The sequence below is a fragment of the Rhodococcus sp. ABRD24 genome (assembly GCF_004328705.1).
In the GTDB taxonomy this organism is placed as follows: Bacteria; Actinomycetota; Actinomycetes; order Mycobacteriales; family Mycobacteriaceae; genus Prescottella.
In genome coordinates this window covers 746,090-803,760 of the sequence record NZ_CP035319.1, presented here as the reverse complement: position 1 = coordinate 803,760, position 57,671 = coordinate 746,090, and the positions used below count along the sequence as shown (strand labels likewise).

40 protein-coding genes and 4 tRNA genes (1 of these 44 cut by a window edge) are annotated in these 57,671 nt (G+C 67.0%); 28 read left to right on the top strand and 16 right to left on the bottom strand.

The annotated features are described in order from the left end of the window. Window positions 1-17 precede the first annotated feature (17 nt). The 12 genes from ERC79_RS03485 to ERC79_RS03430 all read left to right on the top strand — a co-directional run bounded on the left by ERC79_RS03485 (window position 18) and on the right by ERC79_RS03430 (window position 17,651). A complete protein-coding gene (locus tag ERC79_RS03485; RefSeq protein ID WP_131580691.1) occupies window positions 18-2,507 on the top strand; it encodes a sensor histidine kinase KdpD in 2,490 nt (829 codons plus the stop codon). Then, entirely contained in the window at window positions 2,504-3,184 is a 681-nt protein-coding gene (locus tag ERC79_RS03480) for a response regulator (RefSeq protein ID WP_131575758.1), read from the top strand. Before ERC79_RS03485 ends, ERC79_RS03480 begins: the two co-directional genes overlap by 4 nt. A gap of 84 nt (window positions 3,185-3,268) precedes the next feature. Beyond that, window positions 3,269-3,712, top strand: a complete 444-nt coding sequence (locus ERC79_RS03475) for an OsmC family protein (protein WP_131575756.1) — start codon at window positions 3,269-3,271, stop codon at window positions 3,710-3,712. 60 nt (window positions 3,713-3,772) lie between these two features. Continuing rightward, window positions 3,773-4,057: an acylphosphatase gene (locus tag ERC79_RS03470; protein WP_131575754.1), complete on the top strand. Its 285-nt coding sequence runs from the start codon at window positions 3,773-3,775 to the stop codon at window positions 4,055-4,057. A 22-nt stretch (window positions 4,058-4,079) separates the two neighbouring features. Further along, on the top strand, window positions 4,080-7,685 hold the full coding sequence (smc, locus tag ERC79_RS03465; protein WP_131575752.1) for a chromosome segregation protein SMC: 3,606 nt from the start codon (window positions 4,080-4,082) through the stop codon (window positions 7,683-7,685). Between the two features lie 37 nt (window positions 7,686-7,722). Continuing rightward, window positions 7,723-9,123 (top strand): signal recognition particle-docking protein FtsY, encoded by a 1,401-nt coding sequence (ftsY, locus tag ERC79_RS03460; RefSeq protein ID WP_131575750.1) that lies wholly within the window; start codon window positions 7,723-7,725, stop codon window positions 9,121-9,123. Window positions 9,124-9,316: 193 nt separating this feature from the next. Continuing rightward, entirely contained in the window at window positions 9,317-10,492 is a 1,176-nt protein-coding gene (locus ERC79_RS03455; protein ID WP_131575748.1) for a phosphodiester glycosidase family protein, read from the top strand. A gap of 147 nt (window positions 10,493-10,639) precedes the next feature. Next, window positions 10,640-11,944, top strand: a complete 1,305-nt coding sequence (locus tag ERC79_RS03450) for an ammonium transporter (protein WP_207390418.1) — start codon at window positions 10,640-10,642, stop codon at window positions 11,942-11,944. Between the two features lie 52 nt (window positions 11,945-11,996). Then, window positions 11,997-12,335 carry a P-II family nitrogen regulator gene (locus ERC79_RS03445; RefSeq protein WP_131575746.1) on the top strand — a complete coding sequence of 113 codons (339 nt, stop codon included), beginning with the start codon at window positions 11,997-11,999 and terminating at the stop codon, window positions 12,333-12,335. Then, window positions 12,325-14,880, top strand: coding sequence for a [protein-PII] uridylyltransferase (locus tag ERC79_RS03440; protein WP_131575744.1), 2,556 nt, complete (start codon window positions 12,325-12,327; stop codon window positions 14,878-14,880). Before ERC79_RS03445 ends, ERC79_RS03440 begins: the two co-directional genes overlap by 11 nt. Before the next feature lie 112 nt (window positions 14,881-14,992). Next, window positions 14,993-16,561 (top strand): signal recognition particle protein, encoded by a 1,569-nt coding sequence (gene ffh, locus ERC79_RS03435; RefSeq protein WP_131575742.1) that lies wholly within the window; start codon window positions 14,993-14,995, stop codon window positions 16,559-16,561. 7 nt (window positions 16,562-16,568) lie between these two features. Then, entirely contained in the window at window positions 16,569-17,651 is a 1,083-nt protein-coding gene (locus tag ERC79_RS03430; RefSeq protein ID WP_131575740.1) for an amidohydrolase family protein, read from the top strand. 8 nt (window positions 17,652-17,659) lie between these two features. Here ERC79_RS03430 and ERC79_RS03425 read toward each other — a convergent pair whose 3' ends face one another. The 3 genes from ERC79_RS03425 to ERC79_RS03415 form a co-directional block, all read right to left on the bottom strand. Further along, window positions 17,660-20,659 carry a type I restriction endonuclease gene (locus ERC79_RS03425; RefSeq protein ID WP_131575738.1) on the bottom strand — a complete coding sequence of 1,000 codons (3,000 nt, stop codon included), beginning with the start codon at window positions 20,657-20,659 and terminating at the stop codon, window positions 17,660-17,662. Further along, window positions 20,656-22,281, bottom strand: coding sequence for an N-6 DNA methylase (locus ERC79_RS03420; RefSeq protein ID WP_131575736.1), 1,626 nt, complete (start codon window positions 22,279-22,281; stop codon window positions 20,656-20,658). The genes ERC79_RS03425 and ERC79_RS03420 overlap by 4 nt, the downstream gene beginning before the upstream one ends. A 182-nt stretch (window positions 22,282-22,463) precedes the next feature. Continuing rightward, a tRNA-Leu gene (locus ERC79_RS03415) sits at window positions 22,464-22,548 on the bottom strand. 514 nt (window positions 22,549-23,062) lie between these two features. Here ERC79_RS03415 and ERC79_RS03410 point away from each other — a divergent pair. From ERC79_RS03410 to ERC79_RS03400, 3 genes are read left to right on the top strand one after another with little or no spacing between them, the layout of a single operon-like run. After that, a complete protein-coding gene (locus tag ERC79_RS03410) occupies window positions 23,063-32,395 on the top strand; it encodes a type I polyketide synthase (protein ID WP_131575734.1) in 9,333 nt (3,110 codons plus the stop codon). Then, the gene (locus ERC79_RS03405) at window positions 32,395-32,796 is read left to right on the top strand and encodes a holo-ACP synthase (RefSeq protein WP_131575732.1); all 402 of its coding nucleotides are present in this window, start codon (window positions 32,395-32,397) and stop codon (window positions 32,794-32,796) included. Before ERC79_RS03410 ends, ERC79_RS03405 begins: the two co-directional genes overlap by 1 nt. Further along, complete coding sequence (locus tag ERC79_RS03400; protein WP_131575730.1) at window positions 32,780-33,205, top strand: MFS transporter; 426 nt, start codon at window positions 32,780-32,782, stop codon at window positions 33,203-33,205. The genes ERC79_RS03405 and ERC79_RS03400 overlap by 17 nt, the downstream gene beginning before the upstream one ends. Here ERC79_RS03400 and ERC79_RS03395 read toward each other — a convergent pair. Then, on the bottom strand, window positions 33,147-33,836 hold the full coding sequence (locus tag ERC79_RS03395) for a TetR family transcriptional regulator (protein WP_131575728.1): 690 nt from the start codon (window positions 33,834-33,836) through the stop codon (window positions 33,147-33,149). The genes ERC79_RS03400 and ERC79_RS03395 overlap by 59 nt on opposite strands. 222 nt (window positions 33,837-34,058) lie before the next feature. Between ERC79_RS03395 and ERC79_RS03390 the strand changes: the two genes are divergently transcribed. Next, window positions 34,059-35,402 (top strand): dipeptidase, encoded by a 1,344-nt coding sequence (locus ERC79_RS03390; RefSeq protein WP_207390417.1) that lies wholly within the window; start codon window positions 34,059-34,061, stop codon window positions 35,400-35,402. Between the two features lie 13 nt (window positions 35,403-35,415). On the opposite strand, the gene bcp is transcribed toward ERC79_RS03390, so the two are convergent. Further along, complete coding sequence (gene bcp / locus ERC79_RS03385; protein ID WP_131575725.1) at window positions 35,416-35,886, bottom strand: thioredoxin-dependent thiol peroxidase; 471 nt, start codon at window positions 35,884-35,886, stop codon at window positions 35,416-35,418. Window positions 35,887-36,029: 143 nt separating this feature from the next. Between bcp and ERC79_RS03380 the strand changes: the two genes are divergently transcribed. Next, window positions 36,030-36,251, top strand: a complete 222-nt coding sequence (locus ERC79_RS03380; protein ID WP_131575723.1) for a DUF3618 domain-containing protein — start codon at window positions 36,030-36,032, stop codon at window positions 36,249-36,251. 144 nt (window positions 36,252-36,395) lie between these two features. Here the strand turns inward: ERC79_RS03380 and ERC79_RS03375 are convergent. Next, window positions 36,396-36,468: transfer RNA gene (locus ERC79_RS03375), tRNA-Lys, on the bottom strand. Window positions 36,469-36,492: 24 nt separating this feature from the next. Beyond that, window positions 36,493-36,565, bottom strand: a tRNA-Lys gene (locus ERC79_RS03370). Window positions 36,566-36,910: 345 nt separating this feature from the next. Between ERC79_RS03370 and ERC79_RS03365 the strand changes: the two genes are divergently transcribed. After that, entirely contained in the window at window positions 36,911-38,098 is a 1,188-nt protein-coding gene (locus ERC79_RS03365) for an Ig-like domain-containing protein (RefSeq protein WP_207390416.1), read from the top strand. Window positions 38,099-38,202: 104 nt separating this feature from the next. Continuing rightward, window positions 38,203-38,430, top strand: coding sequence for a hypothetical protein (locus ERC79_RS03360; protein WP_131575721.1), 228 nt, complete (start codon window positions 38,203-38,205; stop codon window positions 38,428-38,430). Window positions 38,431-38,567: 137 nt separating this feature from the next. Here the strand turns inward: ERC79_RS03360 and ERC79_RS23690 are convergent, their stop codons facing one another. The 3 genes from ERC79_RS23690 to orn form a co-directional block, all read right to left on the bottom strand. Then, the gene (locus tag ERC79_RS23690) at window positions 38,568-38,702 is read right to left on the bottom strand and encodes a hypothetical protein (protein ID WP_278249721.1); all 135 of its coding nucleotides are present in this window, start codon (window positions 38,700-38,702) and stop codon (window positions 38,568-38,570) included. Window positions 38,703-38,970: 268 nt separating this feature from the next. Further along, window positions 38,971-39,043: transfer RNA gene (locus tag ERC79_RS03355), tRNA-His, on the bottom strand. Window positions 39,044-39,127: 84 nt separating this feature from the next. Beyond that, window positions 39,128-39,727, bottom strand: coding sequence for an oligoribonuclease (gene orn / locus ERC79_RS03350; RefSeq protein WP_131575719.1), 600 nt, complete (start codon window positions 39,725-39,727; stop codon window positions 39,128-39,130). 84 nt (window positions 39,728-39,811) lie between these two features. Here orn and ERC79_RS03345 point away from each other — a divergent pair, with 84 nt between their 5' ends. After that, the gene (locus ERC79_RS03345; protein WP_131575717.1) at window positions 39,812-41,392 is read left to right on the top strand and encodes a helicase HerA-like domain-containing protein; all 1,581 of its coding nucleotides are present in this window, start codon (window positions 39,812-39,814) and stop codon (window positions 41,390-41,392) included. Window positions 41,393-41,535: 143 nt separating this feature from the next. On the opposite strand, the gene lysA is transcribed toward ERC79_RS03345, so the two are convergent. The 4 genes from lysA to ERC79_RS03325 form a co-directional block, all read right to left on the bottom strand. Next, window positions 41,536-42,879 (bottom strand): diaminopimelate decarboxylase, encoded by a 1,344-nt coding sequence (gene lysA, locus ERC79_RS03340; RefSeq protein WP_131575715.1) that lies wholly within the window; start codon window positions 42,877-42,879, stop codon window positions 41,536-41,538. A gap of 156 nt (window positions 42,880-43,035) precedes the next feature. Then, window positions 43,036-43,839, bottom strand: coding sequence for a mycolate reductase (gene cmrA / locus ERC79_RS03335; RefSeq protein ID WP_131575714.1), 804 nt, complete (start codon window positions 43,837-43,839; stop codon window positions 43,036-43,038). Between the two features lie 45 nt (window positions 43,840-43,884). After that, window positions 43,885-45,915, bottom strand: a complete 2,031-nt coding sequence (locus ERC79_RS03330; RefSeq protein ID WP_131575712.1) for an NADPH-dependent 2,4-dienoyl-CoA reductase — start codon at window positions 45,913-45,915, stop codon at window positions 43,885-43,887. A 44-nt stretch (window positions 45,916-45,959) separates the two neighbouring features. Beyond that, window positions 45,960-46,496: a PadR family transcriptional regulator gene (locus ERC79_RS03325; RefSeq protein ID WP_131575710.1), complete on the bottom strand. Its 537-nt coding sequence runs from the start codon at window positions 46,494-46,496 to the stop codon at window positions 45,960-45,962. A 316-nt stretch (window positions 46,497-46,812) separates the two neighbouring features. Between ERC79_RS03325 and ERC79_RS03320 the strand changes: the two genes are divergently transcribed. Further along, window positions 46,813-47,511, top strand: a complete 699-nt coding sequence (locus tag ERC79_RS03320; protein WP_242676735.1) for a VOC family protein — start codon at window positions 46,813-46,815, stop codon at window positions 47,509-47,511. Between the two features lie 178 nt (window positions 47,512-47,689). Here ERC79_RS03320 and ERC79_RS03315 read toward each other — a convergent pair whose 3' ends face one another. Beyond that, window positions 47,690-48,853: a steroid 3-ketoacyl-CoA thiolase gene (locus ERC79_RS03315; protein WP_131575709.1), complete on the bottom strand. Its 1,164-nt coding sequence runs from the start codon at window positions 48,851-48,853 to the stop codon at window positions 47,690-47,692. 302 nt (window positions 48,854-49,155) lie between these two features. On the opposite strand from ERC79_RS03315, the gene ERC79_RS03310 reads away from it, so the two are divergent. The 6 genes from ERC79_RS03310 to ERC79_RS03285 all read left to right on the top strand — a co-directional run bounded on the left by ERC79_RS03310 (window position 49,156) and on the right by ERC79_RS03285 (window position 56,186). Further along, window positions 49,156-49,518, top strand: coding sequence for a metalloregulator ArsR/SmtB family transcription factor (locus ERC79_RS03310; RefSeq protein ID WP_131575707.1), 363 nt, complete (start codon window positions 49,156-49,158; stop codon window positions 49,516-49,518). A 65-nt stretch (window positions 49,519-49,583) separates the two neighbouring features. Beyond that, window positions 49,584-50,462 carry a hypothetical protein gene (locus ERC79_RS03305; RefSeq protein ID WP_242676734.1) on the top strand — a complete coding sequence of 293 codons (879 nt, stop codon included), beginning with the start codon at window positions 49,584-49,586 and terminating at the stop codon, window positions 50,460-50,462. Between the two features lie 53 nt (window positions 50,463-50,515). Further along, a complete protein-coding gene (locus ERC79_RS03300; protein WP_131575705.1) occupies window positions 50,516-52,405 on the top strand; it encodes a phosphoenolpyruvate carboxykinase (GTP) in 1,890 nt (629 codons plus the stop codon). Window positions 52,406-52,618: 213 nt separating this feature from the next. Then, on the top strand, window positions 52,619-54,352 hold the full coding sequence (locus ERC79_RS03295; RefSeq protein ID WP_131575704.1) for a SulP family inorganic anion transporter: 1,734 nt from the start codon (window positions 52,619-52,621) through the stop codon (window positions 54,350-54,352). Window positions 54,353-54,356: 4 nt separating this feature from the next. After that, on the top strand, window positions 54,357-54,743 hold the full coding sequence (locus ERC79_RS03290) for a DUF5313 family protein (protein WP_131575702.1): 387 nt from the start codon (window positions 54,357-54,359) through the stop codon (window positions 54,741-54,743). A gap of 120 nt (window positions 54,744-54,863) precedes the next feature. Further along, window positions 54,864-56,186 (top strand): MFS transporter, encoded by a 1,323-nt coding sequence (locus ERC79_RS03285; protein ID WP_131575700.1) that lies wholly within the window; start codon window positions 54,864-54,866, stop codon window positions 56,184-56,186. On the opposite strand, the gene ERC79_RS03280 is transcribed toward ERC79_RS03285, so the two are convergent. Next, complete coding sequence (locus tag ERC79_RS03280) at window positions 56,187-57,017, bottom strand: thioesterase family protein (protein WP_131575699.1); 831 nt, start codon at window positions 57,015-57,017, stop codon at window positions 56,187-56,189. It lies immediately after the preceding gene. A gap of 128 nt (window positions 57,018-57,145) precedes the next feature. Here ERC79_RS03280 and ERC79_RS03275 point away from each other — a divergent pair, with 128 nt between their 5' ends. Beyond that, a protein-coding gene (locus ERC79_RS03275) for a TetR/AcrR family transcriptional regulator (RefSeq protein ID WP_242676840.1) crosses the window boundary here: on the top strand, window positions 57,146-57,671 show its 5' portion. The gene runs 14 nt beyond the window's last position; only the first 526 of its 540 coding nucleotides appear in the window; it begins with the start codon at window positions 57,146-57,148; its stop codon lies off the right edge, out of view.

Genomic DNA, 57,671 nt, shown 5'->3' with positions numbered 1-57,671 from the left:
GCCGCGGGGAGTTACGGATCTACCTCGGGGCCGCCCCGGGCGTCGGCAAGACCTACGCGATGCTCGGGGAGGCGCACCGTCGCCGGGGACGCGGCGGTGACGTGGTCGCGGCCGTGGTGGAAACCCACGGCCGCGTCCGCACCGCGGAACAGCTGGCGGGGCTCGAGCTCATCGAGCCCAAGCTGATCGAGTATCGCGGCACGGTGAAGCCTGAGTTGGATATCGACGCCGTGCTGGCTCGTCGACCGGCCGTCGTGCTGGTCGACGAGCTCGCGCATACCAATACGCCCGGAAGTAGGAACGAAAAGCGTTGGCAGGACGTGTACGAACTGCTCGACGCGGGCATCGACGTGCTGTCCACGCTCAACGTCCAGCACCTCGAAAGCCTCAACGATGTGGTCCAGCAGATCACCGGGGTGGTTCAGCAGGAGACGGTGCCGGACGAGGTGGTGCGCTCCGCTACTCAGGTCGAACTCGTGGACATAACGCCGGAAGCGCTGCGGCGCAGGCTCTCCCACGGAAACGTGTACGCCGCAGAGAAGGTGGACGCGGCGCTGGGGAACTACTTCCGCCGTGGGAATCTCACCGCATTGCGCGAGTTGGCTCTGTTGTGGGTGGCTGATCAGGTCGATGCCGCCCTCGCAAAGTACCGGGCCGAGAACAAGATCACCGATACATGGGAGGCCCGGGAGCGGGTCGTGGTCGCGGTGACCGGGGGGCCGGAGTCGGAGACCCTGGTCCGCCGCGCGAGCCGGATCGCTACCAAGGCGAGCGCCGAGCTCATGGTTGTGCATGTTGTCCGCGGTGACGGCCTCGCGGGCGTGTCCGCCGACGAGATGGGCCGGGTACGTAAGCTCGCGGCGAACATCGGTGCGAGCCTGCACAGTGTGGTCGGCGACGACGTCCCGACAACACTTCTCGAGTTTGCGCGGGAGGTCAACGCGACCCAGCTGGTGATCGGCACGTCCCGGCGTTCGCGGTGGGCTCGCATCCTCGATGAGGGAATCGGCGCAGCAATCGTCCAGCAGTCCGGGAAGATCGACGTGCACATGGTCACGCACGACGAAGCTGCCACGCGACAGCGCATCTCGATCCTGGGCCGGGGAGAGCGGAGACTGCTGTCCTGGGCTGCCGCGCTGGTCGTGCCGTCGATCGCGACGGCGTTGATGGTGCTGATCGATCGGGTGGCGGGTGTCGGCGGGCAGAACGCTTTGTTCTTTGTCGTCGTGCTGTCCGTGGCGCTGCTCGGGGGCGTCGGCCCCGCGATACTCTCCGCGTTGGTCTCGGGTCTGCTACTCAACTTCTTCTTCACGGCACCGCTCTACAGCCTCACGATCGCACAGCCCGACAACTTCATCACGACGATCGTGCTGCTGGTGGTGGCGGTGGCCGTTGCCGTCCTCGTCGATTCCGCCGCGAAACGTGCGCGAGAGGCCCGGCGGGCATCGCAGGAGGCCGAACTGCTGGCACTGTTCGCGGGGTCGGTGCTTCGCGGGGCGGACCTCCCGGCGCTGCTCGAGAAGGTCCGTGAGACGTACTCGCAGACCGGGGTGAGCGTCATCAGTCGCGGTGAGGGCGTGGTGAGCGCGGCTGGCGCGGCGGCACCGTCGACCGTCGAGGAGGCGGACACCGCGTGTGAGGTGGGAGACGGCGAATACACGCTGTTGCTTGCCGGAAGTGAGCTCGGTGCCCGGGACCGCAAGGTCCTCAATGCGGTGGCCAATCAGGCGGTCGGCCTGATCAGGCAGCGGCAGCTGGCGGAGGAGGCAAGCCGGGCGAATGCGCTCGCCGAGGCCGACCGGCTACGCCGCTCATTGCTTTCTGCGGTCAGTCACGACCTTCGGACACCGCTCGCGGCGGTCAAGGCGGCGGTGTCGAGCCTGCGTAGCGATGACATCGAGTTCTCTCCCGAGGACACCGCTGAACTGCTTGCGACGGTCGAGGAATCCACCGATCAGCTCACGGCGCTGGTCGGCAATCTGCTCGACTCGTCGCGGCTCGCGGCCGGCGTCGTCAAGCCGACGCTGCGCCGGGTGTATCTCGAGGAAGTGGTGCATCGTGCGTTGGTTGGAACCGGCTTCGCCGGACCCGGCTCGGCGCGGCGTGTGCGCGACCAGGTGAAGGTGGAGGTGGGCGACGCCGTGGTGATGGCCGACTCCGGCCTTCTCGAGCGGGTGCTGGCCAATCTTGTCGACAATGCACTGCGCTACGCGCCTGACGAGCCAGTCAGAATCGGTGCGGCGCGGGTCGGGGATCGGATGACGATCACCGTCGCCGATACGGGTCCAGGTCTGGCACGGGGCACACAGGATCAGGTCTTCGATGCGTTCCAGCGATTGGGGGATCGCGACAATACGATAGGAGTGGGGCTCGGCTTGTCGGTGGTCAGGGGATTTGTGGAAGCGATGGGCGGCACGGTCAGCGCAACGGACACGCCGGGCGGCGGTCTGACGATGGTCGTGGAGCTCGCCGCGGATTCTGTTCGTGAAGGGGGAAGAGTTCGATGACGCGGGTACTGGTGGTCGACGACGAGCCGCAGATCCTGCGAGCCCTGCGGATCAATCTGAGTGTGCGCGGTTACGAGGTGACGACTGCGTCGACGGGGGCAGCGGCATTGCGGGCTGCGGCCGAACGGCACCCGGAGGTGGTGGTGCTGGATCTGGGCCTGCCGGACATGGACGGGATAGAGGTTCTCGCGGGCCTGCGGGGCTGGTGCACCGCGCCCGTGATCGTGCTGTCGGCCCGCACGGACTCCGCCGACAAGGTGGAGGCGCTCGACGCGGGTGCGGACGACTACGTCACGAAGCCGTTCGGGATGGACGAGTTCCTGGCCCGGCTGCGCGCGGCTGTGCGCCGCGGTGCCGCGGCGGCGGAGACCAGTGAGCCTGTGGTGGTCACCGACTCGTTCACCGTGGACCTCGCGGCCAAGAAGGTCACTCGCGATGGTGCAGAGGTGCACCTGACTCCGACCGAGTGGGGCATGCTCGAGATGCTCGTCCGCAACAAGGGCAAGCTTGTGGGGCAGAAGGAACTACTGCGTGAGGTGTGGGGTCCTGCGTACGCCACGGAGACGCACTATCTGCGGGTGTATCTTGCGCAACTGCGCCGCAAGCTGGAGGCGGATCCGTCGAAGCCGAAACACCTGCTCACGGAGACGGGGATGGGGTACCGGTTCCAGGTGTAGCGCTCCCGTGTTCGGCCAGCCGGATACCAGGTGAACATGGGAGGCTTCAGCTCCGTGGGGGCGGGGATGGCAGGATCTTCATCCATGGCCCAACTGATTCCTGCGTCCGCTCCCGCGCCCACCGAACTGTGGGTCGAACGTACCGGCACTCGCCTCTACACGGGCCGTAGTTCACGTGGCGCCAAGGTGCACATCGGATCGGAATCGGTGGACGGTGTCTTCACTCCGGGTGAGCTGCTCAAGATCGCGTTGGCCGCGTGCTCGGGCATGAGCTCGGACTTCCCGCTCGCCCGCCGTCTGGGCGACGACTATGACGCGACCATCCGCGTCTCAGGTGCCGCGGACCGCGAGAACGAGGTGTACCCGCAACTCGACGAGGTCCTGGAACTCGATCTCAGCGAGCTCGACAGCGAGGCGCAGGACCGGTTGATCGCGCTCGTCGAGCGCTCGGTCGACAAGGTCTGCACCGTGGGCCGCACGCTGAAGGCGGGCACTACCGTAACGCTGAAGATCACCAGGGATGCCTGACTGAATCGTCGGGCTGGGGTCGCGGATGAGTCCGGCGCCGACCGGTCGATAATGGCAGCCATGCAGACCCCCGCCACCGAAAGACTCACCGCCTGGGTGCACGGATCCGTCCAGGGCGTCGGATTCCGGTGGTGGACGCGCGCGCGGGCGCTCGAGCTGGGTCTGGTGGGACATGCCACGAATCACGCCGACGGTCGGGTGCTGGTGATCGCCGAGGGTGATCGCGAGCCGCTCGAGCGTTTGCTCACCCTGTTGCGGTCGGGTCAGACGCCGGGCAGTGTCACCCTCGTCGTCGAGCACTTCGACGCGGCGCGCGGAGGGCTTTTCGGGTTCGTCGAGCGCTGATCCGCAGGTAGAGTCCACCTTCATGCATCTGAAGAGTCTGACGCTGAAGGGCTTCAAATCCTTTGCGTCTGCCACGACTCTGCGATTCGAGCCGGGCATCACCTGCGTCGTCGGTCCCAACGGGTCGGGAAAGTCCAACGTCGTCGACGCGCTCACGTGGGTGATGGGTGAGCAGGGGGCCAAGGCGTTGCGCGGCGGCAAGATGCAAGACGTCATCTTCGCCGGTACCGCTGGCCGCGCGCCGCTCGGCCGCGCGGAGGTGACGTTGACCATCGACAACTCGGACGGCGCACTCCCGATCGACTATTCCGAAGTGTCGATCACCCGGCGGATGTTCCGCGACGGGGCCGGCGAGTACGAAATCAACGGCAGTGCCTGCCGGTTGATGGATGTCCAGGAGTTACTGAGCGATTCCGGTATCGGCCGGGAGATGCACGTCATCGTCGGTCAGGGACGGCTCTCGGCGATCCTCGAGTCCCGTCCGGAGGACCGGCGTGCGTTCATCGAGGAGGCGGCCGGGGTCCTCAAACATCGCAAGCGCAAGGAGAAGGCCGTCCGCAAGCTGGACGCGATGCAGGCCAATCTCGCGCGACTGACGGATCTCACGGCGGAGCTGCGGCGCCAGCTCAAGCCACTCGGGCGGCAGGCCGAGGTGGCCCGCCGGGCGCAGACGGTCCAGGCGGATCTGCGTGACGCGCGGCTGCGTCTGGCCGCCGATGACTTGGTCACCCGCCGCGCGGAGCTTGCGGGCCAGACACAGGACGAGAAGATCGCTCGCGAGCAGCAGGACGCTGTCGCGGCCGCGCTGGACGAGGCCACCGCTGAGCTCGACGGGCATGAACGCGCACTGGCCCGGTTGACGCCGCAGGCTGAGGCGGCCGGCCAGACGTGGTTCCGGCTCTCGGCGCTCGCCGAGCGGGTGGACGCGACGGTGCGGATCGCGCAGGAGCGGGCCCGCCATCTGGATTCGGAGCCTGTCAGCGGGCGAGGCCCGGATCCCGACGAGCTCGAGGCTCGCGCAGAGCGGGTGGCGGAGGAGGAGGCCGAGCTGGTCGCGGCCGTCGAGATGGCGCGGGCCACGCTCGAGGTGGCCCGCGAGCAGCTCGCCGAACGGGAGGACGCAGCCGCGGAGGCCGAGCGGGCGCACCTCGCCGCGGTGCGCGCGGTCGCGGATCGGCGGGAGGGCCTGGCCCGACTCTCCGGGCAGGTCGACACGTTGCGGACCCGTGCGGATTCGATGGATGCGGAGGTGGCCCGGCTGACCGTGGCCATCGACGAGGCCCGGGAGCGGGGCGAGGTGGCGCAGGCAGAGTTCGAGACCGTGGAGGCGACCGTCGGCGACCTCGACGCCGGTGAGGTGGGCCTGGACTCGCACCACGAGCGGTCCGTCGAGGCATTGAACCTGATCTCGGCGCGGGTCGCGGAACTGCAACGCGCCGAACGTGATGCCGGGCAGGAGGTGGCGTCGCTGCGCGCCCGCATCGACGCATTGTCGATGGGGCTCGAACGTCGCGACGGTGGCGCGTGGCTACTCGAGAACCACCGCGAGCATGGGCTCGCCGGTTCGGTGGCGGCGCTGATTCGGGTCGAGCCCGGGTTCGAGAACGCCATTGCGGCTGCGATGGGACCGGCCGCCGACGCGATCGCCGCCGACTCGCACGCGGCCGCTGCCGAAGCGATTCGGGCGTTGCGGTCCAGCGACGGGGGACGGGCATCGCTGCTGTTCGCCGCGGACGTGCGGCCCGCCGAGCAGCGGCCCGAGCTGCCCGCCGGCTCACGGTGGGCAGTCGACGTCGTCGATTGCCCGGACGCCGTCCGCGGCGGCGTGGCGACGCTGCTGGCCGGTGTCGTCGTAGTCGAGACGCTCGATGCCGCCGGCGATCTGGTCGGTGCCGCACCGCAGTTGCGCGCGGTGACGCGCGACGGAGACCTGGCAGGGGCCGGTTGGATTACCGGTGGCTCGGACCGCCAGCCCAGCACACTCGAGGTGCAGGCGGCGATCGACACGTCCGTCGCGGGTCTTGCGGCTGCCGAACGCCGGGCCGAGGAGCTCACTGCTGCGCTGTCCGGTGCGCTGGCGGAGCAGGCCGCCCGCGCCGAGGTTGCCGAACAGACGTTGGCCGCTCTGCACGAATCCGATGCGGCGATGTCCGCGGTGTACGAACAGCTGGGCCGGCTCGGACAGGTGGTGCGTGCCGCGCACGCCGAATCAGACCGTCTGGCCGCGCAGCGCTCCAAGGCCGAGGCCGGGCGCGAGGAGACCCTGGCTGCGCTCGCGGAACTCGAGGAGAGACTTCGTCTGGCCGAGCAGGAACAGTCGGGTTCGGATGCGGTCGAATCGGATTCACCCGGATCCACCTACGAACGGGAGGTGGCCGCTGCGGCTCTGGCGGAGGTGCGGACCGTTGAGGTGGAGGCGCGGCTGGCTGTCCGAACCGCGGAGGAACGCGCCGAATCCATTCGCGGAAAAGCCGATTCACTCAGGCGGGCTGCGCAGGCCGAGCGGGACGCACGGGCCCGGGCGGAACGCGCGATGCGGGCACGGCAGACTGCCGCGGCGGTGGCGGTCGCGGTCGCGGAGGCCGGTCAGCGGGTGGCGAGCCGCCTCGCGCGGGTCGTCGAGACCGCGGTGGCACACCGGGACGAACTGAACCGGATGCGCGCCTCCCACACCGAGCAGGTGGAGACGGTGCGCGAACGGGTTCGCCAGCTGACCGCGCAGATGGCAGCTCTGACGGACGCCGTCCATCGCGACGAGGTCGCTCGCGCGCAGGCTGCACTTCGGATCGAACAGCTCGAGCAGACGATCCTCGAACAGCACTCGATCGCCCCCGGTGACCTCATCGCCGAGTACGGTCCCGACGTCCCGCTGCCACCGACAGACCTCGAACTTGCGGAGTACGAGCAGGCCCGAGACCGCGGCGAGCAGGTGGTGGCGCCCGCCCCGCAGCCCTACGACCGTGCCACGCAGGAGCGGCGCGCCAAGCGCGCCGAAAAGGACCTCGCGACACTCGGGAAGGTCAACCCGCTGGCGCTCGAGGAGTTTGCGGCGCTCGAGGAGCGGTACAACTTCTTGTCCACGCAGCTCGAGGATGTCAAGGGCGCCCGCAAGGATCTGCTCGGCGTGGTCGCCGATGTCGACGCCCGCATCCTCGAGATGTTTGCAGAGGCCTACGCCGATGTCGAACGCGAGTTCGTCGGGGTGTTCGCCAAGCTGTTCCCCGGCGGCGAGGGCCGACTGGTGCTGACCGACCCGTCGGACATGTTGACTACCGGCATCGAGGTGGAGGCCCGCCCGCCGGGCAAGAAGGTCAAGCGGTTGTCGCTGCTGTCCGGCGGCGAGAAGTCGCTGACTGCCGTCGCAATGCTGGTGGCGATCTTCCGGGCGCGACCTTCCCCGTTCTACGTGATGGACGAGGTCGAGGCCGCGCTCGACGACACCAACCTGCGTAGGCTTATCGGACTTTTCGAACAGCTGAGGGAGAAGTCGCAGCTGATCGTCATCACCCACCAGAAGCCCACGATGGAGGTCGCTGACGCGCTGTACGGCGTCAGCATGCGCGGCGACGGGATCACGACCGTCATCTCGCAGCGGCTGCGTGGTCAGGACCTGGTCGCACCGGGCTAGGGCGCCGGGTCCGCAGGTCGCCTGACAGGATGTGGTGGTGACTACCGGAGCTTGGATTGCACTCGCGGCCGCGCTGGCCGTACTCGTTGTAGCGCTCGTCGTCGGCCTGACGCTGTACCGGCGACGGCGGATCAGCCTCACTGCCGCGCCCGAGAAGCCCGAGCTGACGGAGACCCCGAAGGACCGATCCGGGGGCTATCAGGCCGGCGGCGGCTTCAACTTCAGCGCAGGTCCGTCGGCGACCGCGCCGCCCAAGGCGCCGCATGCCGCGCCCGTCCCGCCCGTTGTCCCGACACCGGCCCCGGAACCGGTTGCCGAGCCTGCGCCTGCGCCTGCGCCTGAGCCGGTGGTCGAGCCAGAGCCTGCACCTGCGCCTGAGCCGGTGGTCGAGCCTGCGCCGACCCCGGAACCCGTTGTCGAGCCTGGGCCGACCCCGGAACCGGTTGTCGCGCCCACGCCGGTTGCCGAAGCCGAACCTGTCGTCGAGGCGGCCCCGGTACCCGTCATCGAAGAGATCGCACCGACCGAGGGCCGTCTGGACCGCCTTCGTGGCCGGTTGTCGCGTTCCCAGAATGCGGTCGGCAAGAGCCTGCTCGGCCTGCTCGGCGGCGGCGATCTCGACGAGGATTCGTGGGAGGAGGTCGAGGACACCCTGCTGATCGCGGATCTCGGCTCGGCTACCACCACCAAGGTCGTCACCCGTCTGCGCGAGCAGATGGCGTCCCGTGGCGTTCGGACCGAGGCCGATGCCCGTGCGCTGCTGCGCGAGGTGCTCGTCGAGGAGCTGCGGCCCGAGATGGATCGGTCGATCCGCGCGCTGCCGCACGGCGATCACCCGGCCGTGCTGCTCGTGGTCGGCGTCAACGGCACCGGCAAGACCACGACGACGGGCAAGCTCGCACGGGTTCTGGTTGCCGACGGGCGCCGGGTGCTACTCGGTGCAGCGGACACCTTCCGCGCAGCCGCTGCGGATCAGCTGCAGACGTGGGCGGAGCGTGTCGGCGCCGAGGTCGTCCGCGGCAAGGAGGGCGGTGATCCCGCGGCGATCGCCTTCGATGCCGTGGCCAAGGGCATCGAGAACGGTGTGGACGTGGTCCTCATCGACACCGCAGGCCGTCTGCACACCAAGACGGGCCTGATGGACGAGCTGGGCAAGGTCAAGCGCGTCGTCGAGAAGAAGGCGGCGGTCGACGATGTGCTGTTGGTGCTGGACGCGACCGTCGGGCAGAACGGACTCATGCAGGCCCGCGTGTTTGCCGAGGTCGTGGACATCACCGGCGTCGTGCTCACCAAGCTGGACGGCACTGCGAAGGGCGGCATCGTATTCCAGGTGCAGCACGAGCTCGGTGTCCCGGTCAAGCTCGTCGGACTCGGTGAGGGCGCGGACGATCTCGCGCCGTTCGAACCTGAGGCGTTTGTCGACGCACTTCTCGGATAGGGCCTACCTGTCCGCCTTGTCTGAACGTCCGCCCGGCTTGCCTGAAGGTGAATTTCGAAGGAATAACGGATAGAACGCATCTCATCAACAGGCCTCGGTAGCTGCTGTCTACTGAGGCCTGTTCGTGACTCCTCGGGGGAGCTGAGCGTGCTAGCGCCGCTCGGTCACGATGATTCGATCGTGGAGGCGTTCCGTGAAGAAGACGACCATCCGGAAGATTGTGAGTGCGGGGGCGGGGGCGGTGTCGCTCGCGCTGCTTGGGGGTTTCGTGGGCGCGGCGCCCGCGGCGGCGGATGCCTTCTCCGACGCCCGGGGCCGCCTGGACGGAGCGATCGCCGGCAGCGGCGGCGGACCCGTTGTGTACCAGTTCGGACCAGATTTCAGGCTCCCGATGCAGCGGGTGGACGGCAGCGTCTACGACATGGACACCGACAGCCGGTTGATCGTCGTCCCGGGTGCTTCACACTCGCCTTTGACATCGCAGCTGCTGGTCGACCGCGAGGTGGGCGACGCCGCCCGATGTGAGTCGAACGTCACCGCACTCGCCGGTGGGATCCGTCAGACGTCCGAGGTATACGCCCCTGTCGATGCGTGGCATCGGATGGGGAGGCCGGCAATTGCGATCAATACCAACTTCTTCGATGTGCGGCCGCAGGCAGACGGAACCACGTGGGCGCACAGCGGATGTTCGTCGCCCTTGGGCACCTACTACGACACTCACCTGGCGACGCGCAGTCTCGATTTCACCAAGTTTCGAGACCGCTACTTCGTCGGCTCGGAGGGACTCAGTGACGGCGCCGGTCAGGTGTGGTCGCCGTTGTCCACCTTCTTCATCGTCGATGACAATGTGCTCGATATCCCGAGGCCGGTGACATTCGAACTGCACGACGCGGAGGGCCCGTTCAGCAACGAGGCGACCAAACGTCGCGTCGATCAACTCGAGTTCGGGGGCCGGGAGTTCACCGCTTTCGCCGGTGTCAAACTCCGCGGACCGGGCGGTGACTTCGAGTTCGTGGACAACCCGATTCGCCGGGCCGCGCGCACCGCGATCGGATACGACAGCGATCGCGACCGGCTCTACATCTTCCAGGGCGGCTCCAACGGGGCCGGGGGTTTCACTCTCGGTAACGTCCAGGATCTGCTGCGGGCGCTGGGCGTCGACAAGGCGGTTGGGCTCGACGGTGGCGGATCGTCGGCGCTCGTGATGAACAAGGTCGCCGGAATTCCATGGGCGGGGCAGGGAATCAACGCGGGGATCCCACCCGTCGGTGCCTGCCCGCAGGCGCCCGATGCCTACTGCTCGCCCGGGGCGGCGCGGCCGGTTCCGGGTTGGTTGGGGGTGCAAATGGCGGAGAGTCCGGGCTCCTGAGGGCCCAAATTCCGTGTCGAAACGTCCACGAAACAAATTCCGGTAATGCGTTCACGTACGCGAAACAGTCGAGTGCCCTCCCGGAAACACCGAAAAACCACTCTTCTCGTATCGACGTGCTGACCGGCGCGCGAGAAGGAGGTTCAGGTGAGTCCCGACGAAGTGCTGGCGAACTCCGGCAATGCCGCATGGATGCTCATGGCAGCGTCACTGGTTCTGCTGATGACACCGGGAGTGGCGTTCTTCTACGGCGGCATGTCGCGGTCGAAGTCTGTTCTGAACATGATGATGATGTCGTTCGGAGCCATGGCGGTGATCGGCGTCGTGTACGTGCTGTGGGGCTGGTCGATGTCCTACGGAACTCAGGATATCGGCGGTGTGTTCGCCAATCCGTTCGAGTTCTTCGGGCTCAAGGACAGCATCACCGACGCAGACGGTAACTTCATCGCCGGCGCGTGGGGCTACCCGAACATCATCGATGTCGCCTTCCAGGTCACGTTCGCCATCATCACCACCGCACTGATCAGTGGCGCGCTGGCCGAACGCGTGAAGTTCGGAACGTGGATGGCGTTCTCTGCGATCTGGGTCACCGTCGTCTACTTCCCGCTGGCCCACATGGTGTGGGGCGGCGGCCTGCTCTCCGGCTCGGAGAAGGGACTTGCGGCCAAGATCTTCGGCACCACGGACGATGGTGAGGGCGGTCTGGTCGCGAAGGTTGCGCCGATCGACTTCGCGGGCGGCACTGTGGTTCACATCAACGCCGGCATCGCGGCGTTCGTGCTGGCGTTGATCGTCGGCAAGCGGATCGGTTTCGGCAAGACCGCTTATCGTCCGCACAATCTGCCGTTCGTGATGCTCGGCGCGGCGCTGCTCTGGTTCGGGTGGTTCGGATTCAATGCGGGCTCCGCTTTCGCCGCGGACGGTGCGGCCGGACTCGCCTGGGTGAACACGACGTCCGCGACCGCAGCGGCGATTCTCGGCTGGCTCCTCACCGAGCGCATTCGGGACGGTAAGGCCACCAGCCTCGGCGCCGCATCCGGTGCGGTGGCCGGTCTGGTCGCGATCACCCCGGCGGCCGGTGCCCTCAGTCCGATCGGCTCGCTCCTCCTCGGCGTCAGCGCCGGAATCCTCTCCGCACTCGCGGTCGGGCTCAAGTTCAAGTTCGGCTACGACGACTCGCTCGATGTCGTGGGCGTGCACCTGGTGTCCGGTCTGTGGGGCACGGTTGCGATCGGCCTGCTGGCGACCGAGACCGGTCTGTTCTACGGCGGCGACTACAAGCAGTTGGTGGTGCAGATCGTGATCGCGTTCTCCGCGCTGTTGTTCACTGCGGTCCTCACCGCGATCATCGCCTTCGCTCTCAAACCCCTGGGCTGGCGGGTCTCACGTGAGGTGGAGGCTCGCGGTATCGACGAGGGCGAACACGCAGAAACTGCATACGACTTCGCCTGACGTAATACTGATGGAAGACCGGGCACATGAGACTTTCCGAAGGGACACAGATATGAAGCTGATCACGGCGATCGTCAAACCGTTCACGCTCGAGGACGTGAAGACCGGGCTGGAGGAGGCAGGCGTGCTCGGCATGACGGTAAGCGAGGTCCAGGGATACGGTCGGCAGAAGGGCCATACCGAGGTCTATCGGGGCGCCGAGTACTCGGTCGACTTCGTTCCGAAGGTTCGGGTGGAAGTCGTCGTCGACGAGGCGGCAGTGGACAAGGTCGTCGAGGTCATCGTCGAGGCCGCCCGGACCGGCAAGATCGGTGACGGCAAGGTCTGGGTCACACCGGTGGAGTCGGTCATCCGAGTCCGAACCGGCGAACGGGGTGCGGATGCACTCTGACCCGTACGGGTCCGCTGTCGACGGCCCTGATCCTGTCGCCACTACGGCGACCGGATCGGGGCCGTCCGTGTCGGGAGACCCGTTGTCCGGCAGCCGCGGCGAGGTGGACGATCTCGCCCGGGCGCGTGCCCAGCTGCTCGCCGGTGGATCCAGGAATCATCGGCTCGACGCCCCCTCGCTGCGACACGCGCTGGTGGACCTGCACGAGTTCTGGCTCACCACAAAGGGAAACGAGCTCGGTATCCGACCGGACTCCGGATTCGCGATCGTGGCGGTGGGCGGCCTCGGGCGCCGCGAGATGCCGCCCTATTCGGATCTCGACCTGATTCTGCTGCACGACGACGTCGATCCCGCGCTGGTGGCGGAGGTTGCGGATAACCTCTGGTACCCGTTGTGGGACGCGCACATCAAGCTCGACCACAGCGTGCGGACCGTGCCGCAGGCGCTGCAGGTGGCGGCGACAGACCTGACCGCTGCGCTCGGCATGCTCGAGGCCCGGCACATCGCCGGCGACGTCGAGCTCAGCCATCTGCTGATCGGCGGTATTCGGCGGCAGTGGCGCACAGGAATTCGCTCCCGCTTCGATGAACTCGTCGCGCAGGCTCAGGCCCGGTGGCAGCGCAGTGGACAGATCGCACACCGCGCCGAACCCGATCTCAAGAGCGGTCGGGGTGGCCTGCGGGACGTGCAGTTGCTCAATGCGTTGTCCATCGCCCAGCTCACCGACGGAATGCCCGGGTTGGGCCCCGATTCGCCGGGCGGTGGCCTGGCATCGGCGCACGGCCGGCTGCTTGACGTGCGCACCGAACTGCACCGGGTGGCCGGGCGGGCCCGCGACCAGTTGCGCGCCCAGGACGCCGACGAGATCGGCGCCGCGCTGCGGATCGGCGATCGGTTCGACCTGGCTCGAAGCCTCAGCGACTGCGCTCGCACCATCAGCTACTCGGTGGACGTGGGCATTCGCACGGCGAACAATTCGCTTCCGCGTCGTGGACTTTCGAAACTGCGCCGGGTTCCGGTCCGCCGCCCCCTCGACGAGGGTGTGGTGGAGCATGGCGGCGAGGTGGTGCTGGCTCGTGATGCCAGGCCGAGTAAGGACCCCGGCCTGGTGTTGAGGGCAGCGGCCGCGGCCGCGCAGAACGGGATGCCGATCTCGGCTTCGACGCTGAACCGATTGTCCGACAATGCTCCCGAGTTGCGAGAGCCCTGGCCCAAGGGTGCGGTCGGCGACCTTCTGGTGCTGATCGGTTCGGGTGCGCGGGCGATTTCGACGATCGAGGCGCTGGACCGGACCGGCCTGTGGGGCCGGCTGCTACCGGAATGGGGCGCGGTGCGCGATCTGCCACCGCGGGATGCGGTGCACACGTGGACCGTCGACCGGCATCTGGTGGAAACTGCAGCGCAGGCCAGTGCATTGACCACCCGGGTGGCCCGGCCGGACCTGCTGGTACTCGGTGCGCTGCTGCACGACCTCGGCAAGGGACGCGGCGGCGACCACAGCGAGGTCGGCGCCGGCCTGGCCATCCAGATCGGCACGCGGCTGGGTTTGTGGCCGACCGATGTCACGCTGCTGTCGGAGATGGTGCGCCATCACCTGCTACTGGCTCAGACCGCGACACGGCGAGACCTGGACGATCCGGCAACTGTGCAGTCGGTCGTCGATCGCCTGGGCGGTGATCCCGTCCTCCTGGAACTGCTGCACGCGCTCGCCGAGGCGGACTCGCTGGCAACCGGGCCGGGTGTGTGGGGCGACTGGAAGTCGTCCCTGATCGGTGAGCTGGTGCGGCGGTGCCGTCTGGTGATGGCGGGGGAGGCCCTGCCGGTGCCCGATCCGATCGATCCCGCGCACATCGAGATGGCGGCGGATGGTGGAGTACACGTCGCGCTCGACCCGGGGAGCGCGACGCATACGTACGTGGTCACCGTCGTCGCGCCCGACACACCGGGACTGCTTTCACATGCAGCCGGCGTCCTGGCGCTGAATTCGCTGCGCGTGCTGTCGGCGTCGCTGGGCAGCTACGGCGGGTCCGCGATCAACTCATTCGTCGTCGCCCCGCGTTTCGGTGTTCCGCCGCAGGCCGGTCTGCTGCGGCAGGAGCTGATCCGGGCGATCGGCGGCGAGATCGACGTCCTCGCACTGATCGACACGAAGGAGCGGGAGGCGCGCGGGAACGAACCTCTCGTGGACCGGACCGGCGCGGCCGTGCCCGTTCAGTACGCACAGGCGCCGCCCCGGGTGATCTGGTTCGACGTGGGCGGTCCGGGGGGCTCGCCGGGGCAGGTGGAGCCGGGCCAGGTGATCGTGGAGCTGCGGGCCGAGGACCGGTTGGGCCTGCTCAGTCGGCTGGCGCGGGTGTTCGAGCGAAACGGTGCCGATGTGCGCTGGGCGCGGGTGAGCACGCTGGGAGCGTCGGTGGTCGATGCCTTCTGCATCGCGCTCACGAACGGCGACACCAGGGCCGCACGGGAGGAACTCGAACGCGCGATCCTGGCAGTGGTCCCGGCGCCCGAGCCGAAGACGGAAGACGGCGCAGTGCACACCTGACCCGGCCGCGGACCGCGTCGTTCAGGGTTGCCGCACGGCTGCACCCGATCGAGCGGTTACCCTGGACCCGAGAATGTTCACGAACTTCGCTTAGAGCTCAGGAGCGCACCCGGTGTTCGAATCCCTTTCCGACAGGTTGACCGGAGCCCTCAAGGATCTGCGTGGCAAGGGTCGACTCTCCGGAGCCGACATCGATGCGACATGCCGCGAGATCCGGCTTGCGCTCCTCGAAGCCGACGTGGCCCTGCCCGTCGTCCGTTCCTTCATCGCCAAGATCAAGGAGCGCGCCAAGGGCGCCGAGGTCTCCGGCGCGCTCAATCCCGCGCAGCAGGTCGTCAAGATCGTCAACGAGGAGCTCGTCGGCATTCTCGGTGGTGAAACGCGTCGTCTGCAGTTCGCCAAGACACCTCCCACCGTGATCATGCTGGCCGGTTTGCAGGGTTCCGGCAAGACGACGCTGGCCGGCAAGCTCGCGAAGTGGCTCAAGGACCAAGGACACACCCCGCTGCTCGTCGCGTGTGACCTTCAGCGGCCAGGGGCGGTGACCCAGCTGCAGATCGTCGGTGAGCGCGCCGGCGCAGCCGTGTTCGCGCCTCATCCCGGCACGTCCATCGGCGGCGGCGACAATGCCCTCGGCGTCTCGGCCGCCGACCCGGTCGAGGTTGCCAAGGCCGGTGTCGAGGAAGCGCGTTCCAAGCAGTACGACGTGGTCATCGTCGACACCGCCGGCCGCCTGGGTATCGACTCCGAGCTGATGGCACAGGCCGCGGGGATCCGCGACGCCGTCCAGCCCGACGAGACGATCTTCGTGCTCGATTCCATGATCGGCCAGGACGCGGTGAGCACCGCGGAAGCGTTCCGTGAGGGCGTCGGTTTCACCGGCGTCGTGCTCACCAAGCTCGACGGTGATGCCCGTGGTGGTGCCGCGCTGAGCGTCCGGGAGGTCACCGGCGAGCCGATCCTGTTCGCGTCGACAGGCGAAAAGCTCGAGGACTTCGACGTCTTCCACCCCGATCGCATGGCCAGCCGGATCCTCGGCATGGGCGACGTGCTCAGCCTCATCGAGCAGGCCGAGCAGGTGTTCGACGCCAAGCAGGCCGAGGCCACCGCCGCGAAGATCGGCTCTGGTGAGCTGACCCTCGAGGACTTCCTCGAACAGATGATGGCCGTGCGCCGGATGGGACCGATCGGGAACCTGCTCGGCATGCTGCCCGGTGCGGGGCAGATGAAGGACGCTCTCGCCAACGTCGACGAGAAGCAGCTCGACCGAGTCCAGGCGATCATCCGCGGCATGACGCCTGCGGAACGGGAGAACCCGAAGATCATCAACGGCTCCCGTCGCCTGCGCATCGCGAACGGCTCGGGCGTGAAGGTCTCCGACGTCAACCAGCTCGTCGAGCGCTTCTTCGAAGCCCGCAAGATGATGGCTGCTATGGCCGGACGGATGGGCATGCCCGGTGCGCGTAAGCAGCTCAAGGGCAAGAAGGGGAAGAAGGGCAAGAAGGGGGCCAAGGGCCCGACGCAGCCCAAGATCCGGGGCGGGTTCCCGGCGGGTCTGCCGGGTATGGGTGGGATGCCCGCCGGCATGCCGGACCTGTCCAGCATGCCGAAGGGCCTCGACCAGTTGCCGCCGGGACTCGAGGGCATCGACCTGTCGCAACTGAAGCTGCCCAAGAAGTAGACCTGCAGTGACGTCGTATCACCTGCGTGGCACCGGTCTGCCCGACGAGCAGCCGTTCGAGCTGTGGGTGCACGAGGGCCGGATCTCGTCGGAACCCGTCCCGGGGGCGCAGACCCTCTGCACGGACGGCTGGATCCTGCCCGGTCTGGTCGACGCCCACTGTCACGTCGGGATTCGCTACGGCGGCGGGATCGAGGACCAGACCGGTTCGCTCGCGCAGGCGCGGACCGAACGGGACGCCGGTGTCCTGCTGATTCGAGACGCCGGCTCACCGGTGGACACTCGCCCGCTCGACGAGGTGCCGGGACTGCCGCGGATCATTCGCGCGGGACGGCATATCGCGATGCCCAAGCGGTACCTCCGCGGTTTGCCGGTCGACCTCGAGCACGAGTCGCAATTGCCCGACGAGGTGGTGCGGCAGGCGCGTGCCTGTGACGGCTGGGTAAAGCTGGTCGGGGACTGGATCGACCGGGAGACCGGCGATCTCGCGCCACTGTGGAGTGACGGCATCCTGGTGGAGGCGATTGCGGCCGCACATCGCGAGGGTGTGCGTGTCACCGCCCACGTCTTCGGCGAGGACGCGCTGCCCGGACTCATCGGTGCCGGGATCGACTGCATCGAACACGGCACCGGGTTGACGGACGCGACCATCGCGATGATGGCCGAGCGCGGTACCGCCTTGGTACCGACGCTGATCAACATCGACAACTTCCCGGAGATCGCGGACGGCGCGGCCCGATACCCGATTTACGCCGCGCACATGCGGGACCTGTACGCCGGGGTGGCAGAGACTGTCGGCGCGGCCCGCGATGCGGGTGTTCCGATCTACGCGGGCACCGACGCCGGCGGACACGTGCAGCACGGCCGCATCGCCGACGAGGTCGCATCTCTCGGCAAGATAGGAATGACGCCGACCGAGGCTCTCGGGGCTGCGTGCTGGGATGCCCGGCGCTGGCTCGGCGGCGAGGGTCTGGAACCGGGAGCTCCCGCAGATCTCGTTGTTTACGAGCAGGATCCGCGTACGGGTCCGCATGTGCTGGCGGAGCCGTCGCTGGTGTTGGTGGGTGGGCAGGTCGTCAGGCGGCGGTGATTCGCCGGTTACATTCGCTCGACAGGGTCTATGTGCAGAGACGCAACGTCATCGGCGCATAGGTTCCAGCGCGCAAGGAACAGGTTTTCGATCTGTCGCTTCACGTTGTCTATCTTCGCCTTGTGCTGGGTCAGCTTCCGCTCCGCAACGGCGGCGGTTCCGGAGTGCAACTCGCGCAATGTCACGGTGGCGGATGCGACGTCGTCATGGAACTTCATGTCGTGGGGGTCGGTGAAATCCAGTCGCGGAACGGGGACGTCCTTCATGACGGCAGTGCCACGGGCCACGTAGCCACCGCGGAAGGCGCTGCCACGCTTGCGAAGGAAGCACTCGATGGGCCGCTGATCGAGCAGCGCGAGGATGAAGTCCAGAGAGTAGTCGAGGTCGCGTGGGTACAGTGCAACCTCGCCGGCTGTTCCCCCCGACTGATAGACAATCCCGCTGGTGTCGAGCCCATACTTGTCGCCGCGCTGGTTCGTCGAGTAGAAGATCTTCGGCGCCCTGGTGCAGTAGCCGATCGCCTGCGTGCGGCCGTACACGTAGAAGGCCTTCGCGCGCGCATCCGGGGGTACATTCCGCTCATCCAGTTCAGCCCTGTGAGCGGTGAGATATCGGTGGGCCAGTGGAAATTGCCTTCGGAGTTCGGTCTCGGGGATCACTTCGAAGCCGGACGAGTTCTGCGCGGTTGATGCAGGCTTGTACGGGAAGACGATGCGGGCATCCGCACGCACCTCGAAGTGGGAGCGGACGCCACTGGAATCGTCGAGGTAGGGGCGAGTGACCGCCTCCTCGATTCTCCAGGTCTTGCCGTCCTTGGTGAACTCCACAATCCCGTGCGACGTCGTTGGCTCGGTGATTACATAGACCGGATTGAGACTCGTCTGGACACCGTTGCGGGCCTCGACAACCTGGCCCAACGGAATCGAGTTGTCGTGGATCCTGGCCAGGACTCGTTCCTCGGGGCCATCCGCGGGTAGCACCCACGGGCCATCGGTCGCCACGGGGAGATGTCGGTCGTCAAGGATTCTGCGAGCACCGGTGCCGGTGACGAAGTCCTCGATCGAGGCGGGCTCAGAATACTCGAAACCCGTTGCAGCGGAACGTTTGGCGACAAGGCTGCAGATGTAGATCGACTTCTCGTCGAACACCTGGGCGTGTCGGAAGTTGGCCAGGCTCCTGACGGTCACCGATGTGCGAAGCATCGACCGGAAATGTGGCCCCGCTTCGAGCGTCATCCATTTGTTGGGAATCACGACGCCGAGTACTCCCGCGTCGTCGAGGTGGTCGACAGCGAACTCGACGAAGGCGAAGTACTTGTCGAACTGCTTGTGGACCGTCCGGTAATGCTCCTTGAGGTAGGCGAACTCCCACTTGTCGTACGATTTCATCTGCTCGGTGTTCATATACGGCGGATTGCCCACGATGAGGTCGAATGAGGTGGGTAGCCCAGCCCACGCCAGTTCGATCGGCTGGGTCACCTCCTCTGCCCCAGGAGGGGCGGCTGTCGGCATTGTGCGTACGAGCGTGTTTCCGTGGACGATGTTCGTGCTGAGATCCGGCAGGATCCCGCGCTCACGGGTCGGGAGTGTGTCTCGACTCTCGTCCTCGAGAAGGCGGACCAGCAGTCCGAACCGGGCGACTTCCACCGCATTGAAGTCGATATCGATACCGAAGCAGTTGTCGACGAGCAGAGTCCGCTTCGCCTCGAAGGACAACCGATACGATTCCCTTCCGACCTTCACCAAGCCGGGGCGGTCACGCAGTGCGCTTCGTCGGATCACATCGCGGTCGATCAACTCGTCGAACACGGACATGAGGAATCGGCCGGACCCGACAGCGAAGTCGAGCACCTTCGGCACGTCCACGTCGACTTCCTCGATTGCAGCCCGGACCGTCGAGGCGACCAGCAGCTGGGGAGTTGCCACGACGTCGCGCTTGGCGTATTCGCGCTTCGGGTTCAACCGAACGGTGCGGCGGCGACCGGCCGTTGCGATCGCCAGATACTCGGACAGCGACGACTCGTAGACGTGGCCCAGGAAGTCGGAATCGAGGACGGCGAACGAGAAGGGCGAGCGGGGCGCGTAGAGGTCGTCGACGATGGACTCGAGAGTGGTCGCGTCGACCAGAACTACGGGATCGTCGGGGGAGTCTGCCGCCCGGAACAGGCCAGTGTCGTAGCGTGCATCGAGACGTCTGAAAAGGTCGACGACATCAGTGGTCTTGCCCTTGAACGCATTCCGAAGTACTCCTTCGCCCTCGATCCCGCGGTCCTCGCACATGCGGACGAAGATGAGGCGATTGAGGATGCGCTGGACGGCGTCGTTGATCTCGGCTTCCGTGATCGCCGTGTTCCGGTCGATCAGGCTTTGTCCGAGCGCCAGACGCCACTTGTCGAACTGTTCGACGAATCGTCGGTCGGCCGGTAGAAATGCCCTGGCCCGCGTCACATCGAACTGCTCGATCCACGCGGGGTCATGAACGGCCTCGCGGCCGATGAGACGCTCGATTGCGTCCCAGTTCTCGATTAGGAGTTCGTAGTCGCATTCGAATCGGAGTGCGGTGTCGGCGGTGTCGTCGGGGCCGACTGGCACGCTCGTGTCGAAGATCCGGATGTGACGAAAGTTGGTCAGCACGGCGATCGGGTGCCGTTTGGTCCAGCCGTACGCACGGGTCTGTGTGACCGCATCCATGTCGGTGAGGATGTTCACCGAGGGCCTTTTCGCCTCCACGTACACCCGGGCCGACCCATTGACGCGCAGGGTGTAGTCAGGTCGCTTGCCGGCGCTGTTCTCCCGCTGCTGGCTTTCCTCGCGGACAACTTCACGCTTGGAAGGGGCAAGCCCGTGCAGGTTTTCGACGTCCCAGCCGAACGCGCGCAGTAGCGGGTCGATGAACTCACTGCGGGTGTCCGCCTCGAGGTACTTGCTCCGGATGTCGGTGTAGTGGTCGAAGCCGGCAGCGAACTTGTCGGCCAGTTGCCGGGCGCGGATCTGCTCGTCGCTCGTCATGCTGCTCGGGCTTCGCGCTGCCGTCGATTCATCAGTCGCCGGCGGGCCCCTTGAATCACGCTGATGTCATCGCGAGACATTCCCACCTGTGTCAGGACGATCTGATCCTGGGCATCGAGTATCCGGTCCACACTCTCCCCGGCCCGGAACAGGTGATCGAGCCGTGTCAGTTCGGTTGGACCGACGTTGACGATCGGGACGAGAAGTGACCTGATTTCGGAGGGCACCAGTTCGAGTACTCCGCCGCCGTAGGTGCGGCCCGCCATTTCCGAACTGAGTGCTGTCAGTGAGTTGAAGAACCCTGCTGTCAACACTTCCGGCGACAAATGACTGTCGACGCGGTAGGCCGTGTCGGTGGTGAAGGCGCCCATCTCGTTGGCGATGAGCCGCGGCGCCTCGTGAGTGCGTTTCAGCAGACCCATCGCTGCAGTTCCCACGGAGGGCACGTCGTACCAGGGGGTGCGGATTCGGCATTTGTACCGAAGGTGGAGCCCCTCGGCCTCGCCCTTCTGAATGTATCGCTGCGCTCCTGGAGGCAGTTGCCCGAAAGGGACGGAACCGAAGTGGAGAAAGTTCGTCGGCTGGCCATTGCGCGCGTTCTCGCGGTGGACCTCGGCGGAGTAGATCGTTCCGGGACAGTGGTTGCTCCGCCCGAACATCGGTCTGGCGAAGTCCTGCAATTCGTACTCCTCGACCACCGAATCCGGGACGAGGAAGAACTTGTTGGCGCCGGTGACGATGCCTACTCGCACGCTGGCGACCTCATCGAAACGGCGGATCGACGGAAGTTCTCGTACCCGAGCCAGTACGGCCTGTTCAGTGGCGGTGAGGAGGGAGGCCATCCACTTCTCGGCCGATCGGGCAGTGGGCGCGAACGGTGCGGCCTCGAAGTAGTCTCCGGGATCGCTGTCGAGGAACCCGCTCTGCGCCTCATGGACGACGGCGAGCCCGCAGTTCTCGTGCTCGGCGTCTTTGCGCTTCACAGCCATGAGCAGGACCGTCCGCTGCAATGCTTGATCGAAGATGAGTTCCTGCGGATCGATCAGGAGAACCTTCGAGCATTGTTCGAGGAGGAACAGTCTGAGCCCGCCGGCGTGGAGGACATTCATCAGCTCGGCTGGAACGACCATCGCCAGTCGGCCGCCCGGCGCGAGACGATCCAGACTGTCGACAATGAAGGGTGCCCAGGCATTCAGGTGCTTGGTGAAAGGCAGGCCGTGGCGAGCGTAGAGATCCCGTGCCAGGTGCTGGGTTTCCGCATTCAGGAACTGGTAGCGAATGTAGGGCGGGTTACCCAGTGCGACATCGTATTGCGTGACCCCCGACCGCTCGGCGAAGACCAAGAAGTCCGTAGTGAACACGCGGTGCCGGGCGTTCTCGTGGCCGAGGACGTGCTGAGCCTTGGCAGCCTCATCTGGGTCGAGTTCCACACCGTGGACGATTGACGGTCGGCTGCTCTGTTCGAGAATGGCTCGGAGAAAGGCGCCGTCGCCGCAGCTAGGTTCCAACACCGAGTCGCCACCACCCGCGAGGGCCCACCTGGTCAGGAAACGGGCAATGGGAGCCGGCGTGTAGTAGCCGCCGCGAAGCTTGTCGTATGTCTGCTCGCTCTTGAACTTCATCTACGAATCCCGCTCCGACCTTCCAGTTGCGTGCTCGCGGCAACGCTACGCGAACCCGCCGACACCCATGCGGGTGATCGGCGTCCTGAATCGACCAGCGGTGACCGGGAACCCTTGCGGTGCTCGTGAACCCGGGCGCGATGCGGACCGGTGCGAGATTGCGGGATGCGCAGAATCTCGTGTGGTGCGCGAGGGGGGACTTGAACCCCCACGTCCTGAGACACTGGAACCTAAATCCAGCGCGTCTGCCAATTCCGCCACTCGCGCGAGCGATGTCAGACTACGCCACCTGCAAGCGGTCCCGTTCGCCAGGATCGGGCGGGCGCAGGTGACCTCCGGTGACCTGGCGCTCCAATGACCCAACCCTCCAGCGATCTCGTCCGGTTCGGCACCGCGATTTCCGGCTTTGGCTGGCCACCGCACGGTATGAGGCCAGCCGTCAAGAGGGTCACGATTTTATAACAATCAACGTGAGGATTTCCTCAGGTTTGAGGACGTCCATGCATGCCACGTGACCCGCAGATACGCGATCTACTCGCGGGTCACTTGAACGCCTCTATGTGGTCAAGGTCACTTGATACTCGCTGGTAGGACAGGGGCGCGAAGCCAAACGTGAGGCTTTCCTCATGATTTTGTGCCAACCTTGAGGCGCCCGGAATCGCTGATGGCAGCGGATCCGAGGGGTGCCGTGGATGTCGAAGAACATCGCGCGTCAGCTCTGCCGAGGGCGGCCGACCACGACCTACCTCCCGACAGGGAGCCAGGAGAGGACTTAACTTCAGTGACGATTGACGACACTGCAGGAAACGGACGAACCTCGAAGGAGAACACGCGCTTCGACCTGAACCAGACGCCGTCTCGTGCGTCCGTCAGGTCGTCCGCGCAGGGGCCGCTCGTGGACCGGCTGCGGTCCGGCGAGCCGTACGCACTGGCATTCGGCGGCCAGGGCGCGCCGTGGCTGAGTGCGCTGGCCGAGCTCACCCGTGACAGCGGACTCGAGCCGTCCCTCACCACTCTCGTCAACGAGGCGGCAGCCCTGCTCGCGCCGATCGCAGACGATCTGCTCGTGGTTCGCCCTGTCGGATTCGACCCGATCGCTTGGATTCTCGACCACGAACTTGCGGACGACGAGTCGGTCGATCAGGGTCCGTCGGAGGCGGCACTGACCTCCGCCGCGGTGTCACTGCCCGGCGTGTTCCTCACCCAGCTCGCGGCGCTGCGCGCGCTCCAGCAGCAGGGTCTCGATCCGGCCGTGACCGCCCCGGTCGCGACGATCGGCCACTCGCAGGGTCTGATCGCTGCGGCCGCAGTCGCCGGTGGCGGATCCTCCGACGGCGCCCTGCTCGCCACGGCGCAGCTCATCGGTGCTGCAGCCGGTCTGGTCGGTCGCCGCCGCGGCGTCATCGGTGGCGCCGACCGCGCGCCGATGCTCGCGGTCTCCAACGTCGATCCCGAACGCCTGGCCGCAATTGTGGCCGAGCTGGCCGAGGGCCTCGACGCCGACCGGGCCGCAGTCATGGCGATCCGCAACGGCCGTCGCCGCGCCGTGCTCTCCGGTCCGCCCGCGCAGCTGGCTCGTGTGCAGCAGCGCTGCGAGCAGATCGCGGCCGAAGAGACGCGTGAGCGCGAGGCCAAGAAGCGTGGCGGCGCGGTGTTCTCGCCCGTCTTCGAGTCGCTGGCCGTCGAGATCGGCTTCCATCACCCGGCGCTGAGGGAGGCCGTCGACATCGTCGGTGGCTGGGCCGCCCGCTGCGGCCTGGACGCTGTCCAGGTGCGTACCCTCGCCGAGGCCGTGCTCGTCGATCCGGTCGATTGGGTCGACGCCGTCGAGTCCGCCGTCGAGTCCGGCGCTGCGTGGATCCTGGACCTGGGCCCCGGCGATCAGCTCACCCGCATGACCTCCGCAGGCCTGCGTGGTCACGGCGTCGGCATCATTGCCGCCTCCACCCGTGGCGGCCAGCGCAACCTGTTGACCCCCGGTGCAGCCCCCGAGGTGGCACGACCGTGGAGCGAATTCGCGCCGCGCGCTGTCGAGCTGCCGGACGGCCGTCTCGGCGTCGAGACCACCTTCACCAAGCTCACGGGCCGTTCGCCGATCCTGCTTGCGGGCATGACCCCCACGACCGTCGATCCGGCGATCGTCGCGGCCGCCGCCAACGCCGGACACTGGGCCGAGCTCGCCGGTGGCGGTCAGGTCACCGAGCAGATCTTCGCCGACAACGTCGAGGGCCTCAAGGGCCTGCTCGAGCCGGGGCGCGCCGTGCAGTTCAACTCGATGTTCCTGGACCCGTATCTGTGGAAGCTGCATGTGGGCGGAAAGCGCCTCGTGCCGCGCGCCCGCGCCGCGGGTGCCCCGTTCGACGGCGTCGTCGTGACCGCCGGCATCCCCGAGCTCGAGGACGCCGTGTCGATCATCGACGAGCTGACCGAGGCCGGTTTCAGCTACGTCGCGTTCAAGCCGGGCACCGTTGCGCAGATCCGCGCGGTGATCCGCATCGCCAACGAGGTCCCGAACTTCCCCGTCATCGTCCACATCGAGGGCGGCCGCGCCGGTGGTCACCACTCGTGGGAGGACCTCGATGATCTGCTGCTCGACACCTATGCCGAGCTGCGTGCCCGGCCGAACCTGGTGCTGTGCGTCGGCGGCGGCATCGGCACCCCGGAGCGCGCGGCCGACTACCTGACCGGCCGCTGGTCCAACGTCCACGGCTTCCCGACGATGCCGCTCGACGGGATCCTCGTCGGCACCGCCGCGATGGCCACGCTCGAGGCCACCACCTCGCCCGAGGTCAAGCAGTTGCTCGTCGACACACCCGGCACCCCCGATTGGGTCGGTGCGGGCACCGCAGAAGGCGGAATGGCCTCCGGCCGTAGCCAGCTCGGCGCGGACATCCACGAGATCGACAACGCCGCGTCGCGCACCGGCCGCCTGCTCGACGAGGTCGCCGGTGATGCCGAGGCCGTCGCGTCGCGTCGCGACGAGATCATTGCCGCCCTCGACGGAACCGCGAAGCCGTACTTCGGCGATGTCGCGGCCATGACCTACCAACAGTGGCTGCGCCGCTACCTCGAGCTCGCCGTGGGCGTCGATTCGCCGAAGGCGTTCGACTGCGGCGGCGATGTGCAGGACGCGATCGCCGATGCCTCTCGGTCGGTGTGGCTGGACGTGTCGTGGCGGGATCGCTTCGGCGAGATGCTCCAGCGCGCCGAGGCCCGCCTGCACCGCAACGACCGCGGCCCGATCCAGACGCTGTTCGCTGATTCCGCGACGCTCGACCAGCCCTTCGCAGCCCTGTGCGCGCTCGAGGCCGCGTACCCCGATTACGCCACCACCGTGTTGCACCCGGCCGATGTGCCGTTCTTCACTGCGCTGTGCAAGACGCCGGGCAAACCGGTCAACTTCGTGCCCGTTGTCGACGGCGACGTGCGTCGCTGGTGGCGCTCGGATTCGTTGTGGCAGGCGCACGATCCCCGCTATTCCGCCGACCAGGTGTGTGTCATCCCCGGCACCGTCGCGGTCGCCGGTATCACCCGCGCCGACGAGCCGGTCGGCGAGCTGCTCGACCGGTTCGAGAAGGCCACCGTCGACGAGCTCCTCGCTGCCGGCGCGGTCCCGGCCCCGATCGTCGGCCGCCGCCACGCCGATGTCGCGACGGGTCTGCTCGACGTGGTCCTCTCGGCGCCCGACGTGATGTGGGCCGGGCGACTGACGCGGAACCCGGTGCGCCGTCTCGGCGACATCGCCGAGTGGACGGTCGAATCCGAGACCATCGCAACGCATGTCACGACCGGCGCGCGTCTGACGGTGGCCGGCTCCGAGCAGGTCCAGCTGACGGTCCCGCTCACCCAGGACAAGGCCGTGGAGATCCGCATCTCGGTGCCCGCGTCCGTCGGTGACGGCGGTGCTCCCGTGGTCACCGAGGCCGATGCCGAGGCATCGATGTCCGCATTGCTCGGTGTCGCTGCGGGCCAGGAACTGCCCGTGGTCAAGGGCGGCGTCGCCCGCATCAACCTCGCGTGGACCCCGGATCTGATCGCGGACCACGCAGGTGTCACCGGCTCCGGGCTGCCCGCGACGCTGTCCACCGGCGCCAGTGCGGTGCCTGACGTCGTTGTCGGCGCCTGCTGGCCGGCGGTGTTCGCGGTGCTCGGCGCTGCGACGACGACCGGCAACGTTCACGTCATCGAGGGCATGCTGGACCTGGTCCACCTCGATCACGCCGTCAACCTTGTGGGCGAACTGCCCTCGGAGACAAGCATTCTCGTGGTGCGCGCCGAGTCCGGTGAGGTTGTGGACACCGACATGGGCCGCGTCGTCGAGGTGCGCGTCGAGGTCGGCGCGATGCTCGGCGAGGGCCTCGAGGCCCCGGCCGTGGCTACGCTCACCGAGCGCTTCGCGATCCGCGGACGCACCGGCAAGGGCGAATTGGCGGATCCGGCGCGTGCCGGTGGATCGCTGACCGCCGATGTCGCCGACACCCCGCGCCGCCGACGCCGCGACCTGACGATGGTTGCGCCGCGTCACATGGCTGCGTTCGCCCGAGTCTCGGGTGACCACAACCCGATCCACACCTGCGATGCCGCCGCGATGCTTGCCGGTCTCGGCAGCCCGATCGTGCACGGGATGTGGCTCTCCGCCGCAGCGCAGCAGGCAGTCGTCGCCGTCGACCCGCAGTCCAAGACGCCGGCACGGCGCCTGACTGCGTGGACCGCACGCTTCCTCGGCATGGTCCGTCCGGGAGCCGAGATCGACGTCCGCGTCGACCGCGTCGCCACCGACCGCGGTGCCGAGATCGTCGAGGTCGGCTGCCGCGTCGACGGCGACCTGGTGATGGTCGCGACCGGCCGCACCGCCGCGCCGAAGACCGTGTACGCCTTCCCCGGTCAGGGCATCCAGCGTCCGGGCATGGGCCTCGATGCCCGCGCCCGGAGCAAGGCGGCCCGTGAGATCTGGGAGCGCGCCGACAAGCACACCCGCAAGGCGCTGGGCTTCTCGATCCTCGCCGTGGTCCGGGACAACCCGACCCTCGTCAAGGCTCGGGGCGTCGAGCACCGGCATCCGGACGGCGTGCTGCACCTGACCCAGTTCACCCAGGTAGCGATGGCAACCCTGGGTGTCGCACAGGTCGCCGAACTCCGTGAATCCGGTGCCTTCGTCGAGGGCTCGTACCTGGCCGGGCACTCGGTCGGCGAGTACAACGCCCTCACCGCGGTCGCCGGCGTGCTGCCGCTCGAGGCGTTGCTCGAGGTCGTCTTCCAGCGTGGCTCGGCGATGCACGAGTTGGTGCCCCGCGATGCCGCGGGTCGCAGCGACTACCGCATGGCCGCGATCCGGCCGTCGCAGATCGGCGTCGCTGACGACGAATTGCAGGCGTTCGTGGGTGAAATCGCAGCTCGTACAGGCGAATTCCTGCAGATCGTCAACCTGAACCTGCGGGGCTCGCAGTACGCGATCGCCGGCACGGTCAAGGGGCTCGAGGCGCTCGAGCGTGAGATCGACATCCGCCGTGAGGCTTTCGGGGGCAAGCGGGCCTTCATCCTGGTTCCGGGCATCGACGTACCGTTCCACTCGACCGTCCTGCGCGGCGGTGTGGATGACTTCCGCGCCAAGCTCGACGAGCTGTTGCCGCAGGACATCGACCCGTCGCTGCTGATCGGCCGCTACATCCCGAACCTCGTGCCGAAGCTGTTCAATCTGGGTCGCGACTTCGTCCAGGAGATCGCCGATCTGGTGCCGTCGGAGCAGCTCCAGGCGGTCCTCGCGGACTTCGACGGCTGGGCCGCCCGCCCGGTCGCGCTGACCCGCGTGATCCTTGTCGAGCTGCTGGCCTGGCAGTTCGCCAGCCCGGTCCGCTGGATCGAGACGCAGGATCTGCTGTTCACGGACGAGGCGGACGGTGGCCTCGGAGTCGAGCGTTTCGTCGAGATCGGTCTGGGCGCCGTGCCCACCGTCGCGAACCTGGCTTCGCAGACGCTGAAGCTGCCGGACCGTTTCGGAAGCCCCGTCGAGGTCCTCAACATCGAGCGCGAGGCCGCCATCGTCTACAGCACCGATGTCGATCCGGCACCCGTCGAAGAAGACGTCGAGGATTCCGCTCCGGCGCCCGCTGCCCCGGCTGCTGCCGCCGCGCCCGCGGCCACCCCGACAGCGGCTCCGGCCGCTCCCGCAGCACCGGCGGGTGGCCCGCGGCCCGACGACATCGCGTTCAAGGCCGCCGACGCCACCAAGGTGCTCATCGCGCTGTGGACGAAGCTGCGCCCCGACCAGATCGGTCCCGCCGACACCATCGAGGCGCTGTGCGACGGTGTGTCCTCGCGCCGCAACCAGCTGCTCGTCGACCTCGGAGCCGAGCTGTCGCTCGGCGCGATCGACGGTGCCGCGGACGCCGACATGGGTTCGCTCGCCGTGACGGTCGACCGGCTGGCCCGTACCTACAAGCCGTTCGGCCCGGTGCTCACCGACTCGATCAACGATCACCTGCGCAAGGTGTTCGGCCCGTCGGGTCGCCGTCCCGCGGCCATCGCGGACCGCGTCAAGAAGGTCTGGGAGCTCGGCGACGGCTGGGCGCACCACGTGACCGCCGAGGTCGCCCTCGGAACCCGTGACGGCTCCAGCGTCCGTGGTGGCGCGATGGGTGGCCTGCACGAGGGTGCGATCGCCGACGGCGCAGCCGTGGACGCGCTCGTCGATGCGGCCGTCCAGTCGGTCGCGGCGCGCCGTGGTGTGGCCGTGTCGATGCCGACCGCCGGTGGCGGCGCAGGCGGAACCGTCGATGCCGCCGCGCTCGGCGAGTTCACCGAGCACATCACGGGACGCAACGGCGTGCTGGCATCCGCAGCCCGCCTGGTGCTCGAGCAGCTCGGCTTCAGCGATTCGGCTGCCGCCGCGGTCGCCGCGGACGACACGGCGCTTGTCGACCTCGTGTCTGCAGAACTGGGTTCGGACTGGCCCCGTCTGGTCGCTCCCGCGTTCGACGCGAAGAAGGCCGTCCTGCTGGACGATCGATGGGCAACCGCTCGTGAGGATCTGGCCCGCGGTTGGATCGCCGAGACGGACCTGACCGTCGAGCGTTTCGACGGCGCGGGTGCCGCAGTTGCCGCCCACGCACAGTGGTGGCAGCAGCGCGCCGCGGCCGCCGGTCGCACGACGCTGGCCGAGGTCTACGGGCGCATCGCGCAGGTCGCTGTCGCGCCGATCGACGAGGCCGGCCAGTGGACCGGTGAGGTCGCGGTAGTGACGGGCGCCAGCAAGGGCTCGATTGCCGCGTCGGTGGCGGGCAAGCTCCTCGGCGGCGGTGCCACGGTTGTGGTCACCACCTCGCGGCTCGACGACGATCGACTCGGCTTCTATCGCAAGCTGTACCACGACAACGCCCGTTCCGGCGCTGCGCTGTGGGTGGTGCCCGCGAACATGGCGTCGTACACCGACGTCGACGCGTTGATCGAGTGGGTCGGCAACGTCCAGACCGAAACCGCCGGCGGCGCAAAGAAGCTGATCAAGGAGGCGATGACTCCGACGATGCTGTTCCCGTTCGCCGCACCGCGTGTTGCCGGCGATCTCTCCGACGCCGGTGCCCGCGCCGAGATGGAGATGCGGGTCCTGCTGTGGTCGGTCGAGCGTCTGATCGGCGGCCTGTCGCGAATCGGTTTCGACAACGACGTCGACACCCATCTGCACGTCGTGCTGCCCGGTTCGCCGAACCGTGGCCTGTTCGGTGGTGACGGTGCTTACGGCGAGTCCAAGGCCGCGCTCGACGCGGTCGTCGGCCGCTGGTCGGCCGAGCGCACGTGGGCCGAGCGGGTCACCCTCGTGCACGCGCTGATCGGCTGGGTGCGCGGCACCGGCCTGATGGGCGGCAACGACCCGATGGTCGAGGCCGTCGAGGCCAAGGGCGTGCGCACGTGGTCCACCGACGAGATGGCCACCGAACTGCTCCTCTCGTGCACCGCGGACGTCAAGCGCGCCGCTGCGGACGCGCCGCGCCTGGTGGATCTCACCGGTGGACTCGCCGAGGTCGACCTCGACCTGCCGGCGCTCGCGAAGGAGGCCGCCGATGCGGCCGAGGCTGCGGGCAAGGCCAAGGACGAGGCCGCTACCGGCGCGAATTCCATTGCCGCCCTTCCTGCCCCGCCGCGGATCGTCGACGCGCTCGACGCCCCGTCGTGGCCGGAGCTCGACGTCGATCCCGCCGACCTGGTCGTCATCGTCGGCGCCGGTGAGCTCGGCCCGTACGGCTCGGCGCGCACCCGCTTCGAAATGGAGGTCGACGAGCAGCTCTCGGCGGCCGGCGTGCTCGAGCTGGCGTGGAACACCGGACTGGTCGCGTGGGAGAACGATCCCGTCGCCGGCTGGTACGACGTCGAATCCGGTGAACTGGTGCCGGAGTCGGAGATCGCCGAGCGCTACCACGACGCCGTCGTCGAGCGTTGCGGCATCCGCACCTACGGTGACGAGGGCGCGATGGTGGACAACACCGCGCCGCTGCTGACCTCGGTGTTCATCGACAAGGATCTGTCCTTCGTGGTCGGCTCCGAGGCCGAGGCGCGTGCATTCGTCGACTCCGATCCGGAGAACACGGTCGCGAGCATCGATCCGGAGAGCGGCGACTGGACGGTCACCCGCAAGGCCGGCACCGAGATTCGCGTGCCGCGCAAGGTGAAGTTGACCCGCACGGTCGGTGGCCAGATCCCCACCGGCTTCGACGTCACCAAGTGGGGTATCCCCGCCGACATGGCGAGCTCGGTGGACCGGGTGGGCCTGTGGAACATCGTCGCCACGGTCGACGCGTTCCTCACCGGCGGCTTCACCCCGTCCGAGCTGATGCGGTGGGTGCACCCGGCGTTCGTCGCCAATACCCAGGGCACGGGCATGGGCGGCATGACGTCGATGCGCTCGCTGTACATCGATACGCTGCTCGGGGAATCCCGCGCGAACGACATCCTGCAGGAGGCCCTGCCGAATGTGATTGCGGCGCATGTCGTCCAGTCGTACGTCGGCGGTTACGGTGCGATGGTGCACCCGGTCGCGGCATGCGCCACGGCCGCGGTCTCCGTCGAGGAGGGCGTCGACAAGATCAAGCTCGGCAAGGCCAAGCTGGTCGTGGCCGGCGGCTTCGACGACCTGGGCATCGAGGGCATCGTCGGCTTCGGTGACATGTCCGCGACCGCCAAGTCGGACGAGATGTCCGCCAAGGGCATCAGCGACCGCCGGTTCTCCCGGGCCAACGACCGCCGCCGTGGTGGGTTCGTCGAGTCGGCCGGTGGTGGCACGGTCCTGCTGGCCCGTGGCGACCTCGCTCTCGAGATGGGCCTGCCGGTCCTCGGTGTGGTCGCGTGGGCGGGCTCGTTCGCCGACGGTGTCCACACGTCGATCCCTGCTCCCGGCATCGGTGCCCTCGGCGCCGGACGTGGCGGCCAGGACTCGCAGCTCGCACTGTCGCTCAATGCGCTCGGAATCACCGCCGACGACATCTCGGTGGTTTCCAAGCACGACACCTCGACCGCTGCGAACGACCCCAACGAGGCCGAACTGCACGAGCGTCTGGCGGCGGCCCTCGGCCGCAGCGAGGGCGCCCCACTGTTCGTCATCTCGCAGAAGTCGCTCACCGGCCACGCGAAGGGGGGCGCGGCGGCGTTCCAGCTGATCGGTCTGTGCCAGGTCCTCGGCCAGGGCGTTATCCCGCCGAACCGCAGCCTGGACTGCGTCGACGACAAGATGGCGGAGTTCTCGCACCTGGTGTGGCCGCGGACCCCGCTGCGCTTCGGCGACAAGTTCGCCCTCAAGGCAGGCCTGCTGACCAGCCTCGGTTTCGGACACGTGTCGGGCTTGATCGCGGTGGTCCACCCGCAGGCGTTCGTCGAGTCGATCCCCGCAGATCGGCGCGAGGCCTACCTGACGCAGGCACAGCAGCGCACGATCGACGGACAGCGTCGACTCGCGGCCGCGATGTGCGGTGGTGACAGTCTCTACGAGCGTCCGGCCGATCGCCGCTTCGGTGGAGATGCGGTGCCTGCCAAGGCTGCTCGTCAGCTCGAGGCGGACGTGCTTCTCACCGAGGAAGCTCGTCTGGGCTCCGACGATGTGTACCGCTCCGGAAAGCCCGGGTGCCAGTGATGGCTGTCATCGGAATCGGATTCGACATCGTCACGATCTCGGAGTTCGAGGAGCAGCTCGAGCGTCCCGGTACGGCGATGAAGTCGAGCTTCCGGCCGGGCGAGCGCCGCTACTGCGAGTCCAAGAGCGAACCGGCTCGGCACTATGCGGTGCGCTGGGCGGCGAAGGAAGCGGTCATCAAGGCGTGGGCGGCCTCGCGGTTCGCTCGGCCGCCGGCTGTCGGTGACAACGCCTACGTGCAGGTCGAGGTCGTCAATGATGCGTGGGGGCGTCCGACGATCAAGCTGCACGACGAGGCCGCGCAGTTCCTGCCGGAAGCGAAGATCCACCTCTCGCTCACCCACGACGGAGACGTCGCCGGGGCGATGGTCGTGATCGAGGAGCCTGACCCCGTGGTGTGATCGGGCGCTCGACCGCGTCGAGGCCGGTCGACGGAGAAATCCGTCGGCCGGCCTCGTTCGTCGTTTTTGCCCAGATCGTGCGAAGCCACTGGGGGCGTGGGCCGACGTCTCGGGGCTCGCGCTGGCGCTCGGCCCCGTGGTGGGCGGGCTGCTGGTGGGCGCGTTCGACTGGCGCGCGGTGTTCTGGTTCAACCTCACACTGGGCGCGGTGCTCTTCTTTGCGGCGCTGTGGTTCGTTCCGGAAAGCGCGGATCCGCAGCCGGGACGCCTCGACCTCGCCGGCTTCGTGCTCGACACTGCGCTGCTGGTCTCGGCGATCCTCATCGGGGTGGCGGCCGCGATCACCGGGCTCAGTGCGAGCGGGCTTCCTTCTCGGCGACCAGCAGATACGCGACCATCAACCGTTTGAGTTCGGCGACGGCGTCCTCGTGACTCTGCCCGTCCTGTACCGAGAAATTCAGCATCGAGTACACGACGTGGACGAGGACCTCGGCCATCATGGTGCGGCGCTCGTGGGGCGTGTGCGGCGTGAGCGGCGCCAGCATCCGAGCGACCTGTTCGGCGAACTGCTTCTCGTGGATCACGCCGGTTGCCCGCGTCGACGGTGTGGACTGCATCGCCAGCCACACCTCGCGCCGTGACGGGTCGGACGTCCACAGTCCGGCCATGTGGTCGACGAACTTGTTGAGGAACCGCAGCCAGTTGAGCGATGGGACCTCGCCGTTGAACGCGGCAAGTTCCTGCTGAACACCCACGAGGTCCTGGCGGTTGAGCTCGCACACGATGACGTACTTGTTGGCGAAGAACTGGTAGAGGGTCCCGATCGGGACGTCGGCCCGGGTGGCCACTTCCTCGCACGTGAACGATTCGAATCCGACGTCTACCAGTAGCTCACGTGACGAGGCGAGCAACGCTTCGAACTTGCGACGGCTGCGCTCCTGTGTCGGGCGCCGTCGGGGCATCAGTTCCTGGGGGTCGCTCTGGACCTCCAGCGCGGGGTCCACCCTGCGGGGTGGTCGGCGGCTGGTAGTGGACTCCACGGGCCCAGGTTATCTGTCTTTGTCGCAGGATTCGACGAACTCTCCCGTTCTGGTGTTTCTCCCGGTACCGCCTAACCTGACGTTCGCCGCCTCGCACCGGGTCGTTCCCATCGCCGGCGCCCGGCATTTCTCGGACATGCTCCAGCTGTCGCCCCGCCGCGCGGACACGGCTCGTAGGCTCGTGTCGACGCATCGTCGAGATCACTGGAGGTGTCCGTGGAAGTGTCGGAGCGAATCCGGACTCGGGTCCGGCAGCTCATGCCGACGGCGCGTGAGGAACTCGCGGCGCTGGTCGCTTTTCGCTCGATCGCCGATGCCAGGCAGGCGCCGCCTCAGGAATGTGCCGATGCCGCGAACTGGGTTGCCGACGCTTTTCGCGCCGCCGGTATCGGACAGGTCGAGTTGATCCGGACCGCGGACGGGTCGGACGCGGTGGTGGGCCACCAGCCGGGCCCGTCGGGCGCGCCGACAGTGCTGCTCTACAGCCACTACGACGTCCAGCCTGCGGGTGACGAGACGCTGTGGCAGTCCCCGCCGTTCGAGCTGACGGAACGTGACGGACGCTGGTACGGACGCGGCGCCGCCGACTGCAAGGGCAACGTCGTGATGCATCTGCTCGCGTTGCGGGCGTTGGCGGCGGATGGGCCCCTGCCCGTCGGGATCCGGATCGTCTCCGAGGGATCCGAGGAGACGGGGGCCGGGGGACTCGAGCAGTTGGTCCTGGATCGGCCGGACTTGTTCACCGCGGACGTCGTTGTGATCGCGGACACCGGCAACGTTGCCGTGGGTCGGCCCACCGTCACTACCAGCCTGCGCGGCATCGCCAACGTCGTGGTGCATGTGGAAACGCTCGCGGGGGAACTGCACTCGGGCATGTACGGTGGCTCCGCTCCCGATGCCTTGGCCGCACTCGTACAAATGTTGTCGACGCTGCGCGATCACGGCGGCAACACCGTCGTCGACGGGCTCGACACCGCGCAGGACTGGGATGGCGCGCAGTACCCGGAGGAGCAGTTCCGTCTCGATGCGGGCGTGCTCGACGGTGTCCGCCTCACGGGATCCGGCTCGGTGGCGGACGCGGTGTGGGCGCGGCCTGCGCTGACGATCCTCGGCGTCGATGCGCCGCCCGTGGTCGGTTCGGCAGCGGCGATCCAGCCGCGTGCGTCGGCCCGGCTCAACCTCCGGGTGCCGCCCGGCATGGACTCGCAGCGGGCGCAGGACGCGCTCGTCGCGCACCTCGAGCGGTCAGCGCCGTGGGGTGCGCACGTGACGGTCGAACGCGAGGCCGTCGGATCGCCGTTCCGGGCGCGGACGTCGGGGCCCGGTTACACGGCGCTGACGTCCGCGATGGAGACCGCGTTCGGAGCCCCGCTCGCAGAGGCCGGGCAGGGCGGGACCATTCCACTGTGCAACGTGCTGGCACAGCAGTTCCCGGACGCCGAGATCGTGCTGATGGGAGTCGAGGAACCGCGTGCGCTGATCCATGCGCCCAACGAGAGCGTGGACCCGTCGGAGATCGAGAATCTCGCGGTCGCCGAGGCCCTCTTTCTGCAGGGCCTCGGCTGAGCGGGCATCGGCGTCAGACGGAGAGGTCGCGGCGCAGCTTGGCAACGTGGCCGGTAGCGCGCACGTTGTACTGGGCTACTTCGATCTTGCCGTTCTCGTCGACCAGGAAGGTCGAGCGGATGACGCCCTGGACGACCTTGCCGTACATCTTTTTCTCGCCGAACGCGCCCCACGCGGTGAGTGTCGTCTTCTCTGGATCCGACAGCAGCGGGAACGTCAGCGCCTCGTTGTCGCGGAACTTGGCGAGCTTGGCGGGCTTGTCGGGGGAGATTCCGACGACGTCGAGGCCGGCTCCGTTCAGCTCGGCGAGGCTGTCGCGGAAGTCGCAGGCCTGTTTGGTGCATCCTGGCGTGCTCGCGGCAGGGTAGAAATAGACGATCACCTTGCGTCCGCGGTAGTCGGCGAGCGACACACTTCTTCCGTCGGCGTCGGGCAGCGTGAATTCGGGGGCGGTGTCTCCGGGGGCGAGCCTGTTCTCGGTCACGGGGTGAGGCTACCGAAGGTGGGAGAGGGTGCGCTCGCCGCCGCGCGCGCCCTTCTGCTCTACGGTTGTGTCGAGCTGTGCCGGTAGCGTCACCGGCACGGCCGGCATGACAGCCGCACCGATTCGAACTAGTTGGAGGACACGTGGCCAGGGACACCGAGAGCATCGAACGGGACATCGAGAACGCCCGCAATCAGCTCGCGCAGACACTCGACGTGCTGGCCGTCCGCACCAATCCCAAGCGCCTCGTCGAGACCACCAAGCAGAGCGTTCTCGCGAAGCTCAACGAGCCTGCGGTCAAGGCGGCTCTCATCGGTGCCGGCGCTGTCGTCGGTCTACTGGTGTTGCGCAAGATCTTCCGCTGACTCGAACCGGAGGCGTCCACGCGTCGGGTCGGACGTCAGCGCACACCTTCCGGGTGATCGTGTGACCTGACGACCCGCCCGCGCCGCCTCGCACGGGAACGGAAGAGGCCCCCCGCACATGATGTGCGGGGGGCCTCTTCTCAGTGCGCCCACAGGGACTCGAACCCCGGACCCAGTGATTAAGAGTCACTTGCTCTACCAACTGAGCTATAGGCGCAAACTGGTTGCTAGCGGACTAGCGTGCGCCGCCAGGGACTCGAACCCCGAACCCAGTGATTAAGAGTCACTTGCTCTGCCAGTTGAGCTAGCGGCGCAGTACTTCGCGAGATGTCCCTCGCTCGGTGCGGAATGAACATTAACGGACCGATTCCGGCGAATGCAAATCAGTCGTTCCGCATCTTCCTGGAAGGGGAACCCCGAGGCATTCAGCCGCTGGTAGCGATTGGTATTCGACCGTTACTCGGCGCCCGGCACGTCGTCGGAGAGCCGGTGCGGCGCCCTGGCATCATGCAGGAGGACGTGGGGCCGGATCGGCCGCCACGTCGATGGGGGTGCGCCCCCGGGTGTGTCGTGGCAGTTCTGTGGTGTGAGGTGGGGTTTTCATGAGGGCGTGGCGCGGAGAAGGTCGGCGGTCGCGGAGTATCGGACGAGGCTCGAGCATGCGTTCCGCCGGTGTGGCGGTCGCGGGGATGCTCGGCATCGTGATGCTCCTCACCGGCTGCACCATCTCCACCAGTTCGGCGGGTACCTCTACCGCTGCTTCGGGACCGATCGACTCGAATCCCCTGATTGCTCTGGTCAATCCGAAGGTGAGCGTCACCGTCGCGGACGGCGCGGTGGGCATTTCGCCGGGAGATCCCGTCGCGGTGCGTGTCACCGACGGTCGACTCTCGGGCGTCACATTGCGTAATCCAGAGGGTAAGGCCGTTGCCGGCGCCATAGCGCCCGACGGGTTGTCCTGGGTCAACACCGAACCGCTGGGATACAACCGCACGTACACGCTGCAGGCGGATGCGTACGGTCTCGCCGGCGGGACGTCCACCTCGCTGGCATTCACCACCAGTGCGCCCGGCAATCTCACCAAGCCGTACGTCATGCCGGGCGATCGCAGCGTCGTCGGTATCGGGCAACCCGTCGCCGTCCAGTTCGACGAGAACATTCCCGACCGCAAGGCAGCCGAGGCGGCGATCACGATCGTCACCGTGCCGCCCGTCGAGGGCGCCTTCTACTGGCTCAACAACCGCGAGGTGCGGTGGCGTCCACAGGACTACTGGGTGCCGGGCACCCAGGTGAGCGTCGACGTCAAGTCCTACGGACGTGACCTCGGCAATGGGCTGTTCGGGCAGGAGGACGTCCACTCGTCCTTCACGATCGGCGACGCCGTCGTCATCACCGCCGACGACGACACCAAACAGGTGACGGTCAACGTCTCGGGCCGAGCCGTCAAGACGATGCCGACCTCGATGGGCAAGGACAGCACGCCGACGGACAACGGCGTCTACATCATCGGCGATCGTTTCGACCACCTCGTGATGGATTCGTCCACCTATGGAGTGCCGGTGAACTCACCGGACGGGTACAAGACGCCGGTGGACTGGGCTACACGGATGTCTTACAGCGGCATCTTCTTCCATTCGGCCCCCTGGTCGCTGGCCGAGCAGGGGAACACCAACACAAGTCACGGGTGCCTCAATCTCAGTCCCGCGAACGCGAAGTGGATCTACGACAACACCAAGCGCGGCGACATTGTGATCGTGAAGAACACCGTGGGTGGCACGTTGTCAGGTACCGAGGGCCTCGGTGACTGGAACATTCCGTGGGCGACGTGGCAGGCCGGTAATGCCTGACATCGCGCTTCGAGTCGGTGCAGTAGCGGTACGCAGCCGATTCGTCCGGATCCGAGGTCGATATTCTGGCTGTGACCTGATCGTCTGAAGAACGGGAGCTGCACGTGGAATCGGTTGGAGTAGGGGATCTCGTGCAGGCGGCGGGCCACGCGGGCCCGTGGACCGTTCTCGGGGTCCGGCATGGCATGGCACTGCTCGAGCACGCGGACGGGCATCGACTGTCGCGTCGGACAACGACGCTGACCGTGGTCCGTAAGGCGGCGCCGGGCTCCGCGGCCCCAGCGCCGGTGGGGGAGCATGACGAGGGCGACGCGCCCACACTGTTCGACTAGCAATCACGGTGCGGAACGCCGCGGTGGTGTTCTGCGCCGTGCGGGCACACTCCGGTGCCGTGCGGGCACACAACGAAGAGCGGCCGGCACCCGATGGGTGCCGGCCGCTTCTCGCGGAAACGTCTGCGGTGAGACCTCTACGCGGGGAAGAGGGCGTTCAGCGCACCGACGAGGCTGAGGATCGCTCCAATGCCGGCGAGAACGCCGCCGATGCCGGTGACAACCGGCTGGATCTGCTTGATCAGGGCGAGGTCAGTCTCGGAAGAACCCATTTTGAAGCTCCTGTCGTGTAATGCGAGTGGGGGGTGACACATTCGATGCCGTGGCTTCAAAGGTGCTGCGGACGACAGTAGGGGGCTCCGGATCGGATCGTTCGCTACAGGTCCCACTGAGTGGGACTTGTGAGTTTCGCCTGTTTCGGCCGGTTCGCGTGCTTGCCGGGAGTGGCGAAAAGGCGATCCCCGTTGTGGTGGGTGGCCGGTGGACGTGCCGTCATGTAACGAAAAACGCCCCCGGCTGATGTCGGGGGCGTTTCTTCGGGGTGAGTGACGGGACTCGAACCCGCGACAGCCAGGATCACAACCTGGTGCTCTACCAACTGAACTACACTCACCATCACTTTCGTTGCCGACCGGAGTCGGTAACGTCAGCGAGACAGATATTAGCCTGTTGATCGACCAAAGTGCCAATCGGCTGGTCAGGCCGGTCCGAGTTCGGTCACGATGGCGGCAACCTCGGAGGTTGACGGTCCAGGTTCGGCGACGAAGGCGGTGCGCCGGTAGAACTTCAGTTCCCGGATCGATTCCTTGATATCGGCGAGTGCGCGATGCGCGAGGCCCTTCTCCGGCTGGCCGAAGTAGATGCGCGGATACCAGCGCCGGCACAGCTCCTTGATCGAGCTGACATCGATCATGCGGTAGTGCAGGTGGGAGTCGAGTTCCGGCATGTCCCGGGCGATGAAGCCGCGATCGGTCGCGATCGAGTTACCGGCCAGCGGCACGGTGCCGGCGATCGGGACATGCTGCCGGATGTACGCCAATACCAATTGCTCGGCCTCGGCGAGGGACACCGTCGACGTGCGTACCTCCTCGGTGAGTCCGGACTTCGCGTGCATCTCGGTCACGATGTCCGGCATATCCGCCAGCGCTGCGTCGTCGGCGTGGATGACGATGTCCACGCCTTCGCCGAGAATGTTGAGGTCGCTGTCGGTGACCAGGGCCGCAATTTCGATGAGTTTGTCGGTGCCGAGCCGTAGGCCCGTCATCTCACAATCGATCCATACCAGTTTGTCTTGCACGAGAGACACAGTAGTCAGGCGGCTGCCGCGATATCGTCCAGGTTGGAACTTCGTGATCGCGCTTCACTTTCGAGGAGGACGCTGATGACAGTTGATCCGACGGATGCACAGTCGCACGCCGGGAAGTCCGGAGCCGCCGAGATCGCCGCCGGCTACGCCTCGGAGGGTGCGGCTCTCGAGCTGGGAACGGTTGTGGTCGACGGCGTCGTCGACCACAACGCGCGAGTGCGGATTCCGCTCGCGATGGTCAATCGGCACGGTCTGATCGCCGGTGCCACCGGAACCGGGAAGACCAGAACCCTGCAGGTCATCAGCGAGAACCTCTCCGCCGCGGGGGTTCCTGTGGTGATGGCCGACGTCAAGGGTGACCTGTCGGGGCTGTCGGCTCCGGGGAGTTCCAACGAGAAGATCGCGACGCGGGCCGCCGAGGCGGGCGATCCGGATTGGGTGCCGAGCGCGTTTCCGGTCGAATTCGTCTCGCTCGGCACCGAGGGCATCGGCATCCCGTTGCGGGCCACCATCACCAGCTTCGGGCCGATCCTGCTCAGCAAGGTGCTGGGGTTGAACGAAACCCAGGAATCGACGCTCGGGCTGATCTTCCACTGGGCTGATGCTCGCGGACTCGCCTTGCTCGATCTGAAGGACCTTCGTTCGGTGATTGCCCACCTGACGTCCGGCGAGGGCAAGTCCGACCTCGAGGGCATCGGGGGCGTGTCGAAGGCCACCGCTGGGGTCATCCTGCGCGCGTTGGTGAACCTCGAGGCGAACGGCGGTGACACATTCTTCGGTGAACCCGAGCTCGAGACCGAGGACTTGCTGCGGGTCGATGCCGACGGCCGGGGCATGGTCACCCTGGTCGAGCTCGGTAACCAGGCGACGCGGCCGGCGATGTTCTCGACGTTCCTCATGTGGGTGCTGGCAGACCTGTTCCAGACGCTGCCGGAGGCGGGTGACCTCGACAAGCCGAAGTTGGTCTTCATCTTCGATGAGGCGCACCTGCTGTTCGCCGACGCCTCGAAAGCGTTTCTGGCACAGGTGGAGCAGACGGTGAAGTTGATCCGTTCCAAGGGCGTGGGCGTCTTCTTCTGCACGCAGATGCCCACCGACGTGCCCAACGCGGTGCTGTCGCAGCTGGGTGCGCGGGTGCAGCATGCGCTGCGCGCCTTCACTCCGGACGATCAGAAGGCTCTGACCAAGACGGTGCGTACGTACCCGAGAACGGATATCTACGATCTCGAGGCGGCGTTGACCTCGCTCGGAATCGGCGAGGCCATCGTGACGGTGCTCTCGGAGAAGGGTGTGCCGACGCCGGTCGCGTGGACCCGGATCCGTCCGCCGCGTTCGATGATGGACACGGTCGGCGACGACGCGATCCGCGTCGCGGCAGCGGCAAGTGCGCTGCAGTCCAAATATGGGCAGACGGTCGACCGCGAGTCCGCATACGAGTTGCTCGCATCGAAGGTCGCCGGCGCACCGGAGGTCGATCCGGTGCTCGACGTTCAGCCCCTCCCGGATCTGCCTCCGCTGCCACCGGCGCAGCCCACAGTTGTCGAGCAGGTTCTCGGAAACACCGCGGTCAAGAGCTTCCTGCGTTCGGCGGGATCGGCGGCGGGCCGGGAGATCTCGCGCAGCCTCTTCGGTACCGGGCGTCGTCGACGGCGGTGACCGCCCGGTGTGAAGGCTCCTGTCAGCGAGGCTGGCAATGCTCGTGGGCGACGCGTCACGAGCTGTCCAGATTGCCGCCCTGACGGGTGCCCGTCTCACTCACTGATACGGGGCCCGATCTCCGTCTCACTGACTGGCTCAGGTCAGATCCCGATCTCGCGTCCCATGAGGTCCGCGACCGACTCGCGCCGGACCAGTTCGCGAACGTTACCGTTACGGACTGCAACGATGGGGGGCCGTCCGACGCCGTTGTACGACGACGCAAGGCTGTGGTGGTAGGCGCCCGTACAGGGCACCGCGATGACGTCGCCCGGGTGCAAATCGACCGGGAGCGACACGTCCACAGCGAGGATGTCGCCGGCCTCGCAGAAGCGTCCGACGACCGTCATCGGAGTGTGGCGACCCGTCGGGTGGCGGTTGGCCACTGCGGCGTCGTATCGCGCGCCGTACAGCGCGACCCGCGGGTTGTCGCTCATCCCGCCGTCGACGGAGACGAAGGTGCGGCCACCGGGGATGGTCTTGATCGACACCACGCGGTAGAGGGTCACGCCGGCGCGGGCAACGACAGCTCGTCCCGGCTCCAGCACGATCTGGGGGCGGGGGAACCGGTTGCGAGCGCACGCCTCGTCGAGAGCATCGTCGACCAGAGCGGCCAGCTCGGCCGGATCGGTCTGTGGATCCCCGGGGCGGTACGGGACTGCGTGCCCGCCGCCGATGTCGAGGGTGGTGAGGATGACGCCGTGGTCGCTGCGGATGTATGCCATCTGCCCGACGAGTCGTGCGATCGCCGAGCGGAAGCACTCGACGTCGGCGATCTGGGAGCCGAGATGACAGTGCAGGCCGACAAGCTGGAGATTGGGCTGTTCGAGGACGAGCCGGGCTGCTTCACCGGTCTGGTTGTGCGACAGCGGGAACCCGAACTTCTGATCGTCGACACCGGTGGTCACCGCGTGGTGGCCGTGGATGTCGATGCCGGGAGTGACACGGATCATCACCTTCTGGCGACGCGGCGCGACGGAGGCGAGCAACCGGATCTCGGTGAGCGAGTCCACTACGATCCGGCCGACCCCGGCATCGACCGCTGTCCGCAGTTCGGTGGCCGACTTGGCGTTGCCGTGCAGGATGATCCGCCGGGGATCGACTCCGGCGGACAACGCGATGGCGAGTTCGCCCGCGGAGCACACATCGAGAGACAGGCCTTCGCGGGTGATCCAGTCTGCAACGGCCCGGATCAGCAGCGCCTTGCCGGCGTAGGCGATCTCGGCCTCGGGGAACGCCGCGCGGTACGTCCGGCAGCGGTGCCGGACGTCCGCTTCGTCCAGCACGTAGGTCGGAGTTCCGTATTGGTCCGCGATGTCGTCGAGGGCCACGCCGCCGATGGAGATCCGGCCCCGGTCGTCGTGGCTGGTTGTCACCGGCCACAGCGCCGGATCGAGGCGCGGTGTCATCGTTGTTCGGAGCGAAGGGAATATGTCGAGCAGAGTCACCGGCCGTCTCCTGAGGGAGCCCGCAATCCGGGTGGAGCGGGGTCCCTCTCAGAACTACGCCGTCGGCTTGCCCATTGGCCGGTTCTTGACGGGTGCTTGACGGGTCCCGTCGAAGCCCTGATGCGCGGTTGATGCAGCGTCGGGAACTTCCGCCGCTCAGCCGCCCAGCTTCTTGTAGAACGTTCCGACGATCGGGGCGATCGCCGCGCGCGGACTGTACTGCCCGGCCACCGACATGCCCTTGCTCAGAATGCCCGGCACGATCCGCATCTTGTTCTCGGCGAGGGCGTCGAGCGAGACCCTCGCGACGTACTCGCTCGAGATCCACAGGAAGTCCGGGACCAGCTTGTCGACGATCGACGCCTCGGCCGGGTCCGGGGTCTCGGTACGGACCGGACCCGGGGCAAGCAGCGTGACGTTGACGCCGCTGCCCTTGAGTTCGCCGCGTAGCGACTCGGAGAACGTGTTCACGAACGCCTTGGTCGCCGCGTAAGTGGCGTTGTTCGGGATGGGCATGTTACCGGCGGCCGAGCCGACCATGAGGATGGCACCCGACTTCCGGGCGACCATGCCGGGCAGGGCAGCCAGCGTCAGGTCGTGCACGGCGACTGCATTGAGCTCGACCTGGTCCCGCTCGTAGCTCGGGTCGAGGTCGACGACCGGACCGAACGTCGCGATGCCCGCGTTGTTGCACAGGATCGAGATCTGGCGTTCGGCCAGCTCGGCCACGAGCGGTGCCCGGCCGTCACGGTCGGACAGGTCCACGGCGCGGACCTCGACCTCGACGCCGTGCTTCTCGCGCAGCTGGGCGGCGAGCTTCTCCATGATGTCGCCTCGGCGGGCGACGAGGATCAGCGAGTGTCCGCGCGCGGCCAGTTCGGCGGCGAGGGCCTCGCCGATGCCGGAGGAGGCGCCGGTCACGACCGCGCGGGCGTCAGGGGTGGGATTCGGCAGGCTCACGAGAGTGCAGCGTAGTCGGTGGGGTTGTCGGTGGTGGTCATGCGCTCAGATGCTCGCCGCCAGCCGGGTGCCCTGCTCGATCGCGCGCTTGGCGTCGAGTTCGGCCGCGACGTCGGCGCCGCCGATCACGTGCGTCGTGACGCCGGCGACCGTCAGCTCGTCGACCAGGTCACGCACCGACTCCTGGCCCGCGCAGACGACGACGGTGTCCACGTTCAGTGTCTGCGGATTCTGACGCTTCTCGCCGAACGTGATGTGCAGGCCCGCGTCGTCGATGCGCTCGTAGTTGACCCCGGACAGCTCGCGCACGCCCTTGGCTTTCAGCGCAGCGCGGTGCACCCAGCCGGTCGTCTTGGCCAGTCCCGCGCCGATCCGTCCCGGCTTGCGTTGCAGCAGGTACACCTCGCGCGGTGACGGGGACGGCCGTGGCGTGGTCAGTGCGCCGGGCGCGGACTCGGGGTCGGTGACGCCCCACTCCTGCTTCCACGCCTTCAGATCCAGGGTGGGGGAGTGCTCGTGCGTGAGGAACTCGCTGACGTCGACGCCGATGCCGCCCGCGCCGATGACGGCGACGGTTTTGCCAACGGGCTTTCCGTCCCGCACCACCTCGGCGTACGAGAGCACCTTCGGATGGTCGATGCCGGCAATGGCCGGTACCCGCGGGGTGACGCCGGTCGCCAGGATGACCTCGTCGTACCCGGTCGCGATCAGTTCTGCGGCGGTGACGCGGGTGCCGAGCCGGACGTCGACCTCCGCGAGGTCGAGTTGCCGGCGGTAGTAGCGGATCGTCTCCGCGAACTCCTCCTTGCCGGGGATCTTCTGTGCGATGCCGAACTGGCCGCCGATCGAGTCGTTCGCCTCGAACAGCGTGACGTCGTGACCGCGCTGCGCGAGATTGAGGGCCGCGGACAGTCCGGCCGGGCCGGCGCCGACGACGGCGAGTTTCTTCTTGCGTCGGGTCGGCAGCAGCGTCAGTTCGGTCTCGCGTCCCGCGCGCGGATTGAGCAGGCACGAGACGTGCTTGTTCATGAACGCATGATCGAGGCACGCCTGGTTGCATGCGATACAGGTGTTGATCTCGTCGGGTGTCCCCGCCTCCGCCTTGCGAACCCACATCGGGTCGGCGAGCATCGGACGGGCCATCGAGATCAGTTGCGCGTCACCACGAGTGAGGATCTCCTCCGCGGTCGCGGGCATGTTGATCCGGTTGGACGCCGCTACGGGGATCGACACGTGCTTCGCGAGCTTGTCGGTGATGTCGGCGAACGCTGCGCGCGGCACCGATGTGACTATCGTCGGGACGCGGGATTCGTGCCAGCCGATGTCGGTGTTGATGATGGTGGCGCCCGCGGCCTCCACTTCCTGTGCGAGCGCGACGATCTCGTCCCAGCTCTGCCCGCCCTCGACGAGGTCGGCCATCGACAGTCGGAACACGATGATGAAGTTCGGTCCAACGGCGGCGCGGGTGCCTCGCACGATCTCGACCGCCATCCGGCGACGCTTCGCCGGAGTGCCGCCCCACTCGTCGGTCCGCTTGTTGGTGCGTTCGCACAGGAACTGGTTGATGAGATAGCCTTCGCCGCCCATGATCTCGACGCCGTCGTAACCCGCCGAACGGGCCAGGCGGGCGCACCGGACGAAGTTGCGGATCTGCCAGCGCACGCCGCGGCTCGTCAGACGGCGCGGTCGAAATGGGTTGATGGGCGCCTTGATCGACGACGCGGACACGCTCAGCGGCTGATAGCTGTAGCGGCCGGCGTGCAGGATCTGCAGCGCGATCTTTCCGCCCGCGTCGTGCACGGCCTTCGTGATGGTGCGGTGCCGGCGGGCCTCGAACCGGTTGGTGAGCTTGGCGCCGAACGGCAGCAGCCAGCCCGTCCGGTTGGGGGCGTAGCCGCCGGTGACGATCAGCCCGACGCCGCCGCGGGCGCGCTCGGCATAGAACTCGGCCAGCCGTGCAGTATTCTTCGCGCGGTCCTCGAGGCCGGTGTGCATCGACCCCATGATCACGCGGTTGCGCAGCGTCGTGAAACCGAGATCGAGGGGGGAGAGTAGGAGCGGGAACTGCGAAGACATGCTGGGCCTTTCGATCAGGGCTGACGATCTGGCGTCACGGGGGATCAGGAGTTGCGGAGGGCGTTCAGCACCTCGTCGCACCAGTCGACGAAACCCGCCTCGATGCGGATACCGCCTCGTAGGACGAGGTACTGGTGCAGGGCGGTGCCGGTGCGGCGTTCGGGGGTGGGAAAGTCGCGCTGTTCGATCCGGTGGTACAGGTCGAGGCGCGAGGCGTGCTCATCCCGATGCCGGGTCACCTCGGCCAGTAGCGACGGCAGATTTCCGTAGGTGGCACCGCGGATCTTCACGGCGAGTTCGTTGCGTAGCTGTCCGGGCTCGGTGGGCTCGGCGATCCAGCGGGCCAGTTCGGTGCGGCCCTCGGCGCTCACGCGGTAGACCTTCTTGTCGGGGCGGCCCTCCTGTGCGATCGGCTCGCCCGTGACCCAGCCGGCCTCGTCCATGCGCTTGAGGACGCGGTAGATCTGCTGGTGCGTGGCGCTCCAGAAGAAGCCGATCGACTTGTCGAATCGGCGTGCGAGCTCGTACCCCGAGCCGGACTGCTCGGCAAGAGAGACGAGGATCGCGTGTTCGAGGGCCACAGTTCCATTTTGTGTGCAACGAGGTGAATATGCAACTCGGCGAAACCGCTCGTAGCGTCTGCACGGTCGATCCTTCCTGCCAAGCCCTCGGCTCGGAGTGTCTGGCCAACCCGGATCCACCGTTACTCAGACACTCCCAATGGCGCTTGCGAGTCCTCTCACTGCGTAGATGAAACATCGGCATTCATTCGATCGTTGGCGTCGTGGTCGGCCGTGTCGCAGGCCCGCAGATAGCACTGATTCGCGGATGACCAGGGAAAGTCGGGGTTCTCACTTTCATGTGCGTGCGGTGGATTCGGTCTTTACCGTCGTGGACATGACTGAGAAGACGATTCCCGCGTTGATGGCCCGGTCGATTGATCCGGTGGCCGATTTCTACACTGCGTTGGGGTTCGAGATCACGTTCCGGCAGACGGCGCCGTATCAGTTTCTGAGCGTGCAGCGTGGGGGTATCGAGCTGAATTTCTATGGAGACAAGGACTTCGATCCGATGTCCTGCGCACATGGCTGCCTAGTCGACACCGATGACGTCGACTCCTTGTACGAGATCTTCACTCAGGGGATGCAGGAGTCCTTCGGGTCAGTCCCCACACAGGGGGTTCCGCGGGTGGGTGCGTTGAAGGATATGAGCTACGGCGTCCGACAGTTTCTGATGATCGATCCCGGTGGGAATACCATTCAGATCGCCCAGCCGATCAGCGAAGATCAACAGCACAGGCCGTTGCCGCAGAACACATTCGACCGGGCGATCCAGATGGGATCGCTGTTCGCCGATGCCAAGCAGGACCTCGAGCTCGCGGTGAAGGTCCTGGATCGGGCACTGCATCGCAGCGACGACGAGCCGACCGCCGTCCAGCTCGTGAAGCTGCTGGTGCTGAGGGCCGACGTCGCGGTCCGCCGCGGTGAGCTGGATCTGGCCCGAGAACTGCTGGCTCGAGCAAGGGATACGGCGGACGTTGGACCGGGACTGGCTGACGAATGGCGGCGGGCGGCCGAGCTCGAAGCCGGGCTGTGAGAATCCGGGCACCCGCGGACGGGGACGGTGGTTCCCGAGACAGAGGACGTCGCGCTCTCCGGTGGGTGCGGTCGCCGTCGGCACTGCCCCTACGCTACGAGAACCCGTCCATCCCGGCCTGATCTTCATACCGGCTGGGGGTAACGAAGCGTGGGGCAGGTCGACGAGTCAACTGCCGTCAGATCCGCTCGATGATGGTGCCGGTGGCCAGTGCGCCGCCGGCGCACATGGTGATCAGCGCGGTCGACGCGTCGCGGCGTTCGAGCTCGTGCAGGGCGGTGGTGATCAGGCGGGAACCGGTGCTGCCCACGGGATGTCCGAGCGCGAGCGCGCCGCCGTTGACGTTGACCTTGTCCATGTCCGGGCCGTGGACCTGCGCCCAGGACAGGGCGACGGACGCGAACGCCTCGTTGATCTCGAACAGGTCGAGATCGCCGATCTTCATGCCGGCCTTCTCGAGTACCCGCGAGGTGGCCTGGACGGGGCCGTCGAGGTGGTACTCGGGTTCGGCGCCGACGAGGGCTTGGCTGACGATACGGGCGCGTGGTGTCAGGCCGAGTGCGCGGGCGCGATCGGAGTCCATGAGCAGGACGGCCGCGGCGCCGTCGGAGATCTGTGACGAGGTGCCGGCGGTGTGGATGCCGCCCTCGAGGACGGGTTTGAGCTTCGCGAGGGACTCGGCGGTGGTGTCGCGCAGGCCCTGATCGCGGCTGACGACATTCGTCTCCGAGGTGGGTAGCTTGTCCGCGCCGATGACGGGGGCGGTCACCGGGAGCACCTCGCGTGCGAAGCGGCCCTCGGCCCACGCCTGCTTCGCGAGGGCCTGTGAGCGGACACCGAGGGCGTCGATGTCGTCGCGGGTGACGCCGCGGCGGCGTGCGATGCGCTCGGCGGCCTCGAACTGGTTGGGCATGTCGATGTCCCAGGACGCTGGACGACGCGGCCCGGCCTCGGTGCCGACGTTGGCGCCCAGGGGAACCTGGCTCATGGCCTCGACGCCGCACGCGATGCCGATGTCGATCGCACCGGTGGCGATGAGACCGGCGATGAGGTGGTTGGCCTGTTGTGCGGAGCCGCACTGGCAGTCGACGGTGGTGGCGCCGGTCTGCCAGGGCAGACCGGCGGCGAGCCACGCGGTGCGGGTGACGTTGTTGGACTGCGCCCCGGCCTGCGTGACACACCCGCCGATGACCTGCTCGACCAACAGCGGATCGATACCCGCTCGGTCCACGATTCCCTTCTGGGCAGCCCCGAGGATCTCGGCCGCGTGCAGGCCGGACAGCCAGCCACCGCGCTTTCCGATCGGGGTGCGAACTGCCTCGACGATTACTGGTGTGCCCACGGCGGGCTCCTTTCGCTGCCAGAACTGGAACATGTTCTTACTATCAGGTGAAGAGTGAATAAGTCGACATTCCAATGGTTTTCGGCTTCTGCGCGGCACCGAGGAACGATGGCCATACTGAATAGTGCAGTAGCGCGGAGCGCCTCCCGCCCGCGCTCACCACGAGCGTCCATCAAGTTGCTAAGATTCGCAAGTAGTGCAGTTCGTGTGAGATGATGCCTTGGGCTTTCAGGCGGCGATCAAGACCCCCTGCGGGGCCGAGGCTGCCGCACGACTCGACGAAGTAGAAGACAGGAGGCGCCGTGGTTGCGAACTCGCGCCAACCGCTCTATCAGATGAAAGCGGACTTCTTCAAGACGCTGGGCCATCCAGCTCGCATTCGCGTCCTCGAGTTGCTCAGTGAGCGCGACCACGCCGTCTCGGAGATGCTGCCTGAGGTCGGTATCGAACCGGCGAACCTGTCCCAGCAGCTGTCGATCCTGCGCAGGGCCGGGCTGGTGACAGGCAGGCGCGAGGGCTTGTCGGTCTCCTACGCCCTGACTTCTCCTCAGGTCGCCGATCTGTTGGCGATTGCGCGAGGGATCCTCACTGGCGTCGTAGCCGGTCAGGCCGAGCTACTCGAGGATCTGCCAGAGACCACCCTGGTCGGCGACGCCGCCAGCTGATCGACGATTCCCCGTCGAGTGAATCGACGCTCACTACTGATTGCGAAATTTCTAATATGCATACCTTGGATGAATGGATGGATATGGTGGCCGACGAGGACGATGACCGCGACATTCGTCGACTCGTAGCCGTGCCAGCGCCGAGGATCGACGTCGCGGTTGTGGCAGTGTGCGCGTCACGCCGCGTCCGTTCTCGGACCGCTCCGCCTCGCTCGCCGTGGGCCGCGATGGAGCAGTACGCGGATCTGATCCGCAAACATGCGCCGATTCGTGTGCTGAGCCTTCCTGTCGCAACAGGGGATGTCCAGGTCGTCGCATCGCGACTCGTCGCCGCGCCGCGGGTATCGGTGGCATTCGTGACCGGTATCGGGGCCCGCGAAAGCTCCCAGATCAAACGAGACGTGGCTGCCTGCGGTGGGCCGTTGATCCTGACCGAACTCGACGCGGTCACAGCCGTACTCGCAGCGACGACGATCTCACTCCTTCGCGGCAGCGGTACCGCACCTCGCTCGGGGCGGGTCGTGGTCAGCGGCCCCGAACACGCGCCTCTTCTCGGCCCGACCTTGATGAAATGCGGAATCGATGAGGTTGCCAACTGGCGCAACAGTGATGCCCATGCGTTTCCCCTGCGACGGTTGATGGAGCGTCACGACGTTCTGATCGATCTCGCCGGCACTGCAGCCGACACGGACGCGCCCGGTCGCACCGTGCGCTGTCCAGCCGACCCCTACCGGTTCGGTCAGTTGGTCGTGCCGGGTCTGATGAGCGCTCTGTGTGGGTACGAGACGCGAGAGGTGACCGCCGAGGTACTCGCCGCCGCAGCGAGGGCGGTGGCACTGACCACACCCCTCGGCCGGGCGCTGCCGGAACCGGGCGACCGGCTCGTCATCCGTGCCATCGCCCGGCAGGTCGGCCGCGTCATCGCCCATCCCGCCGACTGGTAGCAGCACACGAGACTTCGCAGACCACACCCAACGACTTCCGCGAGGAGAACACCGTGACCACACCGCCTGCGACCGGCATCGAGGCCGCCCCGACCACACACGAGGAGATCACGTCCTGGGTCACCGATATCGCGGACCTCACCAGCCCTGACGCCGTGGTGTGGTGTGACGGCTCCGCCAGCGAATGGGACCGCCTGACAAACCAGCTGGTCGACAAGGGCACCTTCGTTCGTCTCGAAGGCAAGTCGAACTCGTTCTGGTGTGCCTCGGACCCCAACGACGTAGCGCGGGTGGAAGATCGCACGTTCATCTGCTCGACGTCGCAGTCCGATGCCGGACCGACGAACAACTGGATGGACCCTGTCGACATGAAGACAGTGATGACCGAGCATTACCGCGGCGCCATGGTCGGCCGCACGATGTACGTGATCGCATTCTGCATGGGACCACTCGATGCCGCCGAGCCGAAGTTCGGTGTCCAGATCACCGATTCGGAGTACGTCGCCGTCTCGATGCAGATCATGACCCGATCCGGCGCGGAGGTGTGGGAAAAGCTCACCACCGGAATCGAATTCGTCAAATGTCTCCACTCGGTCGGGTCCCCGCTGTACTCGGGTCAGACCGACTCCACGTGGCCGTGCGATCAGACCAAATACATCTCGCACTTCCCCGAAGAACGAATGATCTGGAGCTACGGCTCCGGCTACGGCGGTAACGCGCTGCTCGGCAAGAAGTGCTACTCGCTGCGCATCGCGTCGAAGATGGCCAAGGACGAGGGCTGGCTCGCGGAGCACATGCTCATCCTCAAGCTCACCTCCCCCGAGCGGAAAGTGCACTACATTGCGGCCGCCTTCCCGTCCTCGTGCGGGAAGACGAACCTCGCGATGCTCGAACCCACGCTCGACGGGTGGACCGCGGAAACCATAGGCGACGACATCGCCTGGATGCGGTTCGGCAAGGACGGGCGCCTCTACGCGGTCAACCCTGAGGCCGGCTTCTTCGGTGTTGCACCCGGTACCGGGGAGCACACCAACCCCCACGCGATGGCGACTATCGAACGAGGAAACTCGATCTTCACCAACGTTGCCCTCACCGATGATGGCGACGTCTGGTGGGAGGGCATGACAGATCAGCCGCCCGCGCACCTCACGGACTGGCGACGTCAGGGCTGGACTCCCGATACGGGAAGGACTGCTGCGCATCCGAACTCGCGCTACTGCACGCCAATCGCTCAGTGCCCGACCGTCGCCCCGGAGTGGAACGACCCCGCCGGCGTACCGATCTCGGCGATTTTCTTCGGCGGCCGCCGCGCCACCACGATTCCTCTCGTCACTGAGGCCTCGAGCTGGCAGCACGGGGTGTTCCTCGCCTCTACCCTGTCGTCGGAGACCACCGCCGCTGCCACCGGCAAGGTCGGTGTGGTGCGCCGCGATCCCATGGCCATGCTTCCGTTCCTCGGTTACCATGTCGGCGACTACTTCGCGCACTGGCTCGAAATCGGCACGAAGTCCGACCCGGAGAAGCTACCGAAGATCTTCTACGTCAACTGGTTCCGACGTAGCGACGACGGCATGTTCCTGTGGCCCGGTTTCGGCGAGAACTCCCGCATTCTCAAATGGGCGCTGCAGCGGATCGACGGCACTGCGCGAGCCGACATGACACCGGTCGGGAACGTACCCTCTGTAAACGATCTCGATCTGACGGGCCTGCCCGTCGATCCCTCTGCGGTGGCGGCGGCACTGACCGTCGACCCCGACGAGTGGATCGCCGAAACTGGACTGATTGATGAGTGGTTCGCCACCATCGGCGGCAACACTCTCCCCGACGCCCTGCGAGAGGAACTCGCGGCCCTCAAACTGCGACTGAACGGCTCGGACATCCGCGGTTACTCGATCCCGGTGCGCGACCGGGACTTTCGTCGGGTTCGCCGCGCCGAGCAATGAGGCGGCCACAATCGGGGTGGAAACGCCCCCTATGACGAGGCGTGGAGCGTGACACGTCGATCCCCCTCGCTCCACGTCTTCGTGGCCTGGCCTGAGTCGAACCGATCTCGACTTGGGCCAGGTCACACCCATGCTCCCAAACTCTCGCCTCATTAGTTGCTAACATTAGCAATTAGTAAGTTACGAACCATCGGCATACTGAGGACATTGCACATGGCAGAGCCGGGAAACCTGAGTAGGTCTGCGACTACGACCGGTGGACATCTCACCGGTGCCGTTCGGTCGGTCGCCGAGCTCCTGCCTCGGTGGGGTGACTGGAGCCCGGCGATCCGCGCGCCCGGAGCGGACCTGTTGTCGGGTCTCATCGTTGCGCTTGTGGCACTGCCGCTGGCGTTGGGCTTCGGTGTCAGCTCAGGTCTCGGCGCCGCGGCAGGCTTGACGACAGCGGTTGTCGCCGGCGTCGTCGCGGCAGTGTTCGGTGGCTCCCGCTTCCAGGTGTCCGGTCCGACCGGGGCGATGACGGTGGTCCTGGTGCCCATCGTGGCCCAGTACGGGCCGTCAGGGGTTCTGGCGGTCGGTCTGGTCGCTGGAGTGATGCTGGTCGTGCTGGCGTTCGCGGGAGTAGGACGAGCGGTGCGGTACATGCCGGCACCGGTGATCGAGGGGTTTACTGCAGGTATTGCTGTCGTCATCGCCCTCCAGCAGGTCCCCGCGGCCCTCGGGATCGAAGGGGCCGAAGGTGGGAAGGTGTGGCAGAGCGCCTTCGCCGCAGTGCGTCGGTTCGTGGAGAGTCCGTCGATCCTGACGCCGATGGTCGCGCTGATGGTTGCAGTGGCAATCCTCATCGGCGGACGTTACTTGCCGAGAGTCCCGTTCTCTCTCTTGGCGGTCGTTGCCGCGACTGTAGGCGCGCAGTTGTTCGACCTCGATCTCGCACGGATCGGCACCATTCCCTCCGGATTCTCGGCACCGACACTGAGTTTCCTGCACCTGGGTGATCTCACCTCATTGATCGCGCCTGCGCTCGCGGTAGCTGCCTTGGCTGCGTTGGAATCGCTCTTGTCGGCGACTGCCGCTGATTCGATGGCCGTCGGCACCAGACACAACCCGGACCGGGAGCTGTTCGGCCAGGGTCTGGCGAACATCGCCGCGCCCCTGTTCGGCGGAGTCCCCGCCACAGGCGCCATCGCACGGACCGCGGTCAATGTCCGCTCCGGAGCCCGCACCCGGCTCGCGGCCCTGACCCACGCGCTCATCCTCGCCGCCATCGTGTATCTGGCTGCCGGCCTGGTGGCGGAAATCCCGCTGGCCGCTCTGGCCGGCGTGCTGCTCGCCACCACCGTTCGGATGGTCGAGACCGCTTCCGTTCTCGCGATCGCCCGAGCCACCCGAGCTGACACCATCGTGATGGTCGCAACGTTTCTTGTCACCGTCGTCTTCGATCTGGTGACCGCGGTCGCGGTCGGCGTCGGCTTCGCTGCGATCCTCGCACTGAGGGCAGTGGCCAAGTCCGCACGAATCGAGCAAGTACCTCTCGAGGGTGACGACCATATGACCGAAGAGCACGAACTTCTACGCGAGCACATCGTCGCCTACCGCATCGACGGCGCTCTGTTCTTTGCCGCCGCGCACCGTTTCCTCTTGGAACTCGCCGAGGTTGCCGACGTGAAGGTAGTCATTCTGCGGATGTCGCGCGTCACCGCACTCGACGCCACCGGCGCCATTGTCCTCAAGGACGCCATCACGAAGCTCGAACACCGCCACATCACCGTGCTCATCTCCGGAATCAAGCCCGAGCATCTGCGACCGCTGGAAGCTCTCGGCGTGTTTACCACCGCCGACAGCGAGGAGCGGCATGTTTTCGACACGACCCCACGCGCGATCAGCTACGCCCGGATGCTCGTCTTTCCCGACCACCACTACGTCTCCACGAGCACCGAGGACTGACCCGATGCCAACCAGCACCCCCACCCCGACGACCCGCCGGCGTCTCGGTTACCTCGCCGGCCGGACTCTTCCAGCAGACCTACACGACTGGGTGGTCCACGACATCACCGGTACCGGCGCCACCCGCCGGTACGTGATTCGCTGCTTGGTCCCGCTCGTCCCGGTCCTTGCAGGCCTGCTGTTCGTTCCCGGACCGTGGCTCATCCGAATCAGCATGGTCCTTCTGCTGTTCCTGCCGTTCGTGTACTTCCTGCTCGCGCTGAAGAACGTCTACCTGCGTCACCGCCTCGTCAGTCACGGCCTCGATCCCAAACTCCTCGACAAGCACCGGCAGCTTCGGATCGACGAGGAACGCGAGGAGTACGAGTCCCGATACCGGCTCGCTCCCTAGAAGCGCCCCAGTACCACCAGGACGCCACGGGTCGCGGCGAACGCCTCGAGCACTTTCTGTGAGAGTGCTCGGTGTGTTGCCGACAAGAGAACCGGGTCCCGCCGCACTAGGCTCGCGCCCATGAGTACCGGGTTGGCCGGGGAGGCCGCCATCGGACAAGCGGCGACGCGTCGGCAGGTCGCGGCCTGGGGTCTGTGGGACTGGGGTTCGGCGGCGTTCAATGCCGTTGTCCTGACCTTCGTCTTCTCCGTCTATCTCACCGACGCTGTGGGCGAGGACCTGCCCGGCTCGATCTCGGCGAGTACATGGCTGGGCTGGTCGCTCGGCATCGCGGGCTTCTTCATTGCGGTGCTCGCGCCGGTGAGCGGGCAGCGATTCGACGCCACCGGACGTCGCAAGCGTTCACTCGCGGCTCTGACCTTCCTCACCGTGGCCGCGATGGCCTGCATGTTCTTCGTTGTCGATGACTACCGGTACCTGTGGCTCGGGCTGGTCCTGTTGGGCGCGGGTTCGGTGATCTTCGAACTCGCGGGCGTGCCGTACAACGCGATGCTGCGTCAGGTGTCGACTCCGGCGAACATCGGCAGGGTGTCCGGGTTCGGCTGGGCAATGGGCTATTTCGGCGGAATCGTGCTGCTGCTGGTGTGCTACTTCGGGTTCATTGCCGGGGACGGCGACACCCGTGGGCTGCTGGGGCTGACGACCGACGCCGGCCTCAACATCCGGCTGGTCGCGGTGCTTGCGGCCGTGTGGTTCGCGGTGTTCGCGATCCCGGTGCTGCTGACTGTCCCCGAGTTGCCGCGAATCGCCGCCGATACCGGCGCCGCGAAGGCCGGATTCGTCGAGTCCTACCGCGTGCTGTGGCGGGATCTGAAGGAGCTGTGGCACGCCGACCGGCACACCGTCTGGTTCCTGATCGCGAGTGCGCTGTTCCGGGACGGGCTGGCCGGGGTGTTCACGTTCGGTGCGGTGCTCGCGGTCAACGTCTACGGCCTGGCCGCTGACAGTGTGCTGCTCTTCGGAGTCGCCGCCAATGTGATTGCCGCACTGGGTGCCGTTGCGGCCGGACGCGTCGACGACCGCCTCGGCCCCAAGGTCGTCATCGCCGGATCGCTGGCCGCGATGCTCGTCGTCGGGGTCGTGCTGATCGCCGTCTCCGGCACGCTGCTGTTCTGGATCTTCGGGCTGCTGCTGTGCCTGTTCGTCGGACCGGCCCAGTCGTCGTCGCGAACGTTCCTGGCACGGATCACTCCGCCCGGGCGGGAGGGGCAGTTGTTCGGGCTCTACGCGACCACCGGCCGCGCCGTGTCATTTCTCGCGCCGACACTGTTCGGCTTCTTCGCGTGGTGGTTCGGCGCCGACCGGGCCGGCATCGTGGGGCTGCTCGTAGTCCTCGCTGTCGGGCTGGTCGCCCTGCTCGCCGTCCGCTCTCCGGCCAGGTGATCAGGCCTTGAAGTAGACCAGTTGATGGGTGGTGGCGAGCAGGGCTCCGTCACGGCCCCAGATCTCTGCGGACTGGTCGAAGTAGCCGTTCCCGAAGCGCTGGGTACGCGCTGTGCCGAGGACGGCGTTGTCCGACTGTGCGGCGATCGATGCCGAATCGGCGTGGAAGTAGACGGTGAGCGAAATCGTGCCGGCCGGCAGGTAGCGGCCGAGACGCAGGAACACGCGCGGGTAGAAGACGTCGCACAGCGCGGTCAGGGCAGGGAAGTCCAGCGGCCGCGGCGGGGTGTCGCGTACCCACAACGTGGTGGTCGAGTTGGGCTGCTCACCGGCAGTGCCGTCTTCGGGAGCGGGGATGGATCCCTCGACGAAGCGAATGTCGTAGTTGCGGGCCCACGCGATGGCGTCGGGGAACGACTGCGGCGCAATGCTATCCGCAGCGGGTGCGGTCGGCGGTGTGATTTCGGTGGACGACCACGTCTGACGTCGGACGCCGAAGACTGCGGTGGCGGTCGTGGTGACTGCACCGTCCTGCGTGAGCTCGACGTTCCAGTGCTGGGTGGCGCGGTTCGTACGGGTCGGATACGCGGAGACGTCGTACGGGCCGTCGGCGATCGGACCCGCGAAGTTGACGGTCAGGGACAGCGGTTCACCCAGGCACTCGGGATGCTGCATCACTGCTCGCAGCAGCGTGGCCGCGGTGATGCCGCCGAACGGGCCCACCATGTTGGCGTATGCCGGGTCCGTGTGGCCGTGAAACCGGCCCGCATCGAACGAATCGAGTTCGACGGCAACGTCGAACGGGTGCGGTGGTGCGGCGAGCTGGGTCACGATGTCTCCTGGTGGTGGTCGACTGTCCGAATCTAAGTATGACAACATACATAGAACTGCCCGGCAAGAGTTGTGAGGCGATGGTGATGGTGAGACGGCAGGATCCGACGACGGGGCCGCGGGTCGCGATGATCGACAGCGCCGTTGCTCTCATGCGCGAGCGGGGTGTGGCCGCGACTTCGTTCGCGGACGTCCTAGCGCACAGCGGGGCCCCGCGGGGCTCGATCTACCACCATTTTCCAGGCGGCAAGTCCCAGCTCGTGGCGGAGGCCACCCGGTCGGCCGCCGCGTACCTCGGCCGGGGGATCACCCGCGTGCTCGGGACCGGCGACACCGTCTCTGCGCTCCGGGCCCTCGTGGACCTGTGGCGCCGCGGGCTCGAGGCCAGCAACTACGAGTCGGGGTGCCCGATGGTGGCGGCCGCACTCGGGACCGAACCTGGTGCCCGGGACGTCGCCGGAGCAACGTTCGCAGAGTGGCGCGACCTCATCGCCGCCAGTCTTGTCGAGGACGGAGTCGCCGAGGCGAGGTCGGCGTCGCTGGCGGTGCTTGTCGTCAGCGCCCTCGAGGGCGCACTGGTGCTCGCGCAGGCTCAGGGTAGCTCCGCCCCGCTCGACGCGGTCGTCGACGAGCTCGAGGTGCTCTGCCGGGCAG

Excerpts from the sequence above, each read along its gene's own strand:
- ERC79_RS03480 (WP_131575758.1), top strand. The coding sequence starts at position 2,504 with ATGACGCGGGTACTGGTGGTCGACGACGAGCCGCAGATCCTGCGAGCC.
- ERC79_RS03475 (WP_131575756.1), top strand. The coding sequence starts at position 3,269 with ATGGCCCAACTGATTCCTGCGTCCGCTCCCGCGCCCACCGAACTGTGG.
- ERC79_RS03470 (WP_131575754.1), top strand. The coding sequence starts at position 3,773 with ATGCAGACCCCCGCCACCGAAAGACTCACCGCCTGGGTGCACGGATCC.
- smc (WP_131575752.1), top strand. The coding sequence starts at position 4,080 with ATGCATCTGAAGAGTCTGACGCTGAAGGGCTTCAAATCCTTTGCGTCT.
- ERC79_RS03445 (WP_131575746.1), top strand. The coding sequence starts at position 11,997 with ATGAAGCTGATCACGGCGATCGTCAAACCGTTCACGCTCGAGGACGTG.
- ERC79_RS03440 (WP_131575744.1), top strand. The coding sequence starts at position 12,325 with ATGCACTCTGACCCGTACGGGTCCGCTGTCGACGGCCCTGATCCTGTC.
- ERC79_RS03425 (WP_131575738.1), bottom strand. The coding sequence starts at position 20,659 with ATGACGAGCGACGAGCAGATCCGCGCCCGGCAACTGGCCGACAAGTTC.
- ERC79_RS03420 (WP_131575736.1), bottom strand. The coding sequence starts at position 22,281 with ATGAAGTTCAAGAGCGAGCAGACATACGACAAGCTTCGCGGCGGCTAC.
- ERC79_RS03405 (WP_131575732.1), top strand. The coding sequence starts at position 32,395 with ATGGCTGTCATCGGAATCGGATTCGACATCGTCACGATCTCGGAGTTC.
- ERC79_RS03365 (WP_207390416.1), top strand. The coding sequence starts at position 36,911 with ATGCGTTCCGCCGGTGTGGCGGTCGCGGGGATGCTCGGCATCGTGATG.
- ERC79_RS23690 (WP_278249721.1), bottom strand. The coding sequence starts at position 38,702 with ATGGGTTCTTCCGAGACTGACCTCGCCCTGATCAAGCAGATCCAGCCG.
- ERC79_RS03345 (WP_131575717.1), top strand. The coding sequence starts at position 39,812 with ATGACAGTTGATCCGACGGATGCACAGTCGCACGCCGGGAAGTCCGGA.
- ERC79_RS03330 (WP_131575712.1), bottom strand. The coding sequence starts at position 45,915 with ATGTCTTCGCAGTTCCCGCTCCTACTCTCCCCCCTCGATCTCGGTTTC.
- ERC79_RS03320 (WP_242676735.1), top strand. The coding sequence starts at position 46,813 with ATGACTGAGAAGACGATTCCCGCGTTGATGGCCCGGTCGATTGATCCG.
- ERC79_RS03295 (WP_131575704.1), top strand. The coding sequence starts at position 52,619 with ATGGCAGAGCCGGGAAACCTGAGTAGGTCTGCGACTACGACCGGTGGA.
- ERC79_RS03290 (WP_131575702.1), top strand. The coding sequence starts at position 54,357 with ATGCCAACCAGCACCCCCACCCCGACGACCCGCCGGCGTCTCGGTTAC.
- ERC79_RS03285 (WP_131575700.1), top strand. The coding sequence starts at position 54,864 with ATGAGTACCGGGTTGGCCGGGGAGGCCGCCATCGGACAAGCGGCGACG.